The sequence below is a fragment of the Streptomyces sp. A3M-1-3 genome, assembly GCF_024213665.1.
Classification (GTDB): domain Bacteria; phylum Actinomycetota; class Actinomycetes; order Streptomycetales; family Streptomycetaceae; genus Streptomyces.
On record NZ_JANAVP010000018.1, the window covers coordinates 115,344 to 161,155 of the forward strand.

Here is a 45,812-nt window from a genome sequence, read left to right on the forward strand (position 1 = left end):
TGCGACGCGCACGCGTCTACGACGAAGGTGGCCGCGGACTTCTGATCGTCGCCCAACTCGCCCAGCGTTGGGGCAGCCGCCACACTGGCACTGGTAAGACGATCTGGGCAGAGGTGCCCCTCCCAGGGATCGCTTCTTCCGGTGAACCTGGAACAGTCGAGTAGCGTTGCGGTTGGCCCGCATGGTCCAGGCGGCCCGTGTCACCTGCGATTTCGCCTATTCTGAGTACGGGGTGATGCTGATCGGCATGCGGCTCGCGCTCACTCACTGAGTTGTTTTCATCCTGATGCAGGTCACGGGGGCTTGCGTGGGCCGTGGGTGAGATGCTCGGGCCGGTCAGGGACGTGATCGGTAGCAGGTGATCGTCCGTTGTGGGTGGGTGGGTTCGAATCGCGGGGTGGACCGTCGGGTCGTCCGTATCCCAGAGGAGGCCGGACGGGAAGGTGCCACTGGTGGCGGACGTGTTGACGTGGGTGATGCAGCGGCGGTTGGTGCTGGCCGACCTTGCCGAGCGGCTGCGCAAGGAACTGGCCGATCTCGAGGTGGAGGTCGCGCGGCTGGAGGCCGCGGAGGTGGTGTTCGGGCAGTCCGCCGACGCCCAGCGGGCCGGGGCGACCGACGACCCGGCCATGGCCGAGGAGTTTGAGCGGGTCACGACCTCGCCGGGAGCGGGCGGGATGCTGCTGGTCCCGCACCGCGAGGACGGCATGGATGCCAGCACGCTGCCTGGACGGCACCTTGGTCCGCACCCGCCGCCGCACCGGGGACGAGAACCGGCCGAACTACTCGGGCAAGCACAAGGCCCACGGCTTGCTGTTCCTCGCGCTCACCGACGAGATGGGCAACCTGGTCTGGATCTCGGCGGCGAGACCGGGGCGTTCCAGCGAAGTCACCACCGCGCGCCACAACAAGATCACCGCCCACCTGCGGGACGCCGGCCTCGGCGCCCTGGCGGACCTCGGCTTCGTCGGTCTGGACGACGACCCCGACCACCCGGTGATCGTCACGGGTCGGAAGGCCACCCGCGGCAAGCTGCTGACCACCGCGCAGAAGCAAGCGAACAAGCTGGTCAGCCGTGAACGCGCGGCAAACGAGCACGGCTTCGCCGACCTGAAGAACTGGCGGATCCTCGCCAAGGTCCGCATGAACGCCCGCCACGCGATCACGCTCCTGCGCGCGCTGCTCGTCCTGACGAACGCCGAGATCAGCCGCTGACAGACGATCACCCCCAGGACCTGCCCGAGCACCCCATCCCCGACCCACGCCAGCCCCGCGACCTGCAACTTCAGGCTGGAACATCTCCAACGAGGCTTGCGTACTCAGGGCGAGGTTGGGTCAAAACGGGCTTCTGTCACCCAGGCGAGGTAATAGGTCCTGGTACAGGCACTCTCAAGAGCGCCGGTCGGTCGTGGACGAGGCCGGGAACTCAGCGACTATTGCTCACCCAAGCCCGCAGGGTTCTCCGGGTTCGCCTTGCGGATCGTTTGTTTATCAATCGGGTCGACCCGTAATGTAATCATCATGAACTCCTCTCTGCCCTCCAGAGGGCGTCCCAGGGATCCCCGCTCGCACGAGGCGATCATCAGCGCGACCGCAGAGCTGGTGGCCGAGGCCGGCTACGCCGCGACATCGATCGGGGCCGTGGCCGCGCGGGCCAGCGTCGGCAAGGACACCATCTACCGGCGGTGGTCGGGCAAACCGGAGCTGGTCTTCGAGGCCGTGTTCACCACTACCGACCACGCCCCGAACCCCGACACCGGATCGCTGACCGGGGACCTGACCGTACTACTGCAGGGCCTGGTCGAGGAGTTCAATGCCCCTGCCGCCGCAGCTGCGCTCCCGGGCCTGCTCGCCGACTTCGCTGCCGACCCCGTCCTGAAGGCACGCATCCGCAGCGACTTCCTGGCCCCGTCGAAGGAACGGCTGCTGATCGTCTTCGAACGCGCCGTGCTCCGCGGAGAGATCGCAGCCGACACACCGGTGGACCTGGTCCTGGACACGCTCGCAGGAGCCGTGTTCTTCCACGTCGGACTCCTCGCAGAACCCGCAACCCCGCAGCTGGCCGGCCAGCTGACTGCCGTCGTAGCCAAAGGAATCGAGATCCGATGAACGGCTGGCTCCTCGCAGCGGGCATCACGGCGTTGGGCGTGGCCGCAGCACACATCGTCGGCGGGCACCGGGACGTTGTGCGACCCCTGCTGTCCAGCGGACTGGCAGACGAACCCAAGCGCGTCCTGCATGCCGTGTGGCACATGGTGAGCGTCGACCTGGTGCTCTCCGCAGTCGCACTGGTCTACCTCTCACTGGCGGACGGTACGTCAGGGACCGCCCTGGTGGCATGGTTCGTGGCCGCGCACTTCATCGCGTACGCGGCAGCATTCCTGGTCATCACACTGTCGGTCGGCTGGCCGAAGCCACTGCTCCGGCTGCCGCAGTGGATTCTGCTCCTGCCGGTCGCGGCACTGACAGCGGCGGGCGCCGTATAGCACCGCACCCGGGAGAGAATCCCGCGATCGCCCGCCGGGGATACAGCGCAGTGGAGTGCATGACCGGGGTCGACGACATCGACGGCCTGTTCTCTTGTCCCGAACTCCGGCGCGCCAACTACGCCTCCGCCGTACAGCTGCGTACCGGGGACCCTGCCGCCGCGCTGCGCGAGGCAAGCGATGCCCTGGCCAGCCAACCCGCGCACTCGTACGGGACAGCTGCCCAGATGCACATCTCGCAGGCCGCCGCACACATTGCGCTGCGCTCGCCCGACGGAGCTGCCGAAGCCTTGCGCCCAGTGCTCGCTACGCCCGCTGACCTGCGACTCGCCCCTGTGACACAGCGCATGCGCGAGCTGTCAGCGGAAATGGCGCGATCACCGATGGGCGACTCCACTCCGGCCGTGGCCCTGCAGGCCAAGATCGAGGCGTGGTGCGTGGACTCCGCGCCGAGGGCGCTCGCCCTCTCGCGGCGAGACGCCCTCGCCTGATTGGATCTCGGGACATGAGCAACCAACCTGAAAAGATGGCCGATCACTGGTGGTGGCGACCCGGCTGGAGCGTCAGCCGCCGCTTCTACACCTGGCACCTCACGTTCCATGACCAGCCCGACGTGCAGCGGCTGGTCGGGGCCTACCGGGACTCGCTTGTGGGCATCCCCGGCTTCGACCTGATCCCCGATCAGTGGCTGCATCTGACCATGCAGGGCATCGGATTCGTGGACGAGGTCGACGAGAAGGACATCACGGCGATCGTGGAAGCAGCCCGTACGCGGCTTGCCGCGATCCCTGAGTTCGAGGTGCGATTCGCGGCGCCGACCGTCACCCCAGAGGCGGTCGAGACGTTTGCCGTCCCTGCCGAGCCGGTAGCCACTGTGCGGGACGCGATCCGTTCGGCTATCGGCGACGTCCTGCCGGAGGTGCCCGAACGGGCCGAGGGATTCCGGCCGCATTTGTCGGTGGCGTACAGCAGCAGCGAAGGACCGGCCACACCGATCCACAAGGCCCTCGCCGCGGTGGACACTCCGCCGGCCACGGCCCGCATCCGGTCTGCTGAGTTGATCGTGCTGCACCGCGACAACCAGATGTACGAGTGGACGCCTTTCGCGCGCGTGCCGCTCGGCTGATCGCCTGCAGTTCTGCCCTGCCCGTGGCGGGCGGACGGGGCATCCTCCAGTCAGCCCAGAACCGATCGAACTCTTCCGCCGCGACGTGAACCCTGGTGTTCCCACTGTGTTCCCAAGCGGCGAAAGGATCTAGGCCAGGTCTAGGCGGTAACCCGCCATAAGCCCAGGTGGGCCGCCATATGCCGCGGTGTGCCCGGAGCCGGACTTGAACCGGCACGGCCCGTAGGCCAGCGAGGTTTAAGCTCGCCGTGTCTGCATTCCACCATCCGGGCAGGGCGTGCGGCTCCGTAAAGCGCGGGATGAGCCTATCGGGGCACATCGCCCGAACAGCCGAGCTACTTCCCGATGTTGTCTTATTTTATTGGCGCCTGAGGGTGTGTCAGGACGTGGGGGACACTGTCGGCACCTGCCGCAGGGGCTGCGCGGGGGTGTCTGCCGGGGGTGCGGGAATGACGCGATTTCGACGGCCCGCGGCCGGGGCGGTCTCAGGGGCGGTGTCATCCCCAGGGAGGAGGGGCGGGGCTTTCGGTCAGACTCGAGAGGGCCCCGGGAACGGGTACGCGGACTGATTCCCGGGAGCCGTACGGCCGAGAGGATGGGGAGGTCCCCAGAGATACGCCGTTCCCGACAGGAGCTCCTCCGTGACCACCACCCCCACCGCCCACCGCGCCACCGCAGTGGCGGCTCGCGCCACAGAACTGTCCAAGGTGTACGGACAGGGCGAGACCCAGGTGGTCGCCCTGGACCGGGTCACCGTGGAATTCCCGCAGGGCGAGTTCACCGCCATCATGGGCCCGTCCGGCTCCGGCAAGTCGACGCTGATGCACTGCGTGGCCGGCCTGGACAGCTTCAGCAGCGGCTCCGTACGGATCGGTGACACCGAGCTCGGCGCGCTCAAGGACAAGCAGCTCACACAGCTACGCCGGGACAAGATCGGCTTCATCTTCCAGGCCTTCAACCTGCTGCCGACGCTGACGGCCGCGGAGAACATCACGCTGCCGATGGACATCGCGGGCCGCAAGCCCGACCAGCAGTGGCTGGAGAACGTGATCCGCATGGTGGGCCTGTCGGACCGGCTGAGCCACCGGCCGACCCAGCTCTCCGGCGGCCAGCAGCAGCGCGTCGCCGTGGCCCGTGCGCTGGCGAGCCGTCCCGAGATCATCTTCGGTGACGAGCCGACCGGAAACCTCGACTCCCGCTCCGGCGCCGAGGTGCTCGGCTTCCTGCGGAACTCGGTGCGCGAGCTGGGCCAGACCGTCGTCATGGTGACGCACGACCCGGTGGCCGCCTCGTACGCGGACCGCGTGATCTTCCTCGCCGACGGCCGCATCGTCGACGAAATGCTGCGCCCCACCGCCGACGGCGTGCTGGACCGCATGAAGGCCTTCGACGCCAAGGGCCGTACGAGCTGATCCCTGCTCGTATCCGCTGATCGACCGCCCCGGCCCACCACCCCAGGACTCCCACATGTTCCGTACCGCCTTGCGCAATGTGCTCGCGCACAAGGCCAGGCTGCTGATGACCGTACTCGCCGTGATGCTCGGCGTGGCCTTCGTCTCCGGCACCCTGGTCTTCACCGACACCCTCGGCAACGCCTACCGCAACCAGTCGGCCAAGAGCTACGACAACGTCGCCGTCTCCGTCACCTCCTACGCCGACCCCACCGCCCGCAACGCGGACGCGAAGGACGAGCCCGGGATCGGCGCGAAGACGCTCGAGAAGATCGCCGGGCTCGACGGGGTCGCCTCCGCCACCGGCCGCGTCGACGGCTTCGCCGGCGTCGCCGACCCCGACGGCAGGCTCATCGGCAACGGCTGGTCCAACAAGGGCGCGAACTTCGCGCCCGGCAAGGACGGCAAGGACACCGCGTACACCTTCACCGAGGGCACCGGGCCCCTGAGGGACAACCAGGTCGCGCTCGACAAGGACTCCGCCGCCAAGGGCGAGTACGAGGTCGGCGACAAGGTGCGGGTCGCCACCAACGGCCCGGTGAAGGAGTACACCCTCTCCGGTGTCTTCACCACCGAGGACGGCGCGGTCAACGCCGGCGGCAGCCTGGTGCTGTTCGACACCGAGGTCGCCCAGCAGCTCTACCTCAAGCCGGGGTACTTCCTGAACGTGACCGTCGCCGCCGAGTCCGGCGCCTCGGCGCAGAAGATCCTGGCCGAGGTCGAGCCGCTGATCCCGGACAACGCCGAGGCCCAGACCGGGAAGCAGCTCGCGGACGACCAGGCCGAGCAGATCGAGGAGGGGCTGTCCGGCCTCAACCAGATGCTGCTCGCCTTCGCCGCCATCGCCCTCTTCGTCGGTGTCTTCCTGATCTCCAACACGTTCACGATGCTGGTCGCCCAGCGCACCAAGGAGCTGGCGCTGCTGCGCGCCGTCGGCGCCTCCCGCAAGCAGGTCAGCCGCTCGGTGCTGAGCGAAGCACTGGTCGTCGGCGTGGTCGCCTCGGTGATCGGCTTCGTGCTCGGCATCGGGCTGGCGACCGGGCTGCGCTCCGCGATGAGCTCCTTCGGTGCCAAGGTGCCGAACGGCTCGCTGGTCATCGCGCCCACCACCGTCCTCGCGGCGCTCGGCGTCGGCGTGCTGATCACGATGTTCGCCGCCTGGCTGCCCGCCCGCCGGGCCGCGAAGATCCCGCCGGTGGCGGCCATGGGCAGCGCCCACCTGCCGGCGACCTCCAAGTCCCTGGTGCTGCGGAACTCCATCGGCGCCCTGGTGACCCTGCTCGGTGCGGCCGCGATCGTCGCGGGAGCGGCGGCCGGCAAGGACGGGAAGATGATCATCGGGGGCGGGGCCTTCCTCGCGCTGATCGGTGTGATCGTGCTGATCCCGCTGCTCTCCCGGCCGGTCATCGCTCTCGTACGGCCGCTGCTGCGGCGCCTGTTCGGCGTGTCCGGGAACCTGGCGAGCCGGAACGCGGTCCGCAACCCGCGGCGCACCGGCGCCACCGCCTCGGCGCTGGCCATCGGGCTCACCCTGGTCACCGGGCTCTCGGTGCTCGGCGTCACGATGGGCCGCGCCATCGACAAGATCACCACGGACAACATCAAGGCCGACTACATGGTCACGATGGCCAGCGGCGGCGGCCTGGACAAGTCCGTCGTCACCGCGCTGGAGAAGGCGCCGGGCGTCAAGGCCGTCTCCCCCCAGCAGGCCACGTCCCTGAAGATCAAGGACACCTACGAGTCCGTCTCCGGGGTCGTCCCCGGCGACATCGAGAAGGTCATCAACATCGAGACCGTCTCGGGCTCGCTGGACGTACTCGGCAAGGGCCGGCTCGCGGTCGCCGAGAAGACGGCGAAGTCCAACGGCTGGAAGCCCGGCGACACGGTCGCGGTCGAGTACGACGACGGCAAGAAGGCACAGCTGACGGTCGGCGCGACGTACAAGGACAACGAGTTCCTCTCGCCGGTCCTGATCTCCACCTCGCTGCTCGCCCCGCACGAGGAGAAGCCGTACATCCCCGAGGTCTGGGTCAAGACGGACGGCGGCATGAGCAAGGCCGCCGAGCAGGCCGTCGTCGACGCGCTCGGCGACAACCCGGCCATCAGCGTGATGGACCAGCAGGACATCCGGAACACCTTCGGCGGCATGATCAACACCGCGCTGAACATCATGTACGGACTGCTGGCCATGGCCCTGATCATCGCGGTGCTGGGCGTCGTCAACACCCTGGCGATGTCGGTCTTCGAGCGCCAGCAGGAGATCGGCATGCTGCGGGCGATCGGTCTCGACCGCCGTCGGGTCAAGCGGATGATCCGGCTGGAGGCCGTGGTGATCTCGCTCTTCGGCGCGGTGATCGGCGTCGGCCTCGGCACCTTCCTGGGCTGGGCGATCGGCCAGACGGTCAAGAGCTCGATCCCGGGCTACGCCCTGGTCATCCCGTGGGACCGGATCGGCCTCTTCCTGGGGCTGGCCGCGCTGGTGGGCGTCCTGGCGGCGATGTGGCCGGCGCGCAGCGCCGCGAAGCTGAACATGCTGACCGCGATCAAGACGGAGTAGCAGGTCCGGTCCGGTAGTACGTAGGGAGATCCGACGGAGATCCGTACGGAGAAGGGCCCCGCGGCCGGGAGTGAGACGGCCGCGGGGCCCTTCTGTTGTGCGTGCGGACGGGCGGTTCAGCCGGCCCGGCCCGCCGGGTTCCAGGTGCGCGCGCGCAGGGGCATGCCCGAATGCCCCTCCGCCCCCGCGCGGACCGCCAGGACCTGGTTGACCCCGATCCGGTTGCGTTCGAAGGACAGCGCGGACGCCGCCATGTAGAGCCGCCAGATACGGGCCCGGCCCGGCGAGGTGTACCGGACGGCGTCCCGCCAGTGCGTCTCCAGGTTCGCGACCCAGGCGCGCAGGGTCAGCGCGTAGTGCTCCCGGATCGACTCGACGTCGCGAACCTCGAAGCCGGCCTCCTCCAGCGTCCCGACCGTACGGCCGAGCGGCGCCAGCTCCCCGTCGGGGAAGACGTACGCGTCGATGAACTCGTCCACCCGGTAGGCGGATTCGTCCCGCTCGGGGCGCCGCGCGATCTGGTGGTTGAGCAGCCGGCCGCCCGGCTTCAGCAGGCCGAAGAGGGCGTCCGCGTACTCGCGGTAGCGCATCGAGCCCACGTGCTCAGCCATCCCGATCGACGAAATCGCCTCGTACGGCCCGTCCTTGACGTCGCGGTAGTCCTGGACGCGGATCTCGATCCGGTCGGTGAGCCCCTCCTCCGCGATGCGCTTACGGGCGTACGCGGCCTGCTCGCGCGACAGCGTGATACCGGTGACACGCACACCGAACTCCCGTGCCGCGTGAATCGCCATCGAACCCCAGCCGCAGCCGACGTCCAGCAGGCGGTCGCCCTCCTTCAGATCGAGCTTCCGGCAGATCAGGTCGAGCTTGTCGCGCTGGGCGCTCTCGAGAGTCGAGCCCTCCGTCCCCTCGTCCCAGTACGCGCACGAATAGACCATGGACGGGCCGAGGACCCGCTCGTAGAAGTCGTTGCCCACGTCGTAGTGGTGGCTGATGGCCTGCCGGTCACGGTGCTTGGTGTGCAGCGGTCCGCTGCGCCGCCGGATCTCCTCGGCCGGCGGGGCCGGCGGCAGCCACGGCCCGGCCAGCGACACCAACTCCCGTGCCGCGGCGCGCAGTTTCGGGTCCCGTACGGCCCGTACGGCCTGAAGCGCGCCCCGCTCGCCGCCGCCGCGCTCCCACAGCAGCCCCGCCAGCCGCTCCAGCGTCTCGTACAGGTCGCCCTCGATGTCGAGCTCCCCGGCCACCCAGGCGCGGGCGAGGCCCAGCTCCCCCGGCCGCCACATCAGCCTGCGCAGCGCGCGGCGGTGCCGGATGACCAGAGTCGGCGCGCCGGGCGGACCCGACTCACTGCCGTCCCAGGCCCGGATGCGGACCGGGAGCGGAGTCCCTAGCAGCTCGTCGGCGAGAGCAGTCAGCCGCAGTGCGGCGTCGGCCATGGCACACACCTCCGTGACGGTGGATCCCCAGCGGTGCCCAGACAGATGCCCACGCGAGTGGCCACGCAAATGCCCGGGCAGCGCCCAACACCACGGTAAACACCGGCAGGGCCCAAATGCAGTCCCGTTGCGGCGTGTGGGGAGGTCAGGTGCGCAGAAATACGCCGAAGGGCGCCCGCACCACGGATGGCGGGCGCCCTTCGGGGTTGTACGCGTGCTTCTCGTCCGTCCCTAGGAGGCCTTGGCCTTCTCCGCCTTGTCGGCGGCCGGGGCCGCGGCGACCGGCGCCGGCTTGGCGGCCTCGTAGAACTCCTCGCGGGGCGTCTCCATGGCGCCGAGGGAGACGACCTCGCGCTTGAGGAACATCGCCAGAGTCCAGTCGGCCAGGACCCGGATCTTGCGGTTCCAGGTCGGTACGGCCAGGCCGTGGTAGCCACGGTGCATGTACCAGGCGAGCCGGCCCTTGAGCTTGATCCTCATCTTGCCCATGACGATCATCGCGACGCCCTTGTGGAGGCCGAGGCCCGCCACCGCACCCTTGTTGGCGTGCTCGTACGTCTGCTGCGGGAAGCCGCGCATCCCGGAGATGACGTTGTCGCCGAGGACCTTGGCCTGGCGCAGCGCGTGCTGGGCGTTCGGCGGGCACCAGGCGTTCGCCACGCCGGCCTTGCGGGCAGCGATGTCCGGGACCTGGGCGTTGTCGCCGCCGGCCCAGATGTAGTCGGTGCCCTGGACCTGGAGGGTCGCGGCGGTGTCCACGTGACCGCGCGGGCCGAGCGGCAGGCCGTAACGGGCCAGCGCCGGGTTGGGCTTCACGCCGGCGGTCCACACGACGGTGTTGGAGTCGACCTCGAGGCCGTTCTTCAGCACCACGTGGCCGTCCACGCAGGAGTCCATGGAGGTGTTGAGGTAGATCTCGATGCCACGGCCCTCGAGGTGCTCCTTGCCCCACTTGCCGAGCTGCGGGCCGACCTCGGGAAGGATCTTGTCCGCCGCGTCCACCAGGACGAAGCGCATGTCCTCGCGCTTGACGCTGGTGTAGTACTTCGCGGCGTCGCGGGCCATGTCCTCGACCTCGCCGATGGTCTCCGCGCCGGCGAAGCCGCCGCCCACGAAGACGAACGTGAGCGCCTTGCGGCGGACGTTCTCATCGGTCGTGGAGTCGGCCTTGTCGAGCTGCTCGAGGACGTGGTTGCGCAGGCCGATGGCCTCCTCCACGCCCTTCATACCGATGCCCTGCTCGGCGAGGCCGGGGATCGGGAAGGTGCGGGAGACCGCGCCGAGCGCGACGACCAGGTAGTCGAAGGGCAGCTCGTAGGCCTCGCCGACGAGCGGCGTGACCATGGCGACCTTGCGGTCCTGGTCGATGGTGGTGACCCGGCCGGTGAGTACCTCAGCCTTGGGCAGCACGCGTCGCAGCGGGACGACGACGTGCCGAGGCGAGATGCTGCCGGCGGCAGCTTCGGGAAGGAAGGGCTGGTACGTCATGTACGAGCGCGGGTCCACGACCGTGACGGTCGCCTCCCCGTACCGCATCTTCTTCAGAATGCGGCGTGCCGCGTACAGGCCTACGTACCCACCGCCTACAACGAGGATCCTGGGACGCTCCGTGGTGCTCATGATTCGAGTATCCAGCACCCCCAGGGGGGTCGCTCGTGAGCCCCTTCACAAGCTCCTTCCGCCCCTCTGCTACACTGCGCCGCCCACGTGACCGAAGTCATGGCGCGGCAGGGGAACCAGGGTGTACAGGGGGACGCTGTTCACCCCTGCTGAACTGGCCCTCCGTCAGTCGCCCGGCGCTGGACCACAGGGTCGTTCCGCCCGTCCGTCATCCGCCCGTAACGGTCCGGTGCGCGCATGGCGAGGGCCTGGGGGCCGCTTATCCGGGCCTTACGGCGCCCATGTGCGGCCCACAGGCCCCTTTTCCTTGTGAAGAACTTCACGAACTTTCTCGCGACGACCCGCCGGAAGGCCCCCGAGCGGGCCCTTTCCGGCCCTCCAGGACCCGTCAGGACCAGTCAGGACCCGTCAGGCGACCGACCAGGCGATGCCGTCGAGGATGTCGTGCTCGCTGACGACGACCTCCTCGGCACCCGTCCGGCGCATGATCTCCAGCAGGACGAGCGCGCCCGCGCCGATGACGTCCACGCGGCCCGGGTGCATCACAGGGATCGCGGCACGCTCGTCGTGGGTCGAGGCGAGCAGCGCGCCGGTGATCTCGCTGACCTGCTCCACCGAGATCCGCGAGTGGTGGATCGCGGCGGAGTCGTACGCGCTCAGGCCGAGCGCGATCGCGGCGACCGTGGTGACCGAGCCGGCCAGCCCCACCAGCGTCCTCGCCTCGCCGAGCGGAACCGTCTCCTCCACCAGGTCGAGCGCGGCCCGGATGTCCGCACGTATGGCGGCGACCTGCCCGGCCGTCGGCGGGTCGGACACCACACCGTCCTGTACGAGATGACGCTCGGTCATCCGCACACAGCCGACATCGACCGACCGGGCTGCGCGGACATGGTCGTCGCCGACCACGAACTCCGTCGACCCGCCGCCGATGTCCACCACGAGGTACGGCTTCGCCAGGTCGGCGCGGCCGGTCAGCTCCTTGGTGGCGCCGGTGAAGGAGAACTCGGCCTCCTGGTCACCGGTGATCACCTCGGGCTCGACCCCGAGGATGTCCAGGACCCCCCGTACGAATTCGTCCCGGTTCTCGGCGTCACGGGAGGCCGAGGTGGCCACGAAGCGGATGCGCTCCGCGCTCAGACTCCGGATGACATCGGCGTACTCGCGGCACGCCGCGAACGTCCGCTCCAGCGCCTCCGGCGCGAGCCGCCCCGTGCGGTCCACTCCCTGGCCGAGCCGGACGATCGTCATCCTCCGGTCGAGCTCCTTGAGTTCACCCGTGGCCGGGTCGGCGTCCGCGACCAGCAGGCGGATCGAGTTCGTACCGCAGTCGACGGCGGCGACGCGAGTCACTGGGCATCCCCTTCGACGGGCTTGAACGCGAACCAGCCCGAGCCGTCCTCGGAGCGGTCGACCTCCCATTCGTCACCGGCGGGAGGCCCGCACGGGGTGACACAGGGGCCCTTGGCCCACCACTCCGGCAGCATCGCGAGGGCCTCGTCGCCCAGCGGGTTCACACCCGGGCCCGCCGCCAGCGAGTGACCGACCAGGACGTGCAGGCACTTCACCCGGTCCGGCATGCCGCCCGCGCTCGGGAAGCCCTGGAGCACCTCGATCGCGTCACGGCGCTGGATGTAGTCCTCGTGCGCGGCACGGTACGCCGCCGCCAGCTCGGGGTCCTCGGCGAGGCGGTCCTGCATCTCCTTCATGACACCCCCGCCCTCGAGGGTGCCGATCGCCCCGGCGGCCCGCGGGCACGTCAGGTAGTACAGCGTCGGGAACGGCGTGCCGTCCTCGAGGCGCGGAGCCGTCTCGACCACGTCCGGCTGCCCGCAGGGGCAGCGGTGTGCGATGGCGCGCAGTCCGCGGGGCGGGCGGCCGAGCTGCTCCTTGAACGCGGCGATGTCCGCGTCCGTGGGCTCGGTCCGGTCGGTCTGGGGCGGGGGCGTGTCCATGCCTGGGCAAGTCTCTTCGTTCGGTGGTGACTACTGGTGGTGACTACTGGTAGGTGCTGTGCGGATTACCGGTCGAGGCGGTCGGCCTTGTCGACGCCGTCCCAGACGTTGGAGTACCAGGGCCGGTCCGCAGCGCCCTGGTCGGCGTGGCGCAGGTCCTCCGCCTCGGGGTCGATCATGGTGTAGCCGGTCTCCCCCGGACGTACATAGTGCAGGTGCTCGCGCGCCTGCTGCTCCACGAAGGCGGGGTCCTCCCAGCGGGCCTTCTGGTCGCGCAGCTCCTCGAGCCCGTCGCGCGCCCGGTCCGCCTCCCGCTGCTGCTCGGCGATGTCCGTGCGCTGGGAGACGTACTGGCGCATCGGATACGCGAGGGCCACGACCAGCGTGCAGAGCACCAGCGCGAGCAGCGCGGCCCGGCCGGTGAGCCGGCTGCGGCGGATCTGCCGCCGGGTCTGGGAGCGGTAGACGCGGGCGGCGGTCCGCTCGCCGATCAGCCGAATCCTGGTCGCGGTGGAGAACCGGTCGCGGTCCTTTCCGGCCATGTCTCCCGCCTCCCCTGCCGTTACGCGCGTACGTCCCCGGACACGGTACGGGACCGCGGCCGGGGACGTACGTACGACTGGCTGTGCTGTTATGCCTTGCCGCTATGCGGTACGGAACCGCGGGAACGCGCTGCGGCCCGCGTACACCGCCGCGTCGTCGAGGATCTCCTCGATGCGCAGCAGCTGGTTGTACTTGGCGACACGCTCGGAGCGGGCCGGGGCGCCGGTCTTGATCTGGCCGCAGTTGGTGGCGACGGCCAGGTCGGCGATGGTGACGTCCTCGGTCTCACCGGAGCGGTGCGACATCATGCACTTGAAGCCGCTGCGCTGGGCCAGCTCGACGGCGTCCAGGGTCTCGGTCAGCGAGCCGATCTGGTTGACCTTGACGAGCAGGGCGTTCGCGGAGCCCTCCTCGATGCCGCGGGCCAGGCGCTCGAGATTGGTGACGAACAGGTCGTCGCCGACGAGCTGGACCTTGGTACCGAGCTTGTCGGTGATGACCTTCCAGCCGGCCCAGTCGTCCTCGAACAGCGGGTCCTCGATGGAGACGAGCGGGTACGAGGCGACGAGCTCCTCGTAGTACTCGGTCATCTCGGCGGCCGAGCGGGACTTGCCCTCGAACTCGTACGAGCCGTCCTTGTAGAACTCGGAGGCCGCACAGTCGAGCGCGAGCGCGATGTCCTTGCCGGGCGCGTAACCGGCCTGCTTGATGGCCTCGAGGATGAGGTCCAGCGCGGCGCGGTTGGAGTCGAGGTTCGGCGCGAAGCCGCCCTCGTCGCCGAGGCCGGTGGAGAGCCCCTTCTCCTTCAGGACCTTCTTGAGGGTGTGGTAGACCTCGGTGCCCCAGCGCAGGGCCTCGGAGAAGGACTCGGCGCCGATCGGCGCGATCATGAACTCCTGGATGTCCACGTTGGAGTCGGCGTGCGAGCCGCCGTTCAGGATGTTCATCATCGGAACGGGCAGCAGGTGCGCGTTCGGGCCGCCGAGGTAGCGGAAGAGCGGCAGGTCGGACGCCTCGGAGGCGGCGTGCGCGACGGCGAGGGAGACGCCGAGGATGGCGTTGGCGCCGAGCGAGGACTTGTCCGGGGTGGCGTCCAGGTCGAACATCGCCTGGTCGATCAGGCGCTGCTCGGTGGCGTCGTACCCGACCAGCTCCGGGCCGATCTGCTCGATGACGGCGAGGACGGCCTTCTCGACACCCTTGCCCTGGTAGCGGTTCGGGTCACCGTCGCGGAGCTCGAGGGCCTCGAACGCACCGGTGGAAGCACCGGACGGAACTGCAGCACGACCCGTGCTGCCGTCGTCGAGGCCGACCTCGACCTCGACCGTGGGGTTGCCTCGGGAGTCCAGGATTTCCCGGGCTACGACGACGTCGATGGACGGCACGAGCATCTCCTTCTGGGATGTGACGCTATGAGTGCAGGGTCTCTTTGGCCTTGCGGCATGAGCCTAACCGGCTTCGGCGCACAGTTCGGCCGACCGCCCGGACCCTGGGACGAAAACAGGGCCGAATACCCGCGGGCCGGCACATAAGGCTCTCGCGGTACTGGACGGTAATCGGAAAGCGGATCGGAAAGCAGAAGCCCCGGCCCGGCGCGCACGGGGGAAAGCGCGCCGGACCGGGGCAGTTTCTGGGGGGTGGGACCGGTCTCCGCCGAGGCCGGCCCCAGCCGCGAGTCCCAGCCGCGAGTCCCAGCCGCGGGCCTGAGTCAGCGGAGGTGCAGCTGCTGGCCCGGGTGGATGACGTCGGCGTCCTCGACGACGTCCTTGTTCAGCTCGAACAGCTTCTGCCAGCCGCCCTTGACCTTCTCGGCCTCGGCGATCTTGCCGAGGGTGTCGCCGGCCTTCACCTTGTACTCGCCGTCGCCCTTCTTGAAGGACTTGGCGGCCTTGGGGGCCTCGGCGCGCGCCTCGGACCGGCCGGCCTTGGCCGACGCGGTGCGCTTCTCGGCCTTCTTCGGCTTCTCGGCCGGCTTCTCGGCACCGGTGTCGACGCCCGGGTCCACACCGTCGTTGGTCAGGTTGCCGGCGCCGGCGCAGGCCCAGGCACCCGGGCCCTGAATGTCGAGGAGCACCTCGGCGGTGGCTATCTGCTGGTTCTTGGTCGCGAGGTCGGCGCGGGGGGCGTACTTCGTACCGCCGGCGGCCGCCCAGCTGGACTGCGAGAACTGCAGGCCACCGTAGTAGCCGTTGCCGGTGTTGATGGACCAGTTGCCGCCGGACTCGCACTGGGCCACGGCGTCCCAGGTGGCGACGGAGGCGGCGGACGCCGAGGTGGCGCCCATCAGCGGGACGGCGACAGCAGCGCCGGCGACACCGGCGAGCGTGGCGATACGGGCGGCCATGGACGGGCCGCGGTGCTTGCCCTTGCCGGAAAACAGCATGGAGTTATCCCCTCACCGACGCCTACGAGGTGAGCTGTCGGGTTCGGGCCAATGAGTTGCCCGGCCGCGCGCACCAGGCGCGCAGCTTCACCCCAAGCCGGTCACCTGCCGTCTCAACGGCCGTGCCCGGCGCTTACCTTGGGTCCCCCGCTCCTGCCAACGGCGCTTTACGCGACGACTACTTCCCTCGTCCGTCGGCAGGATTCGGCGTGACGGTCGAAGGAGCCCGCGGTGCGAGCGGTTCAGACCGTAGACACAGGCCTCCCCGATGTTCAATGCCGAACATCAGGGAGAAAACGCCCATACTTACACCCGCGAAACGGGCATTTCCGCAGGTGAGAGGCGAGAGCGCAGGACCGGGCGGGCGAGACGCGCCAGTTGGGCCGAAGAGACTCATGTCTCACTTGACCAAACGTGGACATAAGGTCCCGAACTCCCCCTACTTTTCGGTCAGATCGACACCCAGGTCGAGGCTCTGGCCAGGGAGGATGAGGTCCGGCTCGGCGCCGATCACCGTCTCGTTGGCCTCGTAGATCGCGGACCATCCGCCCGATACGCCCTGCTTGTCGGCGATGTCCCAGAGGTTGTCGCCGGGGAGCACGGTGTACGCGCCCGCTTCCGCCTCGGCCCCGTCGCGCGTCGCGTCCGCACCGCGTGAGGCGTGCCGACCGGTGTCACGGCCGTCGGCCGGGACGCCCGGCTCGGCCGTCTCGCCGGCGGCCGGCTCGCCCCGGTGCTTGCCGGCGCCGGAGCCGGTCGCGTCGGGCGAAGCAGTGTCCGACTGGCGCGACTTGTCCGACTTGCCGGAGTTTGAAGTCTTCGACCCATCGGGAGCGGTCGGCGTCGCGGAGGCCGCAGGCTTGGTGGGCTTGGCGGAGGACTCGTCCGCCGGAGTGGACTCCGAAGGCCGTACGGGGGCGGGGCCCACGGACATGTCCTCCGTCGGCAGACCCGGGTCGACATCGGCTATGAGGCCGCCCTGGGTCAGACCCGCGGTGGTGGCGCAACTCGGCCAGGCCTGCGGGCCCTGCGCGGCGAGCACCTTCTCCGCGACGGCGATCTGCTGGGCACGGCTGGCGAGGTCCGCCTGGGGCGCGTACGACAGCCCGCCGAACTCCTCCCAGGTCTGCTGGCTGAACTGGAGCCCGCCGTAGTACCCGTTGCCGAGGTCCGCACTCCATGTACCGCCGCTCTCGCACTCGGCGACGCGGTCCCATGTGGAGGCGTCCGCGGCGCTGGCGCCGGTGGCACCGAGCAGCGGAATCGCGAGGGCGGAGCCGGTCACCCCGGCCGCGACGACGAGGGCTGGGGCTTGGCGGGGGCGCCGATGACGGCCGTTCCCGGAGCGCATGCGGTTGCCTTCCGTGTGACTGGTGAGACGACGGTGAACGTAGCGGTACTCGAACGCTTGTCACAAGTCGATGCAGCGGAGATCACGTGAAGGTCACGTGCATGACGCTCCGTCACCTACCGGAGGGGCTGAACTCCACCGGCAACGTGCGCAGTCCGCGCATGATGAGCCCGCCCCGCCAGCGCAAATCGGCAGGATCCGCCGCGAGCCGCAGGTCAGGAAGACGGCGCAGCAAGGTCGCGAGAGCCGTCTGCCCTTCCAGCCTGGCCAGCGGCGCACCCAGGCAGTAGTGGATACCGTGCCCGTATCCGAGATGGGGGTTGTCACGCCGCGTGAGGTCGAGCACATCGGGCTGCTCGAACCGCTCCGGGTCCCGGTCCGCCGCCGCCAGTACGACGAGCACGGGATCGCCCGCGGCGACGGCCTGCCCGCCGAGCGTCAGCGGCTCGGTCGCGTACCGCCAGGTCGCCAGCTCCACCGGCCCGTCGTAGCGCAGCAGTTCCTCGACAGCCGTCGCGAGGAGGTCTTTCCCGGCTGGGGGTCCGGGGGTTACCCCCCGGGAAGGCCCAGTCTCAACTCCGGTGGCCAGCAGCCCGGTCTCGCCGGCGGCGAGGGACCACTGGAGCCGCTCGCGCTGCTCGGGGTGACGCAACAGGGCGTACACCCCGTTTCCGATCAGATTGACGGTGGTCTCAAAGCCGGCGAACAGCAGGATAAAGGCCATGGCGGCGGCCTCGTTCTCGGTGAGGTGCTCGCCGTGGTCACTCGCCCGGATCAGACCCGAAATCAGATCCTCTCCCGGATCCTCCCTTTTACGGTGAATCAGCTCCGCGAGATAGTTCCGCATCTGCTTCACCGACCGGGCCACTCCACCGCGCGGCCCGCCGCTGTGTCGAATCATCATCCCGGCCCAGTCGCGGAAGTCATCCTGGTCCTCGCGCGGTACGCCGAGCATGTCGCAGATGGCGTAGATGGGCAGCGGGAAGGCGAACTCGTGAATGAGGTCGGCGGAGCCCTTCTCGACGAAATCGTCAATGAGCCGGTCCGTCAGCTCCTGGACGCGCGGCGCGAACTCCGCCACCCGGCGTGGGGTGAACGCCTTCGACACCAGCCGCCGCAGCCGGGTGTGGTCCGGCGGGTCGATGTTCAGCAGATGGGTCATCAGCTCGGCCTTGCGCTCCCCGGGGATACCGGTCTTCCCCTTGGCGTGCGCGGATTCGGCGTGGTGCGCCGGGTTCTTGCTGAGCCGCTGGTCGGCGAGGGCCTGCCGGGCATCCGCGTACCGGGTCACGAGCCACGCCTCGACCCCGCTGGGCAGCGCGGTCCGGTGGACGGGAGCGTGTTCGCGCAACCAGGCGTACGCCGGGTAGGGGTCGGTGGCGAACTCCCAGCTGAACAGCGTGGGTGTGGGGCCTGCGGCCGTCTCGTCATGCACGACCCGACCGTATCTTCTTCCCCTTATGTGGGCCGTCACCACAATTTTTACGTCACACGCCCCGCTCCTTGACTTGAAAGTAGGTACAGACCTTACTTCGCCATGTGGACGTACGAATTCTGAAAGACAGCTTTGCCGTGGTGGAGAGGCGGGCCGAGCATGCGGTCAAGTTCTTCAACTGGCCGGAGCAGGATGTCTTTCTCAGCGGGCCTCCCGCCTTCATCGACGAGATCGCCGAGGTGCTGGTGGAAGTGGGCGCGAGCGGGTCCCGGATCTTCCACGACGCGGTGCCCGGCACGGGGCAGCCCCGGCCTCTCGGAGCCGACGAGTGGTTCCTCAACCATCCGGGGACCCACTGGCACAACCCCTCGGGCCGCGCACCCCGCGACTACTGACGCCCGCTGTCCTCCGCCGCGCGGATCGTGTCCCGGTAGACCCGGGCCGCGGCGCGCAGTGCCGTCTCCGGGTCGGTGCCCTGGGCTTCCGCGCGTACGGCCATGGCCAGCAGCTCGTAACCGATGCCCTCGCCCGCCGGGAGCGCCATCTCGATGCCGGCGGTCCGGACCCGGGACGCGAGCTTGGCGGCGAGGGCGAGGCCCGGCTGGCCGAGCGGGATGCCCTCGGTCACCGAGCTGCGCTGCTTCTCCATCGCCTTGGTACGCAGCCAGTGCTCCTTGACGTCCTCCGGGGTCTCGGCGGTGTCGTCCCCGAAGACGTGCGGGTGGCGGTGGATCAGCTTGTCGACGATCGTCGCCGCGACGTCGTCGATCGAGAACGGCTCGTCCGGATCCTCCTGTGCGATCCGCGCGTGGAAGACGACCTGGAGCAGTACGTCCCCGAGTTCCTCGCGCAGCTCGTCGCGGTCGCCGTCCTCGATCGCCTCGACGAGTTCGTACGCCTCCTCGATGCCGTACTTGGCGAGCCCCTGGTGGGTCTGGGTCGAGGACCACGGGCACTCGGCCCTGATCCGGTCCATGACCTGGACGAGGTCGAGGAGGCGGGCGCCGGGCAGGTCGTACGAGGCGGGCAGCAGCTCCAGATCCGGCATCTGCACCCGGCCCGAGCCGGCCAGCCGGGCGAGCCCGTCGGTCAGCCGCTGGTCGCCCTCGCCGGTCGGGACGACGACGATCGTGCGGCCACCGGCGCAGGCGTCCACCAGCTCCTGGGCGTCCGGCGCGGACCGCTCGACCGTGATCCGCGCCTCGCGCAGATACGGCAACTGCGGGTGCCCGGGGTCGGCGCACAGCACGCGGTCGGCGGCGCGCAGCGTCTGCCACGCGGACCAGGACAGCAGTCCTGGTGCCACCCGGTGGCTGGTGGTGAGCAGGATGATGCGGCCGGGGGACGGGTCGGACGACGGGTCAGGGGCATCGGAAGGGGCGTGTGCAGTCACCTGTCGAACGTACCCCGGCCGCGCCGGGCGCCGGCTCCCGGTTCCGAATCCGTGCTCGTCAGCCGCTCAGGGGCTCCTGGTCCTGCTTGGTCACCTGGGTGATCCACGGCGTCTTGGACCCGGTGAGCTGGATCTTCTGGTCGTCCCAGGCGCCGTAGCGCGGGTTGACCTCGACGCCGAGGACCTTGGAGGTGCCGGCCAGTGACTGGACGATCTTCGCCTGGCCGTCGGGCGTACCGAGGTCGGCGCCCAGCGCGGCGGCGAGCTTGTTCACCAGGACGTCCTCGCGCAGCGCCTGGTCGATCTGGTCCGGTGCCACTCCGCGCTGCTGGAGCATCAGCTGCTGCAGCGGTTCGGCGCCGCCGGCCTGCTGCTCCGCGTCCTTGCGCGCGGTCTGGAGGTCCTTGGGGCTGACCTCGACGCCGGCGTCCGCGGCGGCCCGCTCCAGGATCCGGTCGAGGATCATGGAGTTGAGCTTGGCCTGGGGCAGCCGGCCGGTGCTCTGGATGAGCTGCTCGGCCTGCGGGGAGCCGTTCTGCGCTTCCCGTACGTCCTTCACCTGCGCCTGGAGCGAGGACACCGCGATCCGTTCACCGCCCACCATGGCCGCCGTGCCCGGATGGCCCTCGCTGCCGCAGGCAGTCAGCAGCGGGGCCGCGCCGAGGAGCGCGGCTGAGACGGTGAGCGCGGTGCGACGGCGGCGGTGCAAAGGAGCCTCCCGGCGGCGAGATGTGCGTTCGCGAGATTGTGCGTCGGTGCACAAAGACCCTGCGGTGATCGATGTTAGGCAGTCGGTGTGGCTTCGGCCACTGATTCGACCAACGATTCGGCAGCACTTCCGGGCACGCCGCGCCGGCGGGACCGCTTCAGCCGCGCACCTGACCGAGCCAGTGCAGGGTGCGGCGGACCTCCCCCGGGAAGGGGTGGTTCGGTCCGTGCAGCCGCTCGGCGTCGAACAGCAGCCGGGCCAGTGTGTCGTGGGCGGCCGGCCGGTCGCCGAGGGCCAGCAGCAGATGCCCGATACGGCGGCGGACCTCCAGGGGGAGTTCCAGGTCGCTGTTGGCGTACCGGTTCTCGAAGTAAGGCAGGAGGGCGCGGTACTCGGCGAGCGCGGCGGCCGGTTCGCCGAGCTGCTCCAGGCACTGGGCGGCCTCGTAGCGGAAGCGGAGCGAGGCCGGGTCGGCGGCGCCCGACTCGGCGGCGCGCTCGTCGGCGAGCCTGCGCAGCTCGGGCAGGGCGCGGCGGTACTGGCCGTCGTCCATGAGCGTCGCCGCGTACTGCTTGCGCAGCGTACGGACGACCGGCGAGTTCTCGCCGTGCTTGGCGGCGGCTGCCGGGAGGATGCCGCCGAGGATGTCGACGGCCTGGGTGATGCGTCCCTCCCCCAGCAGCCGCTTGACCTCGTCCACGGCTTCGGCGACGTCGGGCTGCGCGGGCGCGGGCTGCACCACCTGGGCGGGCGGGGTGGTCGCACGGTCCGGCCAGGGGGCGTGCGGGCGCAGGAAGGGGCGGGTGGGGTCTAGCGGGCCGGACGGCATACCGCGGCCCGGCAGCAGCGGGGCGAGGGACTCGTACACCTCCTGCGCGGTGGCGGGGCGCTGCTGCGGGTCCTTGGAGAGCAGCCGCAGCACGATCGCCTCGAGCTGCTCGGGGACCTCGGGGCGCAGCTGGCGGACCGGGAGCGGCGGCTCGTACAGATGGCGGTGGAGCACGCCGAGGGCGGTGGAGCCGGCGAACGGCACGTTCCCGCTGAGCAGTTCGTGCAGCAGGACGCCGAGGGCGTACAGGTCGGTGTACGGGCCGACAGCGCCGCCCATCGCCTGCTCGGGGGCCATGTAGGCGGGGCTGCCGATGGGTGAACCGGTGTGCGTCAGGCGGGTGGTGTCGTTGTCCAGGACCGTGGCGACACCGAGGTCGAGGACGGTGACCGTGCCGTCCGGCTTGACCATCACGTTCCGCGGCTTGAGGTCGCGGTGGACGATGGGCACGGCGTGCACGGCGGAGAGCACCGCGCACAGCTGCGCGGCGACGGCGACGGACCACTGCCAGGGGTACGGGTCGTGCTCGGCGAGGTGGTCGGCGAGGTCGGCGCCCTCGCAGTACTGCATGACGAGGTAGAGGTCGTCGTCGTCGCTGCCCGCGTCGTGCACGGTGACCAGCCCCGGGTGGTCGACCTGCGCGGTGACCCGGCACTCGCGTACGAACCGGCGGCGCAGCTCCTCGGCGTCGTCGGCGCCCGCCATCCGGTCGGGGCGCAGCAGCTTGACGGCGACGCGGCGGTCGAGGCGCTGGTCGTACGCGGTCCAGACCTGGCCCATGCCGCCCTGGCCGATGACCGTGGCGAGCTGGTAGCGGCCGGCCACGATCCGTCCGCTCACCTGCCCTCCTTACGGCGGAGGTAGTCGCTGAGCTCGTCGAGTTCGGCCCGGACCTGGTCGATACGCGGCGGCGCCGGGTGCTGGGGCTGAGGCTGGGGCTGGGGCGCTATGGGGGTGGGCGTGTGACCGGGCACCGGGGTTCCGGTCTGCGGGGGCGGGTAGCCGTACCCGGGCTGCGGCGGGCCGTACGGGACGGGCGGGACCGGCATCGGTATCGGTGCGCCGGCCTGATGCGGCCGCTGGTGGTGGTGGAGGTCGGCGATCAGGTAGTGGATGACCACGGCGACGGCCGTGATCAACAGTCCGGCCATGCCGGCGTCCGAGATCCAGCTGTCGGCGAACGCGGTGTGCAGCATGCCCAGACAGCTGACGTTGAGCACCAACTGGCCCCAGAACAGCACCCAGTCCTTACCCCTGCCCCTCATGATCGCGATGCGCAGCATGGCCACCCACGAGAGCAGTCCCAGGCTGAGCACGGTCAGCACCGAGATGATCACGCGCACGGCAATCACCCCGACGCTCGCGGCGGGTCGCGCGGGCGGCGCGGGCGCGGGGCCATGCATCTCTGACTCCTACGGGACGAACGGGACGGACTACGGGGCGAGGACGAGCGTATACACCGACACCGACAACCGGCCCTTGGTTGTACGGAACTACTGTTGTTCAGCTCACTTCGGCCACTCCGGCCACTCCGGTCACTCCGGGCGGACTGTGCCGTCCGTCAGTCCGTCGGCGGATCAGCAGCCGACGATGCCCTGGCTTCTCGTCGGCGGGAAGTCGAACATGGCCCAGTCATATGCGCGGGTATTGCCGTCAGCCCAGGCTTACGGCAACAGCGTGAGTGCGGGGACGTGTTTCGGCTTGATGGCTCGGAAATGACGGTGGTCGAGGGTGGCGATGCGGTCCACGCCGAAACGCTCCGCAATTGAGATGACGGAGGCGTCGACTGCGCCGAGGGGGAAGTCGGCGTACTGGCGGACCAGTTCACTCATTCGCTCGATGTCCTCGGTGGTGGGGTGGACGAGTTCGAACCTGCCTCGTGCGACGAGGTCGAGGAACGATGCCTCGATGTGCGGCCAGTCCTCGAAGATCCAGCAGACCTCGGTCATTACGGGGCTGGGCAGCAGGCGACGGCCGGTGGCAGTGGACAGGAACTGGGCGCACTCGACATGGCGGTTGTCCCGTCGGTCGAGGGCCGCGACGATGGGGCCGGTATCGAAGACCGTGGTCGTCATACGGATCGCGGATAGCGTCGCTGCATCCGCTCGCGAATGTAGTCGTCGTGCCGTTCTGCCGCATCGGTGCGGCCGGTGTCCACGGATCCGATCAGCGCCAGGATGTCGTCGGGAACGCTCCCCTCGTCCTCCGGTGTCTCATGTCGCTCGGGAAGCGCCTCGGCGAGTTCCTCGTCCTGGCTGATGATCAGCCGCAGGCGTCGGGCCTGCTGCGGGCTGAAGTGCTCCAGCGCGTATCGGAGATCTTCGAAGTCGCGTGCTGCCGTCATGGCCCAAGTCTGGCACGGCCCCGGCCTGGCTGTCCTGCGTCTTTGACCCCTCATTCCGGAGCCTGAAACCCGCCCGCGCGGGGGTTGGGGGGACCTTGGGCCGGGATCGTGCGCCGGTGTGGGGCCGGTCGTGTTCCGGGAGCCATACGCTGCCCTGCGAAACGGGGTGGGGCTTGTCCCCCTACCCGTGTTTCCACCCCGCGGCCCCCGGTGTGCGGCCGACGCGGGATCCGCACCGGGTGGGTGGCTCGAGGTGGCCCTCAGCCCTCGCCCCAGCCACCGACACCCCCAGTAGGTAGGCCCTCGGGCTCGGCCCTGGTGAGGTGCTGGAACTTCCCCTTCGGCCAGGTGCTGTCCTACGGGATTGCGCCCCGGGAAGCGGGCTCAGGCCCCTGATCGCACACGTCACCCTAAGAATGCTGCACAGAAGACCGAAGTCCCCCCGAGAAATATCCCGGGGCGACTTCGTGGAGTCCGGCGACGTCAGAGCGTCATTTCGGGACGCTCGAAAGCCCCACCGGCGCCGAAACCGGTGGGGCTTTCGAAATCCCACTTTACGACTATCCCCGCGGCATCAGGAGAACGTTCCGAACGCCTTCATCGGAAAGCCACTCCTCCGCTTCATGGAACTCCACGAGTGCGCGCACTTCCCTTTGAACGCTCGGTTCAGATGCCCGGATGGCTTCGTTGAAGTTATTCACGGCAACGGAACCCGCACGCGCCAGAATCAGGAGAACATTACCGCTACCATCCTTCGGGATGGAGACAAGCCCTCTCGCCCCCAACGCCACCCCCTTACCGAAGTCCGAACGAGGGAAGCGAGCCAAAGCTGCATGTGCCGCCTGGTGTGCCCCGTAATCCTCTTCCGCCTTCAGCGAGGAAACGATTGCAGCGACGCCGTCCGGCCCTTCTTCTCCAGTCACAGAATCGGCCAACTGCACGTATCGATTCCAGCGCCGCGCAGCTTCCTCCGGGGGCGTGACCTCGTCATCGTCTTGCACGAGGTCACCGCACTCGACGATCTCAACTTTCCAATCCGACGGCATGTGATCCTCACTCTATTTCCCCGCGACATCTACGGGTTCCGCTCCGCAGCCCACTTCCGGAGGGCCTTATTCGAACTGAGACTCATCCACATCTCCACGATCGCCTCGTCATACTGGGTCTTCGAAGTTAAGCGGTGCATGTCGGCGTGCGCACTGACTGCCCGTCACTGTCCGTGATAGATGGGGTTGTCGGTCCCTGGATGCAGGGCGCCCGTGGTCCTGGGTGATCATTTCTGTTCTTGAGCAGAACGATCATCTGGGAGCCACGGGCGTGGTCAACGATACGACCTTGTTGCTGGACCTGGACGGGGTGTCCGTCATCCGGGTCGAGCGGCTGGAGGACGGCACCCGGCGGGTGCATCTGAGTACGGCGGATGAGACGGCCAGGGCGTGTCCGGAGTGCGGTGTCTTCTCCTCCCGGGTGAAGGGGCCGGCGATCACCCGGGCCGCGTGACCTTCCGTATGGCGAGCACGGGCTGGAGTTCTTCTGGCACAAGCGCCGCTGGTGGTGCGGGGAGGCAGCCTGTCCTCGCAAGTCGTTCACCGAGCAGATCGAGGAGATACCGGCCGGCGCCCGGATCACGACGCGGCTGCGGGCCTGGGCCGGGCATCGGGTGCGGGATGCCGGCTCCACCGTCGTGCAGGCCGGCCGTGACCTGGGCCTGTCCTGGCCGGTGGTGATGAACGCCTTCCGCACCGCCGCCACGACGGTGATCCAGGCGCCGCTGCCCCAGGTCGAGGTGCTGGGCATCGACGAGACCAGGCGCGGACGCACCCGCTGGGAACAGGACCCGGACACCGGGAAGTGGAAGCTGACACGGGACCGCTGGCACACCGGGTTCGTCGACGCGCTCGGCACCGGCGGGCTACTCGGCCAGGTCGAGGGCCGCACCGCCGCCGACGTCCTGGCCTGGCTGTCCACCACGCCCGTGACCTGGAGAAAGAACATCCGCTACGTCGCCATCGACATGTCGGCCACCTACCGGGCCGCGATCCGCACCGGCCTGCCTGGCGCCATCGTGGTCGTCGATCACTTCCACGTCGTCCAGCTCGCGAACAAGATGCTCTCCACCGTGCGGCGCCGCACCACCGCCGAGATCCGGGGCCGGCGCGGACGCGCCACCGACCCCGAGTGGAAGGCCCGCCGACGGCTGCTCCGCAACCGTGAGGACCTCACCGACACGCAGTTCCGGGCGATGTGGAACGCGCTGCTGGACGAGGGGCCGATCGGGCAGAGACTGCTGACCGCGTGGATCGCCAAGGAGAGCCTGCGCCACCCTCCTCGCCCTGGCCCGCACCGGCGCGGCGACCGTGAACAAGTCGACCACCTGCGCTGGAAGTTCCTGACCTGGTGCGCTGACGCCGACGTCCCCGAAGTCACCACGCTCGCCGCCACAGTCGACCGCTGGTGGCCCGAGATCGCCGCGTTCATCGACACCGGACACAGCAACGCCAAGAGCGAAGGAATCAACCGCGTAATCAAGCTCGTCGCCCGCAACGCGTTCGGCTTCCGCAACGCAGACAATCAACGCCTCCGCACACGCTGCGTCACCACCCGCCGAGCCCGCGGACACCTCCGCACCGCTTAACTTCGAAGACCCGTCATACTTGCTACCAAAGCGGGCGCGACCACGGAAATCACCGGCATCTATCAACTCCCTCTGCCTCATACGCCACGCCTGCGACTCGATATACGACCCGGTGCTATAAACCGCACGGCGATCGTCATATTCCATCCGAATCGAAGGCCCACTGCATTTGCTGAGAGGGCTACTAGAATTGGCGGGAATATGGTTGATCTCGTTCCCCGCCCCGGCGGGCTGCAAATCACCATATTTTCCACCGTTCGCGCCACTGCCGCAGTTATGGACGAGTACCGGAGTCGCCCCCGCCAGCACATATTTGATCAGAAACTCATTGAGTTCACTCGTTGAGGGTGTAGCGGACGTGGGTGCCGCCGAAGTAGCCGCGGACAATGTGGGGCTGGTGTTGTCAGCGGCGGAAGAACCTGCGTGTTTCGGCGGCGAGTTCGGCCTGATTCCTGGCCCGGTGAGTGTGGGGCAGGCTGCGTTTGAGGTCGGCGTTGACCAGCTCGTCCGGGTTCAGCTCGGGTGAGTACGAGGGCAGGAAGTGCAGCTCGATCTCGTCGTCGTGGTCGGCGAGCCACGCCCGGACGGCCTTCGAGCGGTGGGCCGAGTGCCGGTCGACGACCAGGTGGACCTTCCGGTCGAAGTGCCCGACGATCCGAGCGAGGAAACGGCACATGACCTTCGCGTCGAACGACTCGGTGAAGACCATGAAGTGCATCCGGCCGCGGGTGCTGATCGCGGACATCGCGTTCACGGAGAACCGGTTTCCGGTACGGCGGACGATCGGAGTCTGTCCCCTGGCACCCCACGTGCGGCCGGTGACCTGGTCGGATCGGATGCCGACCTGGTCGGCGAAGAGGACCTCGCCGCCCTCGGCCTTCGCCTTGGCGCGGATCGCCGGCCAGGTCTCCTCATGCCACACACGGACCGCTTCCGGGTCCTGCTCGACCGCCCGCTTGTCCGGACGCTGGAAGGTCAGCCCCCAGCGCTTGAGGTACTTGCCCACACCGGGCTCGGTGAACCGGACCCCGTACAGCTTGAAGATCAGCTGGCCTATCTGTCCCCGCGTCCACAGCTGACCGGAAAGCCCCAGGTCGGAGGGAGTGTGGTCGAGGACAGCCTGCCGGACGGCGGCCTGCTCGGCCTCGGACAGGACCTGATGCTCGCCCACGCGACGGCCGCGCTGGCGGGACAGCAGCGAGTCCCGGCCGCCGGCCTGCCGCCTCGCCCACCAGTTGTCCACGGCCTTGACCGACACCCTGAACAGGGCGGCAACGTCCACCCGGTCCCGGCCCTCCGTCAGCGCTGACACCGCCAGCAACCGCACGGCCTCCTGCGCGTCCGGCGACCAGGTCCGCGCGTCCCCCACCAGATCACTCACACACCAACAACGAGCCTGAACCCAAAGCGTTTCGGATCAAATATGCCTTGCAGCCCCTCACGCAGAGCATCATGTCATCGCTGAACTCGGATGTAGCTCTTGCCGACCTCGAAGAGGACCGAGCCCAGATTGGATATCCCATTCACGGGTGACAACCTGATCGGCTCAGCAGCATCGCGGTCACCTGGGTGCCGATCTGGTTCGGTGGCGGGCAACGCGCACTTCAATACGACACAAGAGCTGGGGGCAGGAACCGCTGACACCAACGCCAAAGCTGGAAGGCGCCCCATCGAAGAATTCATTCGATGGGGCGCCTTCAGCACATCTCGTTCAGCGGCTAGTCGGCTACCCCCAGAGCCCTCAATTCCTCGTACCCGGCCAGCGCCTCGGCGAAGTAAGGGGAACGGCGCGGAGCGACAGCGACGATCGAATCGAACGGAGTCGCCTCGAAGCGATCAACAGCAATCTGCGCGAACGTGGAGAGCGAGCCAAGGCCGACTCCCGCGAGCCGGTCACGGTGCAGCAGGAACTGAGTTTCCGGATCGCGCCGCACGAGATGGCCTGGAACATAGTAGAGATCCACTTCCTCGAATTCCGCCTCCGAAATGTCGAGTGCCCAGTCCACGTCAACGTCCGCCCCCGCGTAGAACGCCTTGACGCGCGCGGCGAAGGCGGCTTGTGTCTCTTCCGGCAGCGAGAAACTGGGCGGCGTCGTCATGATGGCCCCGATACGCCCTCGCAGTGTGACGCGCCGGAACACGCACCCGTTGAGGTGCATGAGGGACGACACCGCGAGCCCGTTGACCTCCACGTCTTCGAAGCGGACACCGTCCACGAAGGAACGCTTTACAGTGATGCGCTCGGCCGTCAGGTCCCGTACCACCAGGCCGAGGCCGGGGTCGTCGAACTGCGCCAGGTCACATCCGTTGAACTCGCACCGGACCAACTCGTACCCCGCGAGCTCGCGACCGCTGCCGATGGACTTGATGTTCTGAAACTTTTGCTTCTCGAATCTCACTTCTCGCGCCAATCACTATTTCTTGAAGACCCTGGCGATTAAGTCGCCGCCAACGGTCTTGTAATCGTGGCAGGCAGCAGCGGCCACCGTGTCGAAGGCTCTGCAAGCTCTGCAGGTCGAGAACTACATCCGCGCCACGCCGAGGGGCACCTTCATCGCCGATGACCCGGGGTGGACCTGTCAGCCAGGGACCGGCTGGCCAGGGTCCAGCGGGTGAAGTCGTTCTTGGCGGAGGGGGAGACAAGCCGTGTGATGGCTGCCGAGCTGATCATCCCACCGCTGCACGCGGCCGACATCTTCGACCTGGAGACCGGAGACCAGAGAGCAGATTGTCCGGCGCGAATGGCTGGTCGGGCAGCCGAGGCAAGACAAGGACCGTGTTCGCGGCACGTTCCGGGGCGGAATCACGGACTCTCAGGGAGGGTCCTGGAAGCGACCGGGCGCACCATCACCCACGCCCGCGCCGACACGCACGCCCGTGCCGCCGAGATACAGCGCGCACAGGTTCACTTGGTGATTCGACGCTGCACTGCAGCGAAGCGCTCCTGGCCGGCCAAGATACTTGCCTTCCTCAGTACGGCGACGTCGACGGGACGCCTGCCGTCCCCGAACACGGAGCGGCGCTGCAGCATTTGCCAGCGCACCGGGCGGTCGAGCGGGATGAACAGGCCGTTGCGCGGTGGCGCCTGGAGCAGTGGTCACGGGTATGAGGACGGCCCAGTTCTTGGGCGCGTGGGTAGTCTTCGAGGACGAGGCCGGGCAGCACCTGCGCCCAGCGAAGGGCCGGACATGGTCCCGACGCGGGCGAACCCCGGTGATCGTGACGGGGAAGGGCTCGGGTCGGGTCCTGATGGCGGGCATGGTCTGCGTCAAGCCCGGACGTGAAACCCGGCTGATCTACCGGACACAGCTCTACCGCGGCCGGACGGGCGAGAAGAAGGGCTTCCGCGCCCGCGAGTTCGCCGCCTTGCTCACCGCGGCCCACCAGCAGCTCGGCGGTGCCCCGTTGATCGTGGTGTGGGATTACGCCACCACCCACCATGCCAAGGCGCTGCGGAAGTTCTGCGACCCCAACAGCGACTGGCTCACAATCGTTCGTCTGCCCCCATACGCGCCCGACCTCAACCCTGTCGAAGGCGTCTGGGCCCACCTGAAGAAGTCACTGGCCAGCCTCGCGCCCAGCTCGATCGAAGACCTCATACCCCTGGTGAAGAACCGGCTTCGGCACCTCCAGAACCACCCCGACGTCCTCAACGGCTTCGTCACCGAGACCGGCCTCGCGCTGGAGCCCCCGTGATCTGTCACCCCAGCCTTTCATCCTCAGCGCACCGTTGCCGTCAAACGGCGATGGGCTCCTTCCTGATCCCCGGAAGGAGCCCATCGCTTTTTCATGGCAGGCAGTCTTAAATTCACCGCACGAGAGACGCGAAACCAACTTCCGGGCTCACTCCCCCAGTCTGAGGTCAGGCCAGTTCCTGCGATACGTCAAAGCCTGTAGGAATTTTCCCCCGAATAATCCCCCAAACAGGATCCCGCTTCACTGATTCAAGCCATTCACTAAACGGAGTCTGACTTTCGGTAAACCACCAGGAGGTATGACCCTCAAGCGAATCTAGGTCGGCGTCGACTCGGTATCGATACTCAAGCTGCACCTGCGAGTACCCTTCATGTTCTCCATCGGCGTCAACGATTTCTAGCTGACGCACGAAGCCCAACGTGAATGTCGGCTCGGAAAACCAGTTCACCTTGCCATACTGAAAGAGAAATCCGTCGGAATCTTCACTGCCCGGGACGTCGAATTCAATCTGCTCGAAACTACGGACAGCCGCCATCACTTCCTCGGCAGCCGGAACCTCTCGACCCGATCCCACCTGGTCAATGATGCCCTGCACCACGTCAAGCGCAGAGTCAATCGGTCGCCGCATAGCCAGCCTCCCTTGCCCACTTCAAGTCCGCTACCGCCTTGCAGCGGGGCGGCCACGAAGGCGTGGCCGCCCCGCTGCAAGGTTACACGCTCACCTACGGCCAGTACCCACCTTGCAATTGCCTTCGCAGGTGACCTAGAACATCTCGGGCTTCACTGGCATTTCTCGCGCCGCCAATCAGGTTGTTGACATTGGCGTAGTAGTCATTCGTATGGATTCGCGAATGCACCGAAGCGCCTGATGGGTTAACCGACGCCGACCCGCGCGGCAAGAACACACCGTTACCCGCGTCATTGATATCGATTCCGAACTTCGCCAGTTGTTGTCGCGCCGCTGCCGCCTTCGGAGAGGTGCTGGCCACAATATGATGTGCGGCAGTCTCCGCAGGACGGGTCACTCCAGAAGCTTCGAGATTTTCGCCAAGTATCTTGGCGTTACTGGAGCAGTTGGAATTGTGAACCAGGACCGGCGTGGGCCCCGCCAGCACATAGTACGTGTGCAGGCCCTCGATGCTCAGGTCGTAGGTGACGCGCTGCGCCTCATACGACTTGACCTCGACGATCGCCGTCTGGGAACCCGAGCCGTTCTGGAGCTGCTGACCGCGCTTGAGGTCACCGGCCTTGGTCCATGAGTTACCGGACGCCTCGTAGAACTGGTGGTGCTTGGTGGTCTGGATCGTCTTCGGGCCCGCCTTCGTGGCTACGACGACATCGACGTACTCACGGTCGGTCTTGGTGACGATCACCGCCTTGACGCGGTGCTTCTCCTGCTTCTTCTTGCCGGGCTCTGCGGTGAGGACGTAGTCCCCGACCTTCACCTCGGAAATGGGCTTCGCCGTGGCGTTGGCCAGCAGGACCGGGGTCACCCCGGTGAAGCTGTGCTTGGCGCCTGGCACTTTGCACGTCTGCGGGCCATCCTCCCGTTGCGCCTTCGGCCCGAACTTGCCTGCCGCCGCGCCGAAGACGCCGCCCAGCGCCGCGCCTGTCGCCGTGGCCTTGGCTGCGCCGCTGACGCTGCAGCCTTCTTCGCTGTTGGCGCAGGAGAAGCCGTAGCTTGCCGCGTTCTCTCCCGCCCCGGCTGCCGCGCCCGTTACCGCCCCGCGCGTGATCGCGCCGACCGCGCTGCCCGACAGGGCGCGGACCGCCGCGCCGCCCGCGGCGCCGCCGATGAGGCCCGTGGCCGCGCCTACCGCCACCGCGCCGACGAACCCGCCCAGCGTCTTGGGGCCGTCGCTCATCGCATAGCTCAGACCGTTGATCAGCGCTCCGGCGCCGATCGCACACGCCACCGCGCCCACGCCGACCGTCAGGACCGTGCACGCGGCCGCAGCCGCGATTCCCGCCACGATCGGCACGATGGTGGCCGCGTTCTGCTTGACCCAGTTCGCCGAGGCCTTGGCGGCCTTCTTGACTGCTCTTCCTACCTTCTTGGCGGCCTTGACCACCTTCTTGGCCACGCTCTTCACGGTCTTGGCAGCCTTCTTGACTGCCCTCTTGACCGTCTTGGTGACCTTGTGGGCGTAGTGCTTGACACGCTTATAGGTCCGTTTGACGTATCTCTTGGCCTTCTTGTACGAGTCATGGACCCGGTGCACTGCCTTCCGCACCGCCCGCTTGACTCGCTTGACCGCCTTCTTGACCTTCTTCGCGGCCTTCTTGACGACCCTGGCGACCTTCTTGACGGCCTTCTTGGTCTTGTGCCAAGCCGACTTGACGGTCTTCTTGACCTTCTTCTTCGCCTTGTTCCAGGCCTTCTTCAGGAAGCCCCAGTGACCGGTCGGGTCGGTGACCGTCATCGGGTTGGCGTCCGCGTACGCGTACTTGTTCGCCTTGATCGACGACGTCGGCGAATCAACGTCCGCCGTGTCCCGGCTGTTGAACTGGCCGGTCTGCGGGCTGTACCAGCGCGCGGCCATGTTGACCTTGTCCGTCTGCGGGTCCGTCCAGCCCGACTGGTAGCCGAGCTGCCCGACCATCCCGCTCGACGCGAGGACCATGCCGAACGGCGAGTACGTCGTCGAACCCGACAGTGCCTCACCGGACGCGGTGAACTGCGCCACCAGGTCGTCATGCACATCGGTCAGTGCCAGCACCGCCGTCGTACCCGACTTGATGCCGAGCACCGTGCCGTCCGCGTTGCGGCTGTACATGTTGTAGCCGTCCGAGGCCACATCGTTACCGGCCCCGCTGTAGGAGAAGTCGAACGGCTGGCTGCCGTCGGTCTCCGTCGCGGTGAGCACACGGTCCAGACCGTCGTAGACGTAGGTCCGCTCGCCCTCGTTGATCACGCGGTTGAACGCGTCCGCCTTGATGCCCGTGGAGACACCGCCGTCATCGGTGATCTGGCTCATCGTGCCGCGAGCCGTGTACCTGTACGTGTTCTTGCCGTCCGACGTGAGCCGGTTCCGCGCGTCGTACGTGTACGTGTCGCCGCCCACCCGCGTCCGGTTGCCCGACGCGTCATAGCCGTACTGCTCCGTCGCGGTCCCGTTGTTCCAGGACGTCAAACGGTTCGCCCAGTCGTACGTGTACGTGTTCGTGCCTGCCCCGGCGACCCCGGTCGTCGTCTTCGACGTCTCGTTGCCGTTGAGGTCGTACGTGTACGTGACCGAGGACAGCTCCTTGCCGGTCGGCGAGGTGAGCCGGTCCGAGGTCAGCTCCTCCAGCGCGTTGTACCCGAAGGTCCGCTTGGACTTGCCGGCCCCGTAGTCGACCGAGGTGACGTTGGAGTTGGTGTCGTAGCCGAGCGTCATCGCGGTGCCGGTGACACCGTCGTTGACCGCCGCCAGTCGTCCGGCCGTGTCGTAGCCGTACGAGGACGTGCCCGACGCGTCCGTACGCGAGGTCATCGCGCCGTCGCCGTTGTAGGCGAACGAGGAGGATCCGGAGGGACCGGCGGCCGACAGCAGCTGACCGCGGTCGTCGTAGCTGAAGGTGTTCTTGTCCTCTCCCCTGCCCGCGACCGAGGTGACGCGGTCATTGGCGTCGTAGCCGTAGGTGTGGTCCACCGTCTCGGCCTCGGCACCCGTGCCGGCCTGCTTGCTCAGCCGTCCCTTGGTGTCGTACGTGTTGGTGATGACCACGCCGCCCGGCGAGCGCTGCTCCTTCGGGCGCCCGATCCCGTCGTAAACCGTGGTGAACGTGCGGTCCACGGCGTTCGGGTGCTCCGGAGTGGACGGCTCGATGACCGACTCGGGCAGGCCCCACGAGTTGTACGTCGTGACGAACGGGTTGCCGCGCCCGTCGGTGAAGCGGGTCCGGTTGCCGGCCGCGTCATAGCCGAAGGTCGTGGTGATCGACTCGGTCTCGGAGACCGGCTGCACCGCCCTGGTGACCACACCGGTGGCGTCCATCGTCACCGTGGTGGTGTGACCGCGGTAGTCGGTCACCGACACCGGGCTGCCCATGCGGTCGTACGCCGAGCTGCTGGTGCGCAGCACATTGCCGCCCACCCCCAGGTCGCTGGTGCTGACCAGCTCGCCGAAGCCGTTGTACGTGTTCTTGGTGCTGGTCCCGTCCGGGTCCAGCGACGTCACCAGCTCCCCGTCCATGTCGTAGGTGAACCGCGTGGTCTGGTTCGCGCCGTCCGTGACCGAGGTGACCTCGCCGAGCGGGTTGTACTCGTAGGAGTTGGTGACCCCGGTCGGGCTCACCGTCCGGGAGAGCTCGCCACCGGGCGCGTCGTAGTGGTTGATCTCGGTGTACGCGCGCTGGGTGGGCTGGCGCACGATGTCCGTGCTGGTGACCGGACGGCCCAGGAAGTCGTAGGTCGACTCCTGGCGCGCTCCGTCCGGCTCCGTCGCCGACAGCTGGTCGCCGTTGTTGGAGAACGTGTACCGGGTGACCGCACCGCCGGGTTCGGTGACCGAGGCGATGTTGCCGAGCTGCGAGTACGTGTACTCGGTGCGGGCGCCGAGCGGGTCGACCTCGGCGGTGACCTGTCCGAGCTTGTTGTACTCGTTCCAGGCCGTGGCCGTGATCGGGGTGCCCGACCCGGGCGGCGTGTAGTTCGGCATCGTCGTCGAGGACTCCTGGCCCTCGGCGTCGTACGCCGTGACGACGACATTGCCCAGCGGGTCGGAGGTCTCGGTGACTTCGCCGAAGGTGTTGTAGCCCGTCATCGAGACCGGACGGATGGCGACAGCCGTGCCGCCGTTCGACTCCGCGTTGACCGTCGGCTCGGTGACCGTGGTCTGCTGACCGGCGTCGTCGTAGCCGTAGTCGGTCGTGTTGCCGTTCGCGTCGGTCATCGCGACCGGCAGGCCGCGCTGGTCCAGCTTCCACGTGGTCGTGCGGACCGAGCTGCCGGCCGCCGGAAGCGTGCCGCCATGAACGGCGGCGACCTGGCCGGCGCTCAGCGCCTCTCCGTACACCTGGACGTCGTCGATCCCGCCGGGCCAGTAGCCGGCGTACCCGCCCGCGTACTTGCCCCTGCCGATCTGCAGGTTCCCGTTGGCGGACCAGTTGGAGGACCGATCGTCCGTACCTTGCAGCGCTCCGTTGACGTAGAGGGATATCTGGTTGGTCTGCGCGTCGTAGACGGACGTCAGCTGCGTCCACTGCCCTGTCACCGGGGCAGCGTTGGAGTAGACCACCTGGGTCCCGGCCGAAGCCGGGTCGTCTGTGGTCGGGAATCCAACGGTCCACTTGTTCTGCGACTGGACATAGCCCAGGTAGAAGGCCGAGTGGTGGTTGCCGTCCTGGCTGACCGCGGTGTAGCTGGCAGCGGTCGAGTTGAGCTTGACCCACGCCGAGACAGTGAAACTGCTGCTGGTGTCCACGGTCGAGCCTGTGGTGCTGAGCGCGGTGTTGCTGCCGTTGAACACGGCACTGCCACTCTGCTCGCTCGACCACGCCAGAGTGCCGGTGGCCTTGGCGGTGCGGTTGCCACCTGAGGAATCCGCCGCGTTGGTGCCGCTGGTCTCGTTGAGCTTCCAGCGGGCGACCGGTGCGGTCGTACCGTCGTGGATGGTGTTGGCGGTGACGTTGCCGAGGTTGTCGTAGAGCGTGTCCATCGTGCTGACTTCGCCCGACGGCTCGGTGTCGGTCTCGGAGACGACATTGTCGTCCGGGTCGTAGCTGACCTTGGTGGTACGGGCCAGGCCCCCCGGGTCCAGCGTCGTGGACGTGGTCCGGTCGGAGGCGTCCACAGCGAACGTGCTCGTCGTCCGGCCGTCGTTGGTGACCTGCTTGATCAGGTTCCCGACGGCGTCATAGGTGTTGGCCTGCTCGGTGAAGGACTTGCCGGTGGCGGGGTCGCTGCGGACCACCGTCGCCGACAGGCCGTCATCGGTGTAGCTGTACGACGTCACATAGCCCATGGAGTCGGTGATCGACGCCAGCCGGCCCGCCGGGTCGTACGCCCGCGACTCCTGCACCAGGGTGGTGGGAGACGAGGGGTTGTTCGGGTCGCCGGTGAAGTTCAGCAGGCTCGTGGTGAGCGGTTTGCCCTCGGCGTCGAACGTGTACTGGTTGACGTTTCCGACTGGGTCGGTCTCCTTGACCTTGTTGCCGTAGACGTCGTACTCGAAGGCGGTCACCTCACCGCCCGGGTCCATCCGGGTCGCGACCTGGCTGCGGGCGTTGTACGTCATCGACGTGATGCGCGACGCGTCACCGCCGGTGAGGTCCGAGACCGTCTGGGAAAGAACGTTTCCGTCGGCGTCGTAGACCGTGCTCGACCTGGCCTGGTGCACCGCGCCGGTGACCCGGTTGGTGGCGGGCGGACTGGTCTCGGTGACGACCTGGTCGTTCTTGTCGTACGCGTACGTGGTGGCCAGCCCGCCCGGACTGCCGTCGGATATCTCGGTCTTGGTGAGCTGGCGGCCGAGGTTGTCGTAGCCGAACTTCACCTTGGCACCGTTGGCGTCGGTGGCCTCGGCGAGGTCACCGTTGGCGAAGTACGAGTACGTCGTCTTCTTACCGCCCGGCGTGCTCACTTCGGCGGTGAGACCCGCCGGGACGTACCCGCCGCCGATCGCCGGAGTCGTCGCCGTCGTGTACGTCGTCGAAGCCGTCCGCCCGTTCGGCGCGCCCGGCACCGGCGGCGTGGTCACGGACGTGACATTGCCGGCCGTGTCGTACGCGTAGCTGGTCAGATACGTGTTGTCGGTCGGCCCCGAGGACCGGCCGTCCCGCTCCGTCAGCAGCAGGTCGTTGCGCGGGTCCATCGGCGGGAAGGCCGTGGTCGCGTCCGGGTAGTAGGTGGAGTACTCGGTGGCGCACTTGTTCGCGGCCGTGTCCTGGCAGGTCGTCTGGGAGACCGTGTTGCCGCGAATGTCGTGGCCGGTGATCGCGCGGTTGCCGTTGGCGTCGGTCACGGTGTGCAGGAAGCCCGCCGTGTCGTAGCCGTACGTGCTGCGCTTGCCGTTGGTGTCGATCGTGGCGAGCAGGCGGTTGCCCATCTCCGCGTCGTACACATAGGTCAGCGTCTTGTCGGTCGGGTCGGTCAGCTTCACCGTCCGCACCGGGGCGACACCGGAGGACGCTTTGTACGCGTCCCAGTGCTGCTCGACCTGGTCCTCGGTGAGGCCGGCCTGGTAGACCGCGACCTCGGCGATGGAGCCGGTGAAGTAGCTGACGTCGGAGGGCGAGCTGAACCAGCCCTTGGTGAAGCCCGCTCCGACGAAGGTGCGCGTGGTCGACTGGTCGTTGGCGGCGCCCGTGTAGTCGGCCTGCTTCACGCCGTCCAGGTACATCGTCTGCGTGCTACCGGATGCCGAGAGCACGGCGTGGTGCCAGACGTTGTCGGTGACGGTGGTCGTCGATCCGAAGTTGGTCGTGCCACTGCCCGTCGCGCTCCACCAGTGACCGCGCAGCTTCCCGTCCGCGGCCACGTACAGCAGCGGCGAATAGGCGCCACCGGCGCCCAGCGGGTCATTGGGAGTGCGGGCCTGATCGCTCATGAGCACGCCGGCCTTGGTGGTCTTGAACCAGAGTTCGACCGACCGGTTCGGCTTGGCGTGCAGCGTCGCGTACGGGATCTCCGCGTACGACGAGGTGCCGTTGAAGGACGCCGCCGTCACATCACCGGTGCCGAACGGTCCCGCCACCCCCTGGGTGACGTTGTTGTACGTACCGAAGCCGGTGTGCAGTTCGTTGGCCGCCTGCGGCGCGCCGGCTATGTCGTCCAGACGCCAGTAGCCGGACGGCGCCGAGCCCATCACTCCCGAGCGGTAGACCTGCGAAGAGCCGGTGATGGTGGCGGGGTTGAGCTTCCAGGTGCCGCCGTCGCCGTCCGTGGCCTGGGTGACCAGGTCGTCGGTGGTGCCGTAGGTGACCGCCGCCTGGACCTTGCCGTTCGGCGTGGTGACCTTGTTGAGCAGTCCGGCCGCGCGCTTGGCGGCCTGGTACTGCGCGCTGACCACGTCCGCGGTGAGCTGCTCGTTGTAGATCGCCACCTCGGCCATCTGGCCGTTGTAGTGGCCGAGCGGGTCAGCGGCGTTCATGTCGGGCCAGCCCTGGGTGTTCACACCGGCACCGAGGGAGATGTAGGGCTGCGGCCAGTCGTTGATCTTGCCGCCGGCGGAGCCCTGGGCGACGCCGTCGAGGTACAGCGTCTGGGTGGTGGCCGCGCCGGCGAGGACCGCCTGGTGCCACTGACCGTCGTTGACGGTGGCGGTCGAGCGGATCAGCATGCTGCAGTCGGGGCTCGACTTGGCCAGGCAGCCGTGCAGCTTGCCGTCCGTGCCGACGTACACCGCCGGGGTGTTGTACTTCGTCGTGCCGACCGGGTCGGGGGCGCTGAGCGGCTTGTCTCCGTAGTAGAAGAGGACACCGCCGGCCTGCGTGGTCTTGAACCACAGCGACACGGACATGTACGACGGGGTGGCGCCCGGGGAGCTCGGCATCTCGACGTACGACGTGGTGCCGTTGAAGCTCGCGGCCTTCTGCGTGGAGCCGGCCAGCGGGCCGGTGCCGCCCAGGGTCACATTGCGGAACAGGCCGTTGAACTTGCCCTGGTTGAGGTCGATCGCGTCCTTGGCGACGGTCGCACCGGCCGCCTCGCCCAGCCGCCAGTACGCGAACGGGTCCGCGTCCAGGACGGTGGTGCGGTAGTGGTTGCCGGTCGCGTAGCCGTAGACCGCGCACTTGGTCGAGTCGGCCGGCGGACAGACCTTGGTCAGCTGGTCGCCGGTGTAGGTGTACTGCCAGGTCTGCGCGGTGTTCGCGTCACCGGCCGTCGACGGATCGGTGGCGACCGTGGCGACGTGCGGCACGGTGGCACCGGCCGGGGTCTGCCAAGCCAGGGTCAGCGACCGGTTGGACGTGGTGTTCGTGATCTTCGTCAGCTGCTTGGACGTGTTGTACGTGAAGGTCTCGGTGCGGTTCGCGAAGTCCTTGATGTCGGATATCGCGTACGTGCCGGCCTTCGCCGTGGCCTGCGTGAAGGTGTAGGTGGTGAAGTCCTTGTCGGTGAGCGTGTATCCACCGGTCACCGTCGCCAGGCGCGCGTATCGGCCCATCGGGGGCACGAAGGTGCCGTCGTTGTTGCGGCCGAAGGCGACCTGCTCACCGCCCGGGTAGGTGATCACCACGCTGGTGACCGCGCCCGCCGCGTCCTTGGTCTCGGCGGCCTTCATGTCGACGACGGTCGACCAGCCGGCGCCGAAGGCGCTGTCGATGCGCGGGTCGAGGCTGTTGTACGCGCGCTCGATGGACAGCGAGGGGCCGGTGACCTGGACATCCGCGTCGGTGTCGTCGGTGGTGAAGTTGCCGTCGCTGGCGTCGAAGTCGTGGCCGTCGGTGTTCTGGGCGAGGCCCGAGGTGACGGGCGGCTGCGGCACCGTCGTGGAGAATCGGCTCGCCGAGTACAGCACGGAGTCGTAGCCGTCGGTGACGCTCACGTACCAGACATAGTTCTTGCTCCACTGGAGCTTGCCCGTAGGCACCACCCAGCTGCCCTTGGTGATGACACCGGAGGTGGCCACCGGGGTCTCACTGTCGGAGTCGGCGTCGTACACCTCGAAGGAGTACGACAGCGCCTGCGGCCACTTGTCGGCGTCGCTGGCGTAGACCAGCAGCTCCGGGCGGAGCGTGTTGACCTGGTGGTTCTGCGGCGGGTACTGGGCGTTGACCTGCGGCTTGGTGTTCGCCGTGTACGTCAGGTCCAGCGCCGGGCGGAAGCCTGCGGTGGTGGAGTTGTCGGAGTGGAACTTCTTCCAGTGCAGGCCGTCGGTGGTGGGAGCGGTGATCGCCAGGCCGTAGTTGGCACCGCCGGTGGCGACCTGGTCGAACCAGGAGGTGCCCAGGGCGACCGGCATCTTCACACCGACGCCCATGTCGGCCGAGGTGTTGGAGCAGGAGGCCCCGGGCGCCGGGGTGGCGGACCCGAGAGCAGTCGCGTTGAAGGACGGCCCGGGGTAGCTCGTGACCCCGGACGGGGTCCAGGACTGGGTGATGGGGTGCACCGAGAACGACTGCGCCGTACAAGTCGCCGACCAGTAGGCATACACGTTCAGGGTGGCGGCGCTGACCTTCTGGCCCTTGAGGGTGGTGCCCAGGGAGGAGAACTGAAGGAACGAGTTGGTCTTGTTCGTGCCTGAGTCGTACGAGCCGACTTTGAGGGTGTTCTCGGTCGAGTGGTCACCGCTGATGGTGTTCTGCGTGTACGTCGAGTTGCTCGCCGTGAACGTCGGGTCGACGGTGACCGGGTAGACTCGGGCGGGGTCGTCGAGCCAGGCCCGGTCGGCGGTCATCCGTAGCGCGGGCTTGCCGTCGACGGTGGTCAGCTCGTACGTCACGGCGCGCGAGAGGGTGCGGTCGCCCGAGCGCGGGTCGACCTTGGAGTCCTCCATGAAGCCGTGCGGGATGGTGGCCGCCACCTTGTCGCTCGCGTCGGTGAACTCCACGTCGCCGTCCGCGCTGATGCGCGGGGTCAGGCCCTTGAGGTCGAGCGGGAAGGTCCAGGAGTTCGCCGCGTCCCGCGAGTGCAGGACGATGTGCTCCTTGAAGCCCTCGGCCAGCGCGACCAGCCGCACATCCGTGGCCGGCAGCACGCCCGCGTACGTCACGGTGGACTCACCGTCCAGCGTGGGAGCGACCTTCTCGGCGCCCTGAAGCGCGTACGAGATCTCGCGGCCATCGCCGAAGTCGATCGTGGCGAGGGCCTCGTCGGTCGAGGCGGGCGCGAAGTCGACGCCGAGCGAGTTGGCGCTCTGGTGCAGCCGGCCGTCGGAACCCTGGGTCAGATCGGTGTCGATCGGCTTCCAGGTGCCGTCGGTGGCCTTGAAGTTGGTCCGGCCCGCATAGTGCCGCACCGTCGTCGAACCGTCGGCGTTGACGAAGAAGTCCGACGTAGCGCCGGACTTCTTGGCGTCCCGCTGACTGGTCTTCGCGTTGAAGCTCTTGGCGTTGCCCGCCGCGCGGCCCGTGGTGTCCGTCTCGGGCGTCTCGACGTGCCTGCGGTGGGCGTCGAGTTCACCCTTGCCCTTACCGGGCTTGCGGCCTGCGCCGCCGTCCGCGCTGGTCGCATCAGCCGAGGCGGTGTGGCTCTTGCCACGGGCGGTGCCGGTGCGCTGCTCCGGGGTGCCGAGGGGAGACGTGTTCATCCACTCCCACATCCCGGAGAGCGAAACCCGGGGCATGGAAAGCCGCGGGAGCGTCGCTCCGGTCGCTGCGGCCGTCTCGGTCGAGAGCATCAGAGTGAACGAGAAAATGGTGATCAGAGCAGTGATGCGCGCTCTTCGTCTGCCGGTGCGACCCGGTGGGAAGAGGCGGCAGGAGCGGACCCATCGAGGACGCATGAAGGCAGCCTTTACTAACGCGTTGCTTACAAAAGCCTCGCGAGCCTGCCTCATTGCCTACCGAATCACCACACCCGGTTGATCATTTTAGTCGATCTTTACTTTCATGATCATTGACATACCGTCAAATCCTGGGCGAACCAGCCTCCTTGAACGCCTCTCGCACCGCATCCGCAACCCGCTCGGGCAGCCGGTCGCCCGACGCGGCCGCCGTCACATTGGCGGCGGTCGCGTCGCCGTCGACCACCACGAAGCGCACCTTCGGGTGCCGTCCCGCCTCGGCCTCGACGACCCCCACCTGGGCCTTTCCGACGGCCAGGACAACGTCACACTGGCGCTGCAGAAGACTGTTCAGATACGGCCCGGCGTTCTTCACCGACTGCTCGCCCATCACCGGGACATAGTTGACGCGCGCACGGGTCTCGGCGGAGGCGTCCTGCATCCCCGCCCAGACCGGAACGGCGTCCGGGCCGCCGACCCCGGCCCGGCCGGTCAGCAGACACGCGTCGAAGTCCGCATACTGGCGCGCCCGCGGGTCCGGCGGGCCGGACTCACCATCCCCGGCGAACAGCCATACGGCGCCGAGCGCGGCCAGCGCGACACCCGCCCCGCCGAGCACCCAGGGCTTGCGCCGCCCCCGCAGGAGGCCGGCCACCCGGCGAGCGAGCGTCTCCCGTACGACAGCCAACCGGCGCGGCTTGTCAGGGGACTTCAGGGCATTTCTCCACGTACGCCTGATCTTCACTCGGCGCTCCTGGCGGTTTCGGCCGACGGCCACGCGAGCAGGCAGTGCACCGCGGCCCCCGCCGTGGCGAGCAGCAGGAGCAGCAGGTCGGCCGCGAACTGGAAGCCGTGCGTCTCCTCCGGGGTGAACGCGATCTGCAGGATCCAGGCCATCGTTACAGCGGTGAAGGCGGCGAACGCCAACCAGTCGGCGCGCGCCCCGCGCCGTACCGCGATCACCAGCGACGGCACCGGGCTCAACAGCCCGAGGCTGGCGACGGGAAGCGCCGCCAGGAGCACCCTGGGCAGCACATGGCTGGTCAGCACACGGCTGATCGGCGGCGCTGCGGCAACAGCGGCGTCCTCGGCGGGCTTCACGATCGGCTCCTCGGTCATACGTACGGAGTTCGGGTCGCCGTACGGTACATCCCGCGATTGACGTACGGGGAGCCAGGGCCGCCCAGAGCGAGTGCCGCTATCCAGGGGCACCCCCGAGCGCGGCCGCGGTCTCGGCGACCAGCGCCGCTACGTACTCCCCCGCCGGACGGCGGCGGGTGAGCGGCGCCGCCTGGCCGGACCAGAGGTTGACGTAGTCGGTCAGCCCGCGTTCGGCGGCCGCCGCGCGCAGCGGGCGGGTGAGTCGTAGAGGGCTACCGCCCCCTCTCACTGCAGCGCCACTACTTCGAGGAGTACGCGGGCCGGTTGAGCGCCGAGCATCCCGACTGGCCGGACGAGCAGATCACCGCGGCGGCGAGCCGGTACCTCTCTCCGCCCCACATCGCACCTCACAGTGCCGGCGCCGCTGTCGACCTGACGCTCGCCGATGCCCACGGCCGCGAACTGGATCTGGGCACCCGGATGAACGCCTCCCCGGAGGAGAGCGCGGGCGCCTGTTATACCCACGCGGACACCATCAGCGCCGCCGCCCGCACCAACCGGCACATCCTGGGCACCGCCCTGACCGCCGCGGGGCTGGTCAACTACCCCACGGAGTGGTGGCACTGGTCCTTCGGCGACCGCTACTGGGCCCTGGCCACAGGGGCCGAGACCGCCCGCTACGGCCCACAGGACCTCGCCCGAGCTTCAACCCGAGGTCAGGTCAGCCCCCGCACTGCGTCAGCATCATCCGCTTGTCGGCCGCCGTCACCGGCATCTCGTACTTGAGGGCGGCCTGCGCGAAGCGGACCGCGTACGAGCAGCGGATCTGCTTGTTCGGGGGGAGCCAGGAGGCAGGTCCGGAGTCCTGCTTGGCCGAGTTGGTGGGCCCGTCGACCGGGAGCAGATTGAGCACGTCGTTCGCGAACTGCCTGCGCTTGCTCTCCGGCCAGCGGGAGGAACCCATCTGCCAGCTGTACGACAGCGGCACGACGTGGTCGATCTGGACAGCCATCGCCTCCTGCTTCTTCCAGGCAATGCTCTTGCCGGTGTAGGGGTCGTGCAAGGTCATCGCCATGACGACACAGTCCGAGCCGGAGCGGAACCGCACCTCTTGGCCATCGCGATTCATCAGATCGTTTCGAGTGTCGCAACCGTTCCGGGCCAGCGGGACCCCGTCGGCCGTGTCCAGCCACGCGTAGCCGAACTTGTCCCGCTCGTAGCCGGTCTTGGGGCCGCGTCCCTTCGTCTCCAGACCCTCGATGAGCTTCCGGGCCGCGTCCTGATCCACGTCCGAGGTGATGGACGCGAGCCCCGGCTTCGTACCGTCCGGGTTGTCCAACGGGCTGACGCCGTACCTCCCCGCGCCCGGCTCGGGCCCGGGGCCGCCGCCCTCGTCGCCGCCGCCCAGTGGCGCCCCGGTGCAGCCGGAGACGGCGAGGGCGACGGCAAGGGCGGTTGCCGGGACGGCGGTTCGGCGGCGGCAGGCAGAGAGGGCGAGGCGTATCAAGGCAGTTGGTCCCGGCGTGAGTGCGGCATGAACCCAGCATCCTAAGCAGTACCCGCATCGCACCTTTCGATGCTCCCGCCGCGCAGACGTCCATGTACAGAAAACTTGACATCGTGTCGAAGCTGCTTGACACTCCAGAGTGTCAAGTTTTCTTTACACGAGGGAGCGGGAGTGGCATTCGAAGAGAAACGCGCCTGGATCATGGTCCTGGTCACGGTCGCGTCGTACGCGGCGTACCTGGCCGTCATCCTCGGACGGCCCGGCGGCGTGCCCCTCGCCGAGGCGCCCTACGTGTCCGCGCTGCTGTGGACGGTCGGCGCGGCGATCGCCGCCTCGATCGTGCTCCACACCACGGTGGCGGCCCTCTCGCCCGAGGGCGCGAACACCAGGGACCAGCGCGACCGGGAGATCCACCGCTTCGGCGAGTACATCGGGCAGTCGTTCGTCGTGATCGGCGGCGTGGCCGGGCTCGCCCTGGCCATGGCCGACCTCGACCAGTTCTGGATCGCCAATGCGATCTACCTGGCGTTCGTCCTGTCGTCGGTCCTCGGCTCCACGGCGAAGATCGTCGCCTACCGGCTGGGCTTCCACCCGTGGTGAGGCCGACCAGGGTCACCAACGCGATCCGCGCCCTGCGCTTCGCCCACGGCGAGATGACCCAGGCCGAACTCGCCCGCCGCATCGGGGTGACCCGCCAGACCGTCATCGCCATCGAGCAGGGCCGCTACTCGCCCTCCCTGGAGATGGCCTTCCAGATCGCCCGTGTTTTCGATGTTCCGCTCGACGACGTGTTCCAGTACCCCAGAACCGAGGGAGAGACCCAGTGAAGGCCATCACCCACGCCACCTACGGACCGCCGGCCGTCCTACGCCTCGAAGAGGTCGCACAGCCGGTACCCGGCGGCGGCGAAGTGCTCATACGGGTCCACGCGGCCGCCGTAGACCCGGGCGTCTGGCACCTCATGGCGGGCATGCCGTACCTGGTCCGCGCCATGGGCTTCGGCCTCCGGGCACCCAAGGTCCGCATCCGGGGCATGGACGTCGCAGGACGTGTGGAGGCCGTCGGCCCGGACGTCACCCGCTTCCGGCCGGGCGACGAGGTGTACGGCACCTGCGACGGGTCGTTCGCCGAGTACGCGTGCGCCAAGGAGGACAGCCTCGCGCCGAAGCCCGGGAACCTCGGGTTCGAACAGGCGGCCGCTGTCCCGATTTCCGCATGCACCGCCCTCCAGGCCGTGCGCGACGTCGGACGACTGCGGGCCGGGCAGACCGTCCTCGTCATCGGCGCCGCGGGCGGCGTCGGCACGTTCGCCGTGCAACTGGCCAAGGCCTTCGGAGCCCACGTCACCGGCGTCTGCAGCACCGCCAAGGCAGACCTGGTCCGCTCCATCGGGGCGGACGAGGTCATCGACTACACACGCCACGACCCCACCGACGGCACCCGCCGCTACGACCTCGTCCTCGACACCGCCGGCAACCGCCCCCTCGCCCGGCTCCGCCGCGCCCTCACCACCCGCGGAACCCTCGTCATCGTCGGCGGCGAGGGCGGCGGCAGGTGGATCGGCGGCAACGACCGCCAGCTACGCGCGCTCCTGCTGTCACCGTTCGTCGGCCAGCGGCTGCGCGGGCTCGCCGCCATGCACCAGCACCACAGCGACCTCCAGCTCCTCGCGGAACTCATCGAGACCGGCTCGGTTACCCCCGTCATCGACCGCACCTACCCCCTGGCCGACGTCCCCGACGCCGTTCGCTACCTGATGGAGGGCCACGCCCGCGGCAAGATCGTCGTCCGCGTGTGAGGCTAGGGCCCTTCGTTTGGATCAGGCCGGATCAGGGAGCGGGGTCTGGTGCCGTGCATCGCAAGGCGGAGGAAGGAGCCAT

38 protein-coding genes, 1 tRNA gene, 3 pseudogenes and 1 riboswitch (1 of these 43 only partly in view) are annotated in these 45,812 nt (G+C 68.4%); of the genes and pseudogenes, 17 read left to right on the forward strand and 25 right to left on the reverse strand.

Annotated features, from left to right (window positions below; genetic code table 11):
• From NLX86_RS21355 to NLX86_RS21380, 6 genes are all read left to right on the forward strand, one after another.
• Positions 1-164, forward strand: the 3' portion of a protein-coding gene (locus NLX86_RS21355) for a SpoIIE family protein phosphatase (RefSeq protein ID WP_254373342.1). Its footprint begins 2,317 nt before the window's first position; the window shows 164 of its 2,481 coding nt (coding positions 2,318-2,481); the start codon falls outside the window, past its left edge; it ends in the stop codon at positions 162-164.
• A gap of 547 nt (positions 165-711) precedes the next feature.
• Positions 712-1,215 carry a transposase family protein gene (locus NLX86_RS21360; protein ID WP_254373343.1) on the forward strand — a complete coding sequence of 168 codons (504 nt, stop codon included), beginning with the start codon at positions 712-714 and terminating at the stop codon, positions 1,213-1,215.
• A gap of 306 nt (positions 1,216-1,521) precedes the next feature.
• On the forward strand, positions 1,522-2,109 hold the full coding sequence (locus NLX86_RS21365) for a TetR/AcrR family transcriptional regulator (RefSeq protein WP_254373344.1): 588 nt from the start codon (positions 1,522-1,524) through the stop codon (positions 2,107-2,109).
• On the forward strand, positions 2,106-2,486 hold the full coding sequence (locus NLX86_RS21370) for a hypothetical protein (protein WP_254373345.1): 381 nt from the start codon (positions 2,106-2,108) through the stop codon (positions 2,484-2,486). The genes NLX86_RS21365 and NLX86_RS21370 overlap by 4 nt, the downstream gene beginning before the upstream one ends.
• 59 nt (positions 2,487-2,545) lie before the next feature.
• On the forward strand, positions 2,546-2,977 hold the full coding sequence (locus tag NLX86_RS21375; RefSeq protein ID WP_254373346.1) for a hypothetical protein: 432 nt from the start codon (positions 2,546-2,548) through the stop codon (positions 2,975-2,977).
• Between the two features lie 14 nt (positions 2,978-2,991).
• Positions 2,992-3,612, forward strand: coding sequence for a 2'-5' RNA ligase family protein (locus NLX86_RS21380; RefSeq protein WP_254373347.1), 621 nt, complete (start codon positions 2,992-2,994; stop codon positions 3,610-3,612).
• Between the two features lie 190 nt (positions 3,613-3,802).
• Here NLX86_RS21380 and NLX86_RS21385 read toward each other — a convergent pair.
• Positions 3,803-3,884 (reverse strand) — tRNA-Leu (locus NLX86_RS21385).
• A gap of 369 nt (positions 3,885-4,253) precedes the next feature.
• Here NLX86_RS21385 and NLX86_RS21390 point away from each other — a divergent pair.
• Together NLX86_RS21390 and NLX86_RS21395 are read left to right on the forward strand one after the other, a co-directional pair.
• A complete protein-coding gene (locus NLX86_RS21390; protein WP_254373348.1) occupies positions 4,254-5,024 on the forward strand; it encodes an ABC transporter ATP-binding protein in 771 nt (256 codons plus the stop codon).
• A gap of 55 nt (positions 5,025-5,079) precedes the next feature.
• Positions 5,080-7,620 (forward strand): ABC transporter permease, encoded by a 2,541-nt coding sequence (locus NLX86_RS21395; RefSeq protein ID WP_254373349.1) that lies wholly within the window; start codon positions 5,080-5,082, stop codon positions 7,618-7,620.
• Between the two features lie 116 nt (positions 7,621-7,736).
• Here the strand turns inward: NLX86_RS21395 and NLX86_RS21400 are convergent, their stop codons facing one another.
• The 9 genes from NLX86_RS21400 to NLX86_RS21440 all read right to left on the reverse strand — a co-directional run bounded on the left by NLX86_RS21400 (position 7,737) and on the right by NLX86_RS21440 (position 18,346).
• A complete protein-coding gene (locus NLX86_RS21400) occupies positions 7,737-9,062 on the reverse strand; it encodes a cyclopropane-fatty-acyl-phospholipid synthase family protein (protein WP_254373350.1) in 1,326 nt (441 codons plus the stop codon).
• Between the two features lie 231 nt (positions 9,063-9,293).
• Positions 9,294-10,682, reverse strand: a complete 1,389-nt coding sequence (locus NLX86_RS21405) for an NAD(P)/FAD-dependent oxidoreductase (protein ID WP_254373351.1) — start codon at positions 10,680-10,682, stop codon at positions 9,294-9,296.
• Positions 10,683-11,090: 408 nt separating this feature from the next.
• Complete coding sequence (locus NLX86_RS21410) at positions 11,091-12,032, reverse strand: Ppx/GppA phosphatase family protein (protein ID WP_254373352.1); 942 nt, start codon at positions 12,030-12,032, stop codon at positions 11,091-11,093.
• Positions 12,029-12,634: a DUF501 domain-containing protein gene (locus tag NLX86_RS21415; protein WP_254373353.1), complete on the reverse strand. Its 606-nt coding sequence runs from the start codon at positions 12,632-12,634 to the stop codon at positions 12,029-12,031. The genes NLX86_RS21410 and NLX86_RS21415 overlap by 4 nt, the downstream gene beginning before the upstream one ends.
• Positions 12,635-12,699: 65 nt before the next feature.
• Positions 12,700-13,176 carry a septum formation initiator family protein gene (locus NLX86_RS21420; protein WP_254373354.1) on the reverse strand — a complete coding sequence of 159 codons (477 nt, stop codon included), beginning with the start codon at positions 13,174-13,176 and terminating at the stop codon, positions 12,700-12,702.
• Positions 13,177-13,278: 102 nt separating this feature from the next.
• Positions 13,279-14,562, reverse strand: a complete 1,284-nt coding sequence (gene eno, locus NLX86_RS21425) for a phosphopyruvate hydratase (protein ID WP_254373355.1) — start codon at positions 14,560-14,562, stop codon at positions 13,279-13,281.
• 323 nt (positions 14,563-14,885) lie between these two features.
• On the reverse strand, positions 14,886-15,560 hold the full coding sequence (locus tag NLX86_RS21430) for a transglycosylase family protein (RefSeq protein WP_254373356.1): 675 nt from the start codon (positions 15,558-15,560) through the stop codon (positions 14,886-14,888).
• A gap of 4 nt (positions 15,561-15,564) precedes the next feature.
• Positions 15,565-15,735: riboswitch (cyclic di-AMP (ydaO/yuaA leader) on the reverse strand.
• Between the two features lie 264 nt (positions 15,736-15,999).
• Entirely contained in the window at positions 16,000-16,911 is a 912-nt protein-coding gene (locus tag NLX86_RS21435; protein ID WP_254373357.1) for a transglycosylase family protein, read from the reverse strand.
• Positions 16,912-17,023: 112 nt separating this feature from the next.
• Entirely contained in the window at positions 17,024-18,346 is a 1,323-nt protein-coding gene (locus NLX86_RS21440) for a cytochrome P450 (protein ID WP_254373358.1), read from the reverse strand.
• A gap of 104 nt (positions 18,347-18,450) precedes the next feature.
• Between NLX86_RS21440 and NLX86_RS21445 the strand changes: the two genes are divergently transcribed.
• A complete protein-coding gene (locus tag NLX86_RS21445) occupies positions 18,451-18,741 on the forward strand; it encodes a hypothetical protein (protein WP_254373359.1) in 291 nt (96 codons plus the stop codon).
• On the opposite strand, the gene NLX86_RS21450 is transcribed toward NLX86_RS21445, so the two are convergent.
• The 7 genes from NLX86_RS21450 to NLX86_RS21480 all read right to left on the reverse strand — a co-directional run bounded on the left by NLX86_RS21450 (position 18,735) and on the right by NLX86_RS21480 (position 24,667).
• Positions 18,735-19,739: a nucleoside triphosphate pyrophosphohydrolase gene (locus tag NLX86_RS21450; RefSeq protein ID WP_254373360.1), complete on the reverse strand. Its 1,005-nt coding sequence runs from the start codon at positions 19,737-19,739 to the stop codon at positions 18,735-18,737. The two genes, NLX86_RS21445 and NLX86_RS21450, sit on opposite strands and share 7 nt — an antisense overlap.
• 58 nt (positions 19,740-19,797) lie before the next feature.
• Positions 19,798-20,448 (reverse strand): SurA N-terminal domain-containing protein, encoded by a 651-nt coding sequence (locus NLX86_RS21455; RefSeq protein ID WP_254373361.1) that lies wholly within the window; start codon positions 20,446-20,448, stop codon positions 19,798-19,800.
• A 157-nt stretch (positions 20,449-20,605) separates the two neighbouring features.
• Complete coding sequence (locus NLX86_RS21460) at positions 20,606-22,117, reverse strand: serine/threonine-protein kinase (protein WP_308409624.1); 1,512 nt, start codon at positions 22,115-22,117, stop codon at positions 20,606-20,608.
• Entirely contained in the window at positions 22,114-22,680 is a 567-nt protein-coding gene (locus NLX86_RS21465) for a hypothetical protein (protein ID WP_254373362.1), read from the reverse strand. The genes NLX86_RS21460 and NLX86_RS21465 overlap by 4 nt, the downstream gene beginning before the upstream one ends.
• Before the next feature lie 261 nt (positions 22,681-22,941).
• Complete coding sequence (locus NLX86_RS21470) at positions 22,942-23,352, reverse strand: type II toxin-antitoxin system VapC family toxin (protein ID WP_254373363.1); 411 nt, start codon at positions 23,350-23,352, stop codon at positions 22,942-22,944.
• Entirely contained in the window at positions 23,349-23,621 is a 273-nt protein-coding gene (locus NLX86_RS21475; protein ID WP_254373364.1) for a hypothetical protein, read from the reverse strand. Before NLX86_RS21475 ends, NLX86_RS21470 begins: the two co-directional genes overlap by 4 nt.
• 560 nt (positions 23,622-24,181) lie before the next feature.
• A complete protein-coding gene (locus tag NLX86_RS21480; RefSeq protein WP_254373365.1) occupies positions 24,182-24,667 on the reverse strand; it encodes a hypothetical protein in 486 nt (161 codons plus the stop codon).
• 271 nt (positions 24,668-24,938) lie between these two features.
• Here NLX86_RS21480 and NLX86_RS21485 point away from each other — a divergent pair, with 271 nt between their 5' ends.
• The gene (locus tag NLX86_RS21485; protein ID WP_254373366.1) at positions 24,939-25,121 is read left to right on the forward strand and encodes a hypothetical protein; all 183 of its coding nucleotides are present in this window, start codon (positions 24,939-24,941) and stop codon (positions 25,119-25,121) included.
• A 22-nt stretch (positions 25,122-25,143) separates the two neighbouring features.
• Positions 25,144-26,256 (forward strand): ISL3 family transposase, encoded by a 1,113-nt coding sequence (locus NLX86_RS21490; RefSeq protein ID WP_254373391.1) that lies wholly within the window; start codon positions 25,144-25,146, stop codon positions 26,254-26,256.
• A gap of 334 nt (positions 26,257-26,590) precedes the next feature.
• Here the strand turns inward: NLX86_RS21490 and NLX86_RS21495 are convergent.
• Both NLX86_RS21495 and NLX86_RS21500 read right to left on the reverse strand, forming a co-directional pair.
• Positions 26,591-27,577 (reverse strand): annotated as a pseudogene (locus NLX86_RS21495) (IS630 family transposase).
• 397 nt (positions 27,578-27,974) lie between these two features.
• Positions 27,975-28,655, reverse strand: coding sequence for a hypothetical protein (locus NLX86_RS21500; RefSeq protein WP_254373368.1), 681 nt, complete (start codon positions 28,653-28,655; stop codon positions 27,975-27,977).
• Between the two features lie 67 nt (positions 28,656-28,722).
• Between NLX86_RS21500 and NLX86_RS35110 the strand changes: the two are divergent.
• Positions 28,723-29,156: pseudogene (locus NLX86_RS35110) on the forward strand (GntR family transcriptional regulator); the annotation flags it as partial.
• A 223-nt stretch (positions 29,157-29,379) separates the two neighbouring features.
• A complete protein-coding gene (locus tag NLX86_RS21505) occupies positions 29,380-29,952 on the forward strand; it encodes a transposase (RefSeq protein WP_254373369.1) in 573 nt (190 codons plus the stop codon).
• A 166-nt stretch (positions 29,953-30,118) separates the two neighbouring features.
• Here the strand turns inward: NLX86_RS21505 and NLX86_RS21510 are convergent, their stop codons facing one another.
• From NLX86_RS21510 to NLX86_RS21530, 5 genes are all read right to left on the reverse strand, one after another.
• Positions 30,119-30,580 (reverse strand): hypothetical protein, encoded by a 462-nt coding sequence (locus tag NLX86_RS21510; RefSeq protein ID WP_254373370.1) that lies wholly within the window; start codon positions 30,578-30,580, stop codon positions 30,119-30,121.
• 94 nt (positions 30,581-30,674) lie between these two features.
• Positions 30,675-41,129, reverse strand: a complete 10,455-nt coding sequence (locus tag NLX86_RS21515) for a LamG-like jellyroll fold domain-containing protein (protein ID WP_254373371.1) — start codon at positions 41,127-41,129, stop codon at positions 30,675-30,677.
• A 319-nt stretch (positions 41,130-41,448) separates the two neighbouring features.
• Positions 41,449-42,069 (reverse strand): BMP family ABC transporter substrate-binding protein, encoded by a 621-nt coding sequence (locus NLX86_RS21520; RefSeq protein WP_254373372.1) that lies wholly within the window; start codon positions 42,067-42,069, stop codon positions 41,449-41,451.
• Positions 42,066-42,443: a hypothetical protein gene (locus tag NLX86_RS21525; RefSeq protein WP_254373373.1), complete on the reverse strand. Its 378-nt coding sequence runs from the start codon at positions 42,441-42,443 to the stop codon at positions 42,066-42,068. The genes NLX86_RS21520 and NLX86_RS21525 overlap by 4 nt, the downstream gene beginning before the upstream one ends.
• Positions 42,444-42,522: 79 nt before the next feature.
• Positions 42,523-42,714, reverse strand: a complete 192-nt coding sequence (locus tag NLX86_RS21530) for a hypothetical protein (protein WP_254373374.1) — start codon at positions 42,712-42,714, stop codon at positions 42,523-42,525.
• Here NLX86_RS21530 and NLX86_RS21535 point away from each other — a divergent pair.
• Positions 42,690-43,211: pseudogene (locus tag NLX86_RS21535) on the forward strand (M15 family metallopeptidase); the annotation flags it as partial. The gene NLX86_RS21530 and the pseudogene NLX86_RS21535 sit on opposite strands and share 25 nt — an antisense overlap.
• Here NLX86_RS21535 and NLX86_RS21540 read toward each other — a convergent pair.
• Positions 43,147-43,932 carry an HNH endonuclease family protein gene (locus tag NLX86_RS21540; protein WP_302061576.1) on the reverse strand — a complete coding sequence of 262 codons (786 nt, stop codon included), beginning with the start codon at positions 43,930-43,932 and terminating at the stop codon, positions 43,147-43,149. The pseudogene NLX86_RS21535 and the gene NLX86_RS21540 sit on opposite strands and share 65 nt — an antisense overlap.
• A 171-nt stretch (positions 43,933-44,103) precedes the next feature.
• Between NLX86_RS21540 and NLX86_RS21545 the strand changes: the two genes are divergently transcribed.
• From NLX86_RS21545 to NLX86_RS21555, 3 genes are read left to right on the forward strand one after another with little or no spacing between them, the layout of a single operon-like run.
• Positions 44,104-44,532: a hypothetical protein gene (locus tag NLX86_RS21545; RefSeq protein ID WP_254373375.1), complete on the forward strand. Its 429-nt coding sequence runs from the start codon at positions 44,104-44,106 to the stop codon at positions 44,530-44,532.
• A 23-nt stretch (positions 44,533-44,555) separates the two neighbouring features.
• The gene (locus NLX86_RS21550) at positions 44,556-44,759 is read left to right on the forward strand and encodes a helix-turn-helix transcriptional regulator (protein WP_308409625.1); all 204 of its coding nucleotides are present in this window, start codon (positions 44,556-44,558) and stop codon (positions 44,757-44,759) included.
• The gene (locus NLX86_RS21555) at positions 44,756-45,730 is read left to right on the forward strand and encodes an NAD(P)-dependent alcohol dehydrogenase (RefSeq protein ID WP_254373377.1); all 975 of its coding nucleotides are present in this window, start codon (positions 44,756-44,758) and stop codon (positions 45,728-45,730) included. The genes NLX86_RS21550 and NLX86_RS21555 overlap by 4 nt, the downstream gene beginning before the upstream one ends.
• Positions 45,731-45,812 lie beyond the last annotated feature (82 nt).

Coding starts and splice junctions, on each gene's coding strand:
- NLX86_RS21360 (WP_254373343.1), top strand. CDS start 712: ATGCCAGCACGCTGCCTGGACGGCACCTTGGTCCGCACCCGCCGCCGC.
- NLX86_RS21365 (WP_254373344.1), top strand. CDS start 1,522: ATGAACTCCTCTCTGCCCTCCAGAGGGCGTCCCAGGGATCCCCGCTCG.
- NLX86_RS21370 (WP_254373345.1), top strand. CDS start 2,106: ATGAACGGCTGGCTCCTCGCAGCGGGCATCACGGCGTTGGGCGTGGCC.
- NLX86_RS21375 (WP_254373346.1), top strand. CDS start 2,546: ATGACCGGGGTCGACGACATCGACGGCCTGTTCTCTTGTCCCGAACTC.
- NLX86_RS21380 (WP_254373347.1), top strand. CDS start 2,992: ATGAGCAACCAACCTGAAAAGATGGCCGATCACTGGTGGTGGCGACCC.
- NLX86_RS21395 (WP_254373349.1), top strand. CDS start 5,080: ATGTTCCGTACCGCCTTGCGCAATGTGCTCGCGCACAAGGCCAGGCTG.
- NLX86_RS21400 (WP_254373350.1), bottom strand. CDS start 9,062: ATGGCCGACGCCGCACTGCGGCTGACTGCTCTCGCCGACGAGCTGCTA.
- NLX86_RS21405 (WP_254373351.1), bottom strand. CDS start 10,682: ATGAGCACCACGGAGCGTCCCAGGATCCTCGTTGTAGGCGGTGGGTAC.
- NLX86_RS21415 (WP_254373353.1), bottom strand. CDS start 12,634: ATGGACACGCCCCCGCCCCAGACCGACCGGACCGAGCCCACGGACGCG.
- NLX86_RS21420 (WP_254373354.1), bottom strand. CDS start 13,176: ATGGCCGGAAAGGACCGCGACCGGTTCTCCACCGCGACCAGGATTCGG.
- NLX86_RS21430 (WP_254373356.1), bottom strand. CDS start 15,560: ATGCTGTTTTCCGGCAAGGGCAAGCACCGCGGCCCGTCCATGGCCGCC.
- NLX86_RS21435 (WP_254373357.1), bottom strand. CDS start 16,911: ATGCGCTCCGGGAACGGCCGTCATCGGCGCCCCCGCCAAGCCCCAGCC.
- NLX86_RS21465 (WP_254373362.1), bottom strand. CDS start 22,680: ATGCATGGCCCCGCGCCCGCGCCGCCCGCGCGACCCGCCGCGAGCGTC.
- NLX86_RS21470 (WP_254373363.1), bottom strand. CDS start 23,352: ATGACGACCACGGTCTTCGATACCGGCCCCATCGTCGCGGCCCTCGAC.
- NLX86_RS21475 (WP_254373364.1), bottom strand. CDS start 23,621: ATGACGGCAGCACGCGACTTCGAAGATCTCCGATACGCGCTGGAGCAC.
- NLX86_RS21480 (WP_254373365.1), bottom strand. CDS start 24,667: ATGCCGTCGGATTGGAAAGTTGAGATCGTCGAGTGCGGTGACCTCGTG.
- NLX86_RS21510 (WP_254373370.1), bottom strand. CDS start 30,580: ATGCGGCGACCGATTGACTCTGCGCTTGACGTGGTGCAGGGCATCATT.
- NLX86_RS21515 (WP_254373371.1), bottom strand. CDS start 41,129: ATGAACACGTCTCCCCTCGGCACCCCGGAGCAGCGCACCGGCACCGCC.
- NLX86_RS21525 (WP_254373373.1), bottom strand. CDS start 42,443: ATGACCGAGGAGCCGATCGTGAAGCCCGCCGAGGACGCCGCTGTTGCC.